We start from the raw sequence: 57,233 nt of genomic DNA on the forward strand, positions 1-57,233 counted from the left end.
TTCATCAACTGCAGAAAAGTGCGCACCGCTTCGCCGGCTTCGGTTGGCGGCAGGCCGAGCATTTCTGATATCTCGATTGCCGCATGCACCGCCTCGAGCGGTGACGTCATTCGCGCCGTTGCTGATTGCATGCGGTTGGCGAAGGCACGGGCCTCCTCCTCGTCGGTCATCATTGCCGACAGGACAGTGTGATCGATGAACATCAGACTTCCCCTGCCGTATTGTCCGCTTTGGTGGAAGCCTTCTGCTTGAGATTGCGGCAGAAGGTGACGGCGATATCGGCAAGGGCCGGCTTGGTCAGTTCCTCATCCAGCGCCTTCTGAAGCGCCAGCCTCACGGCTTCGGTCTTGGTCGGTGCCTTGGTCAGCGCCTGATAACGGCGCGCCAGCCGGTCGATGGCATCATCTTTGATATAAAGTGGCATGGGATATCCATTTTTATATAGAGGGATATCCTTACGGTATGTCCCTCGTAGAGGCAATCGCGTCTTTTGCTGTCAGCGCGTAAAGGGCGATTTAAGCAGCCGATCTCCTGCGATATTTAGATGACGATCGTCATCTAACGTGCTAGCAATAGAGCACAAGGATACCGTCTGTACATTGTGAGGAGATGTCATGTCCGCTATCGATCCCGTTGTCATCGTTTCCGCCACGCGCACGCCGCTCGGCCGTTTTCAGGGAGAACTCTCATCCTTGCAGGCGCCTGAGCTTGGTGCGCATGTCATCCGCGCTGCGCTGGAGCGCGCCGGCTTGTCGGCTGATCGGGTGGATGAAGTATTGTTCGGCTGCGTCCTGCCCGCAGGGCAAGGGCAGGCGCCGGCCCGGCAGGCCGCACGCGGGGCTGGCCTGCCGGATGCCGTCGGCGCGACGACGATCAACAAGGTCTGCGGTTCGGGCATGAAGGCGACCATGCTGGCGCATGATCTGTTGCTCGCCGGCTCGGCCTCGATTGTGGTGGCAGGCGGCATGGAATCGATGTCGAACGCGCCCTATCTGCTCGCCAAGGCGCGAGGCGGTTATCGCATGGGCCATGACCGTATCTTCGACCACATGATGCTCGACGGGCTGGAAGATGCCTACGAGAAGGGCCGCTCCATGGGCGACTTCGGCGAAATGGCGGTAGAGGCCTACCAGTTCACCCGCGACGATCAGGATGCTTATGCTGTGGAGACCTTGTCGCGCGCCCGCGCCGCGGGTGAGAACGGCGCCTTCGGGGCAGAGATCACCCCGATCTCGGTGGCTGCCAAGGGCGGTCCGGTGACGATTGCCAAGGACGAGCATCCGCAAAAGGTTTCGCCGGAAAAGATCCCGACCCTGAAGCCCGCTTTCCGCAAGGATGGCACCATCACGGCTGCCAGCGCCTCGGCCAACGCCGATGGCGCCGCCGCGCTCATCTTGACACGCCGTTCGGTCGCCGAGCGCGAGGGCTTGCCGATCCTTGCCGAAATCAAGGCGCATGCCACCCATTCGCAAGAGCCGGCCTGGTACACCACGGCGCCCATCCCCGCGATCCGCAAGGTGCTTGATAAGACAGGCTGGAAGGTCGGCGATGTCGATCTCTTCGAGATCAACGAGGCCTTTGCCGTCGTCGCCATGGCCGCCGCCAAGGATCTCGGCATTGCGCGCGATCGCCTCAATGTCAATGGCGGCGCCTGCGCGCTTGGCCACCCTATCGGCGCGACGGGTGCGCGGCTGATCGTGACCTTGCTGCATGCCCTCGAACGCCAGGGTTCAACGCGCGGCATCGCTGCCCTCTGCATTGGCGGCGGCGAGGCGACGGCCATTGCGGTGGAGCGGGTTGGGTGAGTGAGGCAAAGGCAGGTCATGCGTGCCTGCCAATGCCGCGATAAGGTGCCTGGCCCCTCACCCCAACCCTCTCCCCCGCAGGCGGGGCGAGGGGCTACACCGTACCTCTGGCTACCCTATGCTCAAGCCGGCCGCTTTGCGCGGTCGTCCCTTCTCCCCGCATGAGCGGGGAGAAGGCTAGGATGAGGGGCCACGCTAGCAGGCGCGGCAGCGGCGAGTGCGCCTGACCTGCCGCTGTAATGGTCTCACCCCTCCGACAGCTCCTCCAGAATCGGGCAATCCGGCCGCTCATTGCCGTGGCAGGCGTGCACGAGGTGTTCCAGCGTGCGGCGCAGTTCGGTGAGTTCGCGGATCTTGCGGTCGATTTCGACAAGCTTGGTGCTGGCGATATCCTTGACGTCGGCGCTGGCGCGGCTCTTATCTTCGTAGAGCGCCAGCAGCTGCCGGCACTCCTCGACCGAGAAACCGAGGCCGCGCGAGCGATGCAGGAAGCGCAGCTTATGCACGTCATCGGCGCGATAGTCGCGATAGCCGTTGTCGCTGCGGTCGGGGCGGATGAGGCCGATATCCTCATAGTAGCGGATGGTCTTGGCCGGCAGGCCGGAGCGGCCGGATGCTTCGCCGATGTTCATGTGCTTTCTCCTTATCTTGCCAGCCGCAATCTCAGTGCATTGGCGATGACCGAGACCGAGGACAGGCTCATGGCGGCGGCGGCAATCATCGGCGACAGAAGCAGGCCGAAGACCGGATAGAGCACGCCGGCAGCCAGCGGCACACCGAGCGCATTATAGCCGAAGGCAAAGGCCAGGTTCTGCTTGATGTTGCGGATCGTCGCTTCCGAGAGGCGGCGTGCCCGGACGATGCCGTTGAGATCGCCCTTCACCAGCGTAATGCCGGCGCTTTCCATGGCGACATCAGCGCCCGTGCCCATGGCGATGCCGACATTGGCTGATGCAAGTGCCGGTGCGTCATTGACGCCGTCGCCGGCCATGGCAACGATATGGCCCCTGGCGCGCAGCTCGTCGATCAAGGCCTTCTTGCCTTCGGGCAGCATATCGGCACGCACTTCGTCGATGCCGAGCTGAGTGGCGACAGCGGCGGCGGTCTTGCCGTTGTCGCCGGTTGCCATGACGATCTTCAGGCCGCTGTCGTGCAGCGCCTTGATCGCGGCTGCGGTCGTTGGCTTGATGCGGTCGGCAACGGCGACGAGGCCGGCCAGCTTGCCGTCGATGGCAACGAACATCACGGTCTTGCCTTCGCCGCGCAGGCGTTCGGTCTCGGACTTCAATACATCGGTCGAGACAGAGAGGCCGGCCATCATCGCGGCGTTGCCGAGTGCGACGCTGGTCTCGCCGGCGCGGCCTTCGACGCCCTTGCCTGTTGTTGCCGCAAAACCGGAGATCTCGACGAAATGGGCTCCGCGCTCCTCGGCGCCGGCAACGATGGCTTCGGCAAGCGGATGTTCGGAGCCACGCTCGAGGCTGGCGGCGAGCGACAGCAGGCGAGCTTCCTCGATGCCGCCAGCCGTGACGATGTCGGTCAGGTTCGGCTTGCCTTCGGTGAGCGTGCCGGTCTTGTCGACGATCAAAGTGTCGACCTTCGCGAAGCGTTCCAGCGCCTCGGCGTCACGCACCAGCACGCCTTCCTGCGCGCCACGGCCAGTGGCGATCATGATCGACATCGGCGTTGCCAGTCCGAGCGCGCAGGGGCAGGCGATGATCAGCACCGCGACTGCGGCGAGCAGCGCATGCGCCAGTCTCGGTTCCGGCCCGACAAAGGTCCAGACGGCAAAGGCGATGACGGCAGCCGCGACGACGGCAGGCACGAAGACGGCGGAGACACGATCGACCATCGTCTGGATCGGCGCGCGCGACCGCTGCGCCTTGGCGACGAGTTCGACGATGCGCGACAGCGTCGTATCGGCGCCGACCTTTTCGGCGAGCAGGATCAGCGAGCCGTTCTTGTTGATCGTGCCGCCGGTCAATGCGTCGCCCTTGGTCTTTTCGACCGGGAGGGGTTCGCCCGTGATCATCGATTCATCGATGGTCGACTGCCCTTCGGCGACCGTGCCGTCGACGGGCACGCGCTCGCCAGGACGGACGCGCAAGCGGTCGCCGACCGCGATCTCGTCGACCGGTACGTCCACTTCACTGCCGTCGGCGCCGATGCGACGGGCGGTCTTTGGCGCGAGATCGAGCAGGGCGCGGATGGCCGAGCCGGTGCGCTCCCGGGCCTTCAGCTCCAGCACCTGGCCGACGAAGACCAGAGCGACGATGACCGATGCTGCCTCGAAGTAAACGGGTATGGCTTCGCCATGGCCGCGAAAACTCATGGGGAACAGGCCGGGTGCAAGGGTGGCAATGAGGCTGTAGAGATAGGCGGTGCCGACGCCGAGGCCGATCAGCGTCCACATATTCGGGCTGCGATTGACAAGGGAATTCCAGGCGCGACGGAAGAAGGGCAGGGCTGCCCAGAGCACGACCGGCGTCGCCAGGACGAGTTCGATCCATGTGGCGATGGGTTCGCCGATCCATTCGCGGAGGGGTAGACCGACCATCGGGCCCATGCTGATGGCGAGCAGCGGCACCGAGAGGGCGGCGCTGATCCAGAGACGATGGGTGAAATCGATCAGTTCCGGGTTCGGGCCCTCGTCGGCGGCCGGCACGCCCATGGGCTCAAGTGCCATGCCGCATTTCGGGCAATCGCCGGCATGGTCGCTGACGACCTCGGGATGCATGGGGCAGGTATAGAGCGTTCCCTTCGGCACCGGCTTTGGCGCGGGCCTGTTGCCATTGAGATAGGCTGACGGATCCGCCTCGAACTTGGCCTTGCAGCCGGCCGAGCAGAAATAGAATTTCTCGCCTTCATGCTTCAGGAAATGGCGTGCCGTGGCGCGATCGACCGTCATGCCGCAGGTCGGGTCCTTGGCAGTGAGATAGGTTTCCGGCGCCGCCTCGAACTTGGTCTTGCAGCCGTTGCAGCAGAAATGGAAGGTGCGGCCCTGATAATCGAGCGACGGCTTGCTGGCGTTCGGATCCACGGTCATGCCGCAAACGGGGTCACGCGTCACCGCCTCCTGCGGCTGGCCGTCATGATGATGATGATGATCGTGGCCATGATGGCTGTGATCGTGTTCGTCGTGCAATGCCATGTCAAACTCCATTGCTCCGAAGGGAGCGTTGGATAGGGTTATGAACCTTCCCGTCACTGGAAGGTCAAGACAAAAAATAGGAATTGCCGTCCACAGTTTACAGAGGTCGCTTTCTATCTCGCAGCTTGTCGCGGTGATAGGTTCCGTAAGACCGATTCAATGATGCGATTCCAATGCGATATGATTTGACCACTCTTCCGTTGACGACGCTTCTGCCCGCCATCGTCAAGGCAGAGGACATGCTGGCGCGGCTGGATGAGCGTGTTCTCCGGCATGTGGTGGCAGACGGCTTTCGCGAACGCGGGCATTTTTTCGATGCCGCCGGTGCGCTCTGGGTCGGCGGCGAGCTGGTGCATGTGGAGGACCTCGTGCTGCACGATGCGCGCATGGATGCCCGTGCTCCGACGCATGAGCTGACGATTGCCCACGCCGTGCTGCGGAGCCGGCGACGCCTCTGGAATGCGGAGCCTTCCTGGGGGTTGGAGCCGGCCGGGCTTGCGGCCTTGCGTGGCGATACCGGCGAGGCCGAAGACGCTGTCCCGCGGCGTCCGGCGTCCATCGAGGTTGCGGAGTCCGAGACACAAGAGGAAGAGGAGGATGATTTCGGCGTCGATTTTGCCGAGATCGATGCCATCCTCGCCCGATCCGACAAGATCCTGAATGGCGGTGTTCCGGAGAGCAAGCCGGAGACGATCCACGATCCGCTCGCCCTGGTGCTCGACGTGGATTGGGACGAAAACGAGCGCCTGGAGAGCTGGCGCGCCGTGATCCGCGAGGCCGACATGCTGCCGCCGGTGCTCGGTGCGGCGGTACTTTTCGATGCGTGGGAGCGGATCGAGCCGCTGAGGCGGCAGCATTGGCTCGGCGGTCTGCTGGTCAGTGCCTATCTGCGCAGCCGTGGCAAGATCACCTCGCATCTGTTCTGCCTGAATATCGGCCTCAAAGCCGTCCGGCATGACCGTCGGCGTTCATCGGATCGCATCACACGCCTGTTAGCATTTCTGGAGGCCATGGCACTCTCGGCCGATTCGGGCCTCAAGGAGCTGGATCGCCTGTCGCTCGCCAAGCTGCAGATGGAGTTACGACTGAAAGACCGGCGTTCGAACAGCAGCCTGCCCGAAGTCATCGATATCGTGCTGTCGAGACCGATCGTCTCGGCGAAGATGATAGCCCGCCATGTCGGCGTCACCCCGAGGGGCGCGCTCAATCTGGTGAGCGAACTCGGCTTGCGCGAGATGACCGGCCGCGGGCGCTATCGCGGCTGGGGTGTGCTCTGATCCGGCAGACAGCGGCAACTTGCGTCCGCACCAACCTTTTGCCAGTACAACCCTAGTTTTATGAAATGTAACAAATTATTTCGCTAAGTCGCCGCAAAAATGGACAAAATTTAATGGCTATACCAAATTCCTAAGCGACACGATGCAAGCTAAAGTCGCGCCATAAAACAGCGGCGGATCTTCGATCGCCGGAGGCTTTGAAGGAAGGTGGATTGATGGCTCGTGCATTTCGGGTCGTAATGTCGTTGGCGGTGATCGGTGCGGTGGGCTATGGCGCCTACGCGACTCGCGATCTGTGGCTTGCCAGCGCCGAACGGCTACTTGGCTATCAGAATACCTCGGCCGCCGCGCAGCAAGCTCAAGGTCAGCGTCGCAACGGGCAAGGACAGGGCAGCGGCGGGGGACGGCGCGGAGCGTCGCAGTTCAGCGGTCCGGTGCCGGTGCTGGCGGCTGACGCAAAGACGGCCGACGTGCCCGTCTACATCAATGGCGTCGGCTCGGTGAAGGCCTTGAATACCGTGACGGTGCGCGCGCAGGTCAGCGGCAGAATCGTCGAAATCGATTTCGTCGAGGGCCAGGACATCAAGAAGGGCGATGTCATCGCCCGCATCGACGATTCCGTCTACAAGGCGCAGCTCGATCAGGCGATTGCCAAAAAGGCGCAGGACGAAGCCCTGCTGGCCGGCGCCCAGCGTGACCTTGCCCGCTATCAGCTGATGGTGAAGACCGCCTCGGGCACGCAGCAGCAGGTGGACACGCAAACGTCGCTGGTGGCGCAATATACGGCCCAGATAAAGGCTGATGTGGCAGCCATAGAAAGCGCGCAGGCGACGCTCGACTATACGACGATCAAGGCGGCCTTCGATGGGCGCACCGGTATCCGCAACGTCGATATCGGCAACCTCGTCAGCTCCGGCGACACGACCGGCATCGTGACGCTGTCGCAGATCAAGCCGATTTCCGTGCTGTTTTCCATTCCGCAGCAGCAGCTTGCGCGCGTCAATGCCGCCAACGCGGCCGGAACGCTCGCCGTCCAGGCCATGGGCAACGACGGCGAAACGGTCGTCGACAATGGTAATCTCCAGGTGGTCGACAACCAGGTCGATCCGACGACCGGAACTGTCAAGCTGAAGGCGAATTTTCCCAATGACAAGCTGGCGCTTTGGCCCGGCGCCTTCATCAATGCCCGTCTGCTTGTCGAGACGCTGAAGGACGTCATCGTCATCCCGAGCGCTGCTGTCCAGCGTGGGCCGAACGGTACCTTCGTCTACATCATCAAGCCGGATGAGAGCGTTGCGATGAAGACGGTGAAGGTGCGCCAGCAGGATGACACGCTGGCTGTCATCACCGATGGCGTGGCCACCGGCGACAAGGTGGTGACGACGGGCTTTGCCCGGCTTCAGGATGGATCGAAAGTACAGATTTCGGCCAATCCCGGTCAGGCTGCGCCGGATGCGCCGGCAGCGGACGATCAGGGCCAGCCGGTCGCCGAGAACGATCCGCAAGGCGGTCAGAACAACGCTGCCGGAGGCCAGCAACAGCATCATCGGCACAATGGTCAGGGCGGCAATGGCGGTCATCGCGGCCAGAATGCCGCCGGCGCCGAACAGGGCAAGGATTCCAGCGCCGGCACGCCTCCGGCCTCAGCCCCCGCAACGCCGACACAGCAACAATGAATGTTTCGTCGCTCTTCATTGGCCGGCCTATCGCAACCTCGCTTCTCGGGGTCGCGGTTCTCCTGGGCGGCATTCTCGGCTTTCTCTTCCTGCCGGTGGCACCGCTGCCGCAGGTGGATTTCCCGACGATACAGGTGACGACGCAGCTGCCGGGCGCCGATCCCGATACGATGGCGGCGCTGGTGACGGCGCCGCTGGAGCGGCCGCTCGGCCAGATCCCATCACTGGTGTCGATGACGTCTTCGAGCGCCTTCGGCATCAGCCAGATCACGCTGCAATTCGATCTCGGCCGCGATATCGATGGGGCGGCGCAGGACGTGCAGGCGGCGATCAATGCCGCCGGGTCGACGCTGCCGCGCACGCTTCCCTACCCACCGACCTATTCGAAGGTGAACCCGGCCGATACGCCGATCGTGACGCTGGCCTTGCGCTCCAACAGCTACTCGATCCGCGAACTCAGCGACTTCGCCGATACGATGATGGCGCAGCGGCTGAGCGAGGTTTCCGGCGTCGGCGACGTCAATATTCAGGGCGGCGTCAAGCCGGCCATCCGCATACAGGTCGATCTTCCGCGCCTTGCCTCCTATGGCTTGGCTCTGGAAGACATTCGCTCGGCCATCACCAATGCCAGCGTCGCCGGGGCAAAGGGCTCGCTGGATGGCACCCAGCAGAGCTTCACGCTTGCCGCCAACGACCAGATCGTCGACCCCAATATCTATAAGTCTGTCATCGTCGCCTATCGCAACAGCGCGCCGGTGCAGTTGAAGGATGTGGCGACCGTCGTCGAAGGATTGGAGAATAATCGCGTCGGCGCCTGGTATCAGGGGCAGCCGGCCGTCATTCTCGATATCATGCGCCAGCCGGGCGCCAACGTCATTCAAACCGTCGAGAATGTGCTGAAGCAGCTTCCGAAGCTGAAGCAGGCCATGCCGGCCGGCGTTTCCCTCGATATCGTCAACGACCGCACCGAGACGATCCGTGCTTCGATCCATGACGTGCAGTGGACGCTGGTCATCAGCATCGGGCTGGTCATCCTCGTCGTCCTGCTTTTCCTACGTACGGTGACGGCGACGTTCATTGCAGGCGTTGCCCTGCCGCTGTCACTCATTGCGACCTTTGGCGTCATGTGGTTTGCCGGTTTCAGCCTCGACAATCTCTCGCTGATGGCGCTGACCATCGGCACCGGTTTCGTCGTCGACGATGCCATCGTCATGATCGAGAACATCGCCCGCCATATCGAGGAGGGCGAGAACCCGATGCAGGCGGCGCTGAAGGGCGCGGGCGAAATCGGCTTCACGATCATATCGCTGACAGTCTCGCTGGTGGCGGTATTCATTCCGCTGCTGTTCATGACCGGGATCGTCGGGCGCATGTTCCGCGAATTCGCCCTGACGCTCACCATTGCCGTGGTCGTCTCGGCCGTCGTTTCCCTGACGCTGACGCCGATGATGTGCGCCCGGATTCTGCGCAAGCCTAAAGAGCGCAAGGGCGGCATCCTGGCGGGCACCGACCATTTCATGGAGCGGCTGATCGAGGGTTACCGCCGCAGTCTCGTCTGGGCCGTCGACCGCAGCACTCTCATGCTTTTGGTGACGGCGGTAACGCTGGCTGCGACCGTCGCGCTCTATATCGTCATTCCGAAGGGCTTTCTGCCGGCCCAGGATACGGGCCTGATCACCGCCGTCGTCGAGGCCGAACCGACGACGTCCTTCGAGACCATGAAGCAGATACAGGCAACCGTTGCCGACCGCCTGCGCAAGGATCCGGATGTGACCGGCGTTGTTGCCGTCATCGGTTCCAGCGCCAGCAATCTGACGCTGAACACCGGCAATCTCAGCCTGGTACTAAAGCCGAGGAACCAGCGTGATGCCTCCGCCGATCAGATCATCGACCGGATGCGGGATGAGGTCACCGGTCTGCCCGGCATCCACGTCACCTTCCAGAGCGTACGCGACATTTCGATCAGCACCCGCGCAAGCCGGGCACCCTATCAATATACGTTGACCGGTACGGATACGGCCACGGTGGTCGATTGGTCCGCCAAGCTGGCGCAGCGGCTGCAGGAAAGCCCGAAGCTGATCGATGTCTCCTCCGAGGTGGAAATGGGTGGCGGTCGCATCTTCGTCGATGTCGACCGCGAAACTGCCTCGCGGCTCGGCGTATCCATGCAGGCCGTCAGCGATACCCTGAATGATGCCTTCGGCCAGCGCCAGATCGCCACCATCTACGGGCAGGCAAACCAGTATCGCGTCATCCTCGAGGCGGCGCCGCAATATCAATCGGATCCGAAATCGCTCGACAAGCTCTATGTTGCCGGCGCCAGCGATACGCAGGTTCCGCTTAATGCCTTCACGACGGCCACCTTCACAACGGCGCCGCTGGTCATCAGCCATGACGAGCAGTTTCCGGCCGTGACCATCAGTTTCGATATCGCCAAGGGTGCTTCGCTGAGTGACGCCGTGGCCGAGGTCAAGGCGGCCGAGCGGGATATCGGCATGCCTGACAACATCCAGCGCAAATATTCAGGTGATGCCGAGGAGTTTGCCTCCTCGCTTGCCGGCGAACCCTGGCTGATCCTTGCCGCCGTCGTCACGATCTACATCGTGCTCGGCCTTCTCTACGAGAGCGCCGTGCATCCGATCACCATCCTTTCGACGTTGCCGTCTGCCGGCGTTGGCGCGCTGCTGGCGCTGATGCAGTTCGGCCAGGATCTGTCGATCATCGCCTTGATCGGCATCGTGCTGCTTATGGGTATCGTGAAGAAGAACGCGATCATGATGATCGACTTCGCATTGGAGGCGGAGCGCAAGGAGGGGCTTGCACCGCGCGAGGCCATTCTGAAGGCGTCGATCCTGCGTTTCCGGCCGATCATGATGACGACGCTGGCAGCGCTCTTCGGCGCGCTTCCATTGGCGCTGGCACAGGGCACGGGCGCCGAACTGCGCATTCCGCTCGGCATTACCATCATCGGCGGCCTCGTGCTTTCGCAGCTTCTGACGCTCTATACGACGCCGGTCATCTATCTGGCCTTCGAGAGCCTGCGGGCCCGCGTCGTGGGGCGGACGAGCGGCATGCCCAGCCCCGAGATCAATGAAATGGCGGGTGACGAGACATGAACATCTCCGAGCCATTCGTCAAACGCCCTGTTGGCACGACGCTTCTGGCGATCGGATTGATGATTCTCGGCTTCGTCGCCTATCGTTTTCTGCCGGTCGCAAGCCTGCCGACCGTCGATCTGCCCACCATCGTCGTCTCCTCCAGCCGTCCCGGCGCCGATCCTGCCAGCATGGCGGCGAGCGTTGCTGCTCCTTTGGAGCGGCATCTCGGCACCATAGCCGGCGTCACGCAGCTGACGTCCGTCAGCTCGCTCGGTTCGAGCACCATCATCGTGCAGTTCGATCTCTCACGCAGCGTCGATGGCGCGGCGCAGGATGTGCAGGCGGCATTGAATGCTGCCGCGACCGACCTGCCAGGCGATCTGCCGACCCTGCCGTCCTTCCGCAAGATCAATCCGGCTGCAGCTCCTGTCCTCATCCTGGCGCTGACCTCGGACAATGTGGCACCCAGCGCCATATATGATGCGGCGGATACGGTGGTCGTGCAGCGTATCTCGCAAGTGGACGGCGTTGGCGGCGTGACGGTCAGCGGCGCGGATCAGCCGGCGGTGCGCGTGAGGCTCGACCCCGACCGTCTCTCGGCCATGGGCCTGTCGCTCGACGCCGTCCGCACGGCGATCGTCAACGCCAATGTGCTCGGCCCCTTCGGCTCCATCGACGGCGCCAGCGGCGCCTTCTCCATTGCCGTGAACAGCCAGTTGCGGACGCCGGAAGCCTATGGACGTATCATCATTCAGAGCGGCGACGGTACGGCCGTGCGTCTTTCCGATATTGCCACCGTCGAGCCGGGCGTGCGCAACAGCCGCTCCGACGCCTGGTATGACGGCAAGCCGGCGGTGCTGCTCAACATCACGAAACAGGCCGATGCCAACGTCATTTCCACCGTCGACGGCGTCAAGGAACTGATCCCGGAGCTGCAGCGGCTCATTCCCGCCGGCGTCAAGATCGACATCCTTTCCGACCGCACCACGACGATCCACGCCAGCGTCAACGACATGCAATGGACGCTGCTTGCCACCATCTGCCTGGTCATGGGCGTGGTTTTCGTCTTCCTCAGGCGCGCGACGCCGACCTTTGCAGCTGGCGTGACGGTGCCGCTGTCGCTGGCCGGAACCTTTGCGGCGATGTGGCTGTTCGGATTGTCGATCGACAATCTCTCACTGATGGCGCTTGCCGTATCCGTCGGCTTCGTCGTCGACGATGCCATCGTCATGATCGAGAATATCTACGCCAATCTGGAAACCGGCATGAAGCCGATGAAGGCGGCGCTCGAGGGGGCGAAGCAGATCGGCTTTACTGTTGTTTCGATCAGCCTGTCGCTGCTCGCTGCCTTCATCCCGCTGTTCTTCATGGGCGGCATTGTCGGGCGCTTCTTCCAGACCTTCTCGCTGACACTCGGCTTCACCATCGTCGTCTCGACGCTGGTGTCGCTGACGTTGACGCCGATGATCTGCGGTCATCGCCTTCGTCAGCACGACATCGATGCTCGACCGGGCCCGTTTGGCCGCCTCGTCGAAGGAACGCTCGGGGCTGTCACGTCTTTCTACGGCCGGACGCTGAAGGCGGTGCTGCATCATCGCGTGCTATCCGTGCTCGTTATCATCGCTTGCGTCGTCATGACGGCCTATCTCTACGTCAAGGTGCCGAAGGGTTTCATTCCGCAGGATGACACCGGGTTTATTCAGGGCGGGACGCAGGCTGCGACCGACATCTCCTATCCGGCCATGGTCAAATTGCAGCAGCAGGCGGCGGATATCGTCGCTAAGGACCCCGCGGTCTCGGGCCTTGGTTCCTCCGTCGGAGGCGGCGGCTTCTCCAGCTCCATCAATCGCGGGCAGCTTCTGATTTCGCTCAAGCCGGAATCGGAACGGGTGTCGACGGCCGAGGTCATCAACAGGTTGCGCAAGCAGCTGATGGCCGTTCCAGGGCTGAGTACATTCCTGTTTTCGCCCGGCGATATCCGGGCCGGTGCGCGCCAGTCGCAGTCGCAATATCAGTTCACGCTCTGGGGTGCGAATTACGACGAGCTGGTGGATTGGGCGCCGAAGGTGCTGGAGCGCATGCAAGCCCTTCCGGGACTGACTGATGTCGCGACCGACAGGCAGCCGAACGGTCTGCAGGCGACCGTGAATATCGACCGGAGTCTTGCTTCGCAGCTTGGCGTCAACATCCAGTCCATCGATGCCGCGCTGAACAATGCCTTCGCGCAGCGGCAGATTTCGACGATCTATACGCAGCGCAATCAGTATCGTGTCGTACTGGAGGCCAATCCGAACTACGCTCTGGACCCGCATGATATCTCCAAGCTCTATGTGCCGGCCTCGGGCGGCACGCAGGTCCCTCTCAGCGCTGTCGCATCGATCAGCCGGACGCTTGCCCCGCTGGTGGTCAACCACCAGGGGCAATATCCCTCGGTGACCATTTCCTACAATCTGGCGCTGGATACGCCGTTGCAGGTGGCGAACGATGCCATCCAGAAGGCGGTGCTTGAGATGCACTTGCCCGATACGCTGCATGCGGATTTCGCCGGCGATGCGGCGAGCGTCTCGCAGTCGTCGGGCAGTCAGCCGCTGCTGCTTCTGGCGGCTTTGCTGACGGTCTATATTGTTCTCGGCATCCTCTATGAAAGCCTGGCGCATCCGCTGACGATCATCTCGACGCTGCCCTCCGCCGGCCTCGGCGCACTGCTGGCGCTCGTCATCAGCGGTACGGAACTGACGATTATCGCCTTCATCGGCATCATCCTCCTGATCGGTATCGTCAAGAAGAACGGCATCATGATGGTCGACTTTGCCCTGCAGGGCGAACGTGTGCTCGGCCTGCCGCCCGACGAGGCGATCTATGAAGCGTGCCTCAAGCGTTTCCGTCCGATCCTGATGACGACGCTGGCGGCGCTGATGGGCGCCATTCCGCTGATCATCGCGACCGGCCCGGGTTCGGAGCTTCGTCGCCCGCTCGGCATCACCATCGTCGGCGGTCTCGTGGTGTCGCAAGTGCTGACGCTCTACACGACGCCCATCATCTATCTGATGCTCGCCAAGCTGCATGCAAAATGGTCGCCGAAAGCACAGCCGGCGGCACCGGTTGTTTCATCACCCACCTAAGTGATTGGCAGATATCAATCGCAGCTGCTGATCGCGTCGCGGGGAGGGTGGCGCATGTTTCCGCGCCGAAGCCGCCACCTCTTGGCTGATGTCGGAACGGTCGCTTCCGCGGCTGCTATGCAGACAGGGTGCTCCCCGCGATCCCTTTCCCAAGTCAGATGTAACATCAAATCAAAAGGGCTCCTGCGACATTGCGGGAGCTCTTTTGATTTGAACCATATTGTGTGGATGCGCCCGCTCCCCTTTCGAGGAGAGCGGGCATGTCTTTAGTGTGCGGCACCTGTGGTCGGCGCGTCATCGGGTGATGTCACCGATGCCGTCGACTTGACCGTGCCCCTGAAGATGCGGCGCACGGAGACGAAGAGCAGCGGGATGAAGAAGACGCCGAGGACGGTGGCGGAGATCATGCCGCCCATGACACCGATGCCGATCGAGTTCTGGCTGCCCGATCCCGCCCCATTGGCAATCGCCAGCGGCAGAACGCCGAGGATGAAGGCAAGCGACGTCATCAGGATCGGCCGCAGGCGCTGTCTTGCCGCTTCAAGCGTCGCATCGATCAGGCCCTTGCCCTGGTTCTGCTGCTCGATGGCGAATTCGACGATCAGGATGGCGTTCTTGGCCGCTAGCCCGATGGTCGTCAGCAGGCCTACCTTGAAGTAGACGTCGTTCGACTGTCCGAAGATGGTTGCGGCCAGCAGTGCGCCGAAGATGCCGATCGGCACCGACAGCATAACGGCGAGCGGGATCGACCAGCTTTCGTAGAGGGCTGCGAGCGCCAGGAACACCACGAGGATGGAGATGGCATAGAGCTGGGTTGCCTGGTTGCCGGAGAGCTTTTCCTGGGCCGACAGGCTGGTCCATTCATGGCTGAAGCCGGGCGGCAGGGTCGCCATGATCTTGTCGATCTCGTTCATGGCGTCGCCTGACGAGACACCCGGTGCTGCTGCACCCTGGATTTCGACAGCCGAGGAGCCGTTATAGCGTTCCAGACGTGGCGAGCCGTAGGTCCAGTCGCCGCTGGAGAAGGCGGAGAAAGGCACCATATCGCCGCCGGAATTGCGCACATACCAGCGACCGAAGTCCTCCGGCTGCATGCGGAAATCCTTGTCGGCCTGCACGTAGACAGGCTTGACGCGGCCGCGATCGATGAAGTCATTGACGTAGGTGCCACCCCAGGCGGTCGACAGCGTCGAGTCGATATCGGACAGGGTGATATTGAGGGCGCTTGCCTTCTCCTGGTCGATATTGACGGAATATTGTGGCGTGTCTTCCTGGCCGTTCGGGCGCGTGCCGAAGAGCTTCGGACTCTTGCCGGCTGCGCCGAGCAACTGGTTGCGGGCGGCGATAAGCGCGGCATGGCCGGCGCCGTTGACGTCCTTGATGAAGAAGTCGAAGCCGCTGGAGCTGCCGAAACCGGGGATTGCCGGCGGCGCCAACGCGAAGACGCTGCCATCCTTGATCTTCGAGAAGGCACCCATGGCGCGACCAGCAATCGCCTGCGCCTTGGATTGCGGCGTCGAGCGCTTGTCGAAGTCCTTCAATCTCACGAAGACGATACCGACGTTCTGGCCCTGACCGCTGAAGCCGAAGCCTGCCACCGCGAATGCGCCGTCGACATAGTCCTTCTCGGTGTTGAGATAGTAGTCCTTCACCTGATTGAGCACAGACCAGGTGCGCGAATCCGTGGCACCCGGCGGCAACTGAATGGCCGTCAGCAGGATGCCCTGGTCTTCATCCGGCAGGAACGAGCTGGGCAGGCGGTTGAACAGGCCGGCGACGCCGACGCCGATCAACACGAAGATCACCAGGAAGACAGCGGTATAGCGGATCATGCCGTTGACGCTGCGCTGGTAGCGATGCGTTGCGCGTTCGAAATTACGGTTAAACCAGCCGAACGCGCCGCGTTCCTTGGCTCCGTGTGCCGGCTTCTTCAGAAGCGTGGCGCAAAGGGCAGGCGTCAGGATCAGGGCGACGATGACCGAGAGCACCATTGCCGAGACGATCGTCACCGAGAACTGGCGGTAGATGATGCCGACAGAACCGGAGAAGAACGCCATCGGAATGAACACGGCCGAGAGAACCGTGGCGATGCCGATCAAGGCACCGGTGATTTCCTGCATCGACTTGATCGTCGCCTCTCGCGGCGACAATCCTTCTTCCTCCATCACGCGCTCGACGTTTTCGACCACGACGATGGCGTCGTCGACCAACAGGCCGATGGCCAGCACCATGCCGAACATCGTCAACGTATTGATCGAGTATCCGAACAGAGACAGCACCCCGAAGGTACCGAGCAGGACGACCGGGACGGCAAGCGTCGGGATCAGCGTTGCGCGGAGGTTCTGCAGGAAGACGAACATGACGATGAAAACGAGCACGATGGCTTCAAGCAGCGTCTTGACCACATCTTCGATCGACAATTTGACGAACGGCGTCGTGTCATAGGGATAGACGATCTCGACATTCGGCGGCAGGGTCTGGCTGAGATTGTTGATGGTCGCCCTGACCGCTTCCGCCGTGCTGATGGCGTTGGCGCCGGATGCGAGCATCACGGCGAGACCGGACGAGGGATGGCCGTTATAGGTGCTTGCCGTCGTATAGGACGACGCGCCGAGCTCGACGGTGGCGACATCGTTGATGCGCACCAGCGAGCCATCGGGCTGGCTCTTCAGGATGATGTTTTCGAACTGCTCAGGCGTCTGCAGGCGGCTCTTGGCCGTAACGGTCGCGTTGAGCTGCTGGCCCTTGCGCTGCGGCAGCGCGCCGAGCTGGCCGGCCGAAACCTGCGAGTTCTGTGCCTGGATCGCGGCGGTGACGTCGCTGACCATCAGCTGATATTTGGCGAGCTTGTCCGGATTGACCCAGATGCGCATGGCGTAGCCAGCACCGAAGATCTGGGTGTTGCCGACGCCGTCGATGCGCTTCAGCGTATCGTTAAGCGTGCTGGAAACATAGTCCGCAAGGTCGTTGGAGCTCAGCTTGTTGTCGGTCGACACGAAGCCGACGACCATGAGGAAGTTCGATGTCGACTTGGAAACGACGATGCCTGTGGACTGCACGGTCTGCGGCAACTGCGCGGTGACCAGCTGCAGCTTGTTCTGCACCTGCATCTGCGCAACGTCCGGATCGGCCTTGTTGGTGAAGGTCACCGAGATCGAGGCCTGACCCGTCGCCGTTGACGTCGAGGTCATGTAATCGAGATTGTCGATGCCGGTCATGCCCTGCTCGATGACCTTGGTCACCGAGTTTTCGACGGTGGCGGCATCAGCGCCGGGATAGGTGGCGCTGATGCTGACCGTGGTGGGTGCGATCTGCGGATATTGCGAGATCGACAGCGTCAGGATGGACAGCGCACCTGCCAGCATAATGACGATGGCGATAACCCAGGCAAAGATCGGCCGGTCGATGAAAAAACGAGACATCGTCTAATTCTCACTTCTGAGCGCCGGAGGCGGCCTTGATATCGGTCTTTTCCAATTCGGCCTGCTGCTCTGGAGGTTTGGCGTCGGCGGCTGCCTGCTTCACCTCGCCCGTCGCATCGTCGATAGTCACCGGAGAGACGTTTACTTCCTGGCCGTCGCGGACACGCTGGCTGCCTTCGACGATCACGCGGTCGCCGTCCTTCATGCCTTCATTGACGAGCCAGCTGTTGCCGATGCTGCGCTGTACCTTCAAGACGCGCTGCTGCACCTTGTTGTCGGCAGCCACGAACATGGCGGTCGGCTCGCCCTTGGTGTTGCGGAAAACGGCGCGTTGCGGCACCAGGAAGCTGTTTTCGGCAATGCCTTCCTGAATGGTGGCGCGCACATACATGCCGGGCAGCAAGATGCGATCGGGGTTCGGGAAAACGGCGCGCACGGTGATGGTGCCGACGGTCTCGGCAACCGCCGCTTCGGCGAATTCGAGCTTGCCCACTTCCTTGTACTGGCTGCCGTCTTCCAGCGTCAGATGGACGGAGACATTGTCGCCGCTGGTCTTCAACCGGCCCTCGGCGATGGCACGACGGAATTCAAGCAGGTTGGTGCTCGACTGCGTGACGTCGACATTGATCGGATCGAGCTGGCGGATGGTCGTCAGTGCGGTCGTCTGGTCGGCGGTAACGAGGGCGCCGACGGTCACTGCGGACGCATCGACACGACCACCGATCGGCGCGCGCATCTTGGTGTAGTCGAGATTGATGCGCGCCGTTTCGAGGGCTGCTTTCGCCGATGCTACGTCGGCATTCGCCTGGGCCAGGGTGGAAACCGCATCGTCCAGATTCTGTTTGCTGACCGCGTCCTGCTGTGTGAGGCTCTTGTATCGGTCCACCTTGGACTGGGCGCTCGGCACCGCGCCCTGCGCCTTCTGCAGGGCAGCGGCGGCGCTGTCATAGGAGGCTTGGTAGGAGGCCGGATCGATCTCGTAGAGCACGTCGCCGGCCTTGACCTCGCTGCCTTCCTTGAAATTACGGTTGCGGATGATGCCGCCGACCTGGGGGCGCACTTCGGCCACGAGATAGGCGCTGGTACGGCCGGGCAGTTCTGCGGTGATCGCGACCGATTGCGGATGCAGCGCCATGGCGCTGACTTCGGTCCGCACCACAGGCGCGTTGTTCTGGGCAGCTTTCTGGTCGTTGCAGCCGGCAAGCAGCATCGTGGCGGCGACACCGGCGACGAGCATCGCAGCTCGGGTCGTCAGACGGCGAGTGGATATTGCGGGATAGATGGATGCGGAGGTGAAAGAGGCAAGCTTTCGCACGTTGCTATTTCCTGTTGCCTTATTTACAGTACGAGGTCGTACGGAAAATATTTGGATTGCTCCAAATGTCAATCGCATTCGGTTGTTGAGGTCCAGATGGAAGCACCGACGAAAGAACGGGAGGGTATGGCCGATCAGGCTGCAATACGCCGACCGCGCGGTCGTCCAAAAACCGTCAGCGACGATGAGCGGCGGGCCGAGATCGTCACCGAGGCACGGGCGACATTCTACGAACTCGGTTACGGTGGTACGACAATGGATCTCATCGCCGCCCGTTGCCGGATTTCCAAGCAGACCCTTTACCGATTGTTTCCGAGCAAGACTGATCTCTTCATGGCGATCATCGCAGATCATCGCGCTTCGATGCTGGCTTTGCCGCGTGACATCAACGAAAATCTGCCGCTCGACGAAGCGCTCGAGCAAATCTTCATGATCGACATAGACGAAGCCAAGGAGCGTGAGCGCGAGGCTTTCATTCATCTTGCCATCAGTGAATCGCAGCAATTTCCTGAGGTCGCGGCGTTGATGCACACCTACGGCGCAAAGCAGTCACAACAGATGTTGGCGGATTGGCTCAGCCTGCAGCAGCAGCGCGGTCTGATCGAGATTACCGATGTTGCAAGCGGTGCGCGCATGCTGATGGGCATGATCTTCAGCGCCATGATTTCAAAGCCGGGTCACCCCAATGATTGGCCCGATCGCGAAACGCGGCTGCGGCATTTGCGCCAATGTATCGCAATCTTCGTGGCGGGCGTGCAGCGGCGTACGAACGGTCGCTAGCAATCTCATTCCTACGTTTCAAAAATAAATGCCGATGCGGTCGCCCAACCGCATCGGCATTTTACAAGCTTCCGCCGAAGCCCGGAGTGGCGTGATCAATGTGCGACGGCCATGTTTGCCGCGTCTGCACCTTCTTCGTACCAGGGCGCCTGCAGGCCGTTTGCGTACATTTCCTGCAAGACTGCCCCAAGCGCCAGATCCAGGCACCAGACTGGAAACTCCGCCTCGAGATTTTTGGCGCTTTGCCGCGCATAGGTGATGAGCCGGGCGATCGATGCCAGTTCCTTGAGCGAATCCGGATCCTGGTTCGTTGCCTCCATCGAAAATGCTGCCGTCATTTTATACCCTCTGTTGCCCATTCCGGCTTCGGACGAGTTGAGTCCTGCCAGGAACATGAGCGAACGTTAACGAATGTTTCGCAGCTTTGCGCGTGACACACGGCGTGACACGATGTTTGATTGTGATCAGAATTTGTGATTGCAATTTGCGGCTAGTACAACGAGCCGGTTTGAAACCACAGCGCGAGAGAGCGAATCCTGATATTCGCCGAACGAGCGAGTGTGGCTACAGAAGATGCAGGGACTTGGAGATTGCCCTGTGACCGAGCCGGCGCTTGCGGTTTCCGGCCGGATTCTCAAGCTGCGGCACTACGATCTTTGCGACGGCGAAGGGCAGGGAGCAAGCTGCCAGCGGTATCGCGATCGCGGAACCGATAGCTGCGTCGCGCAATCGATCTATCGTCAGTTGCAGCAAGGCATTGGCGCCTTTTGGCAGCGCGAGGTTGGCTCTCGTCGCCTGCTTCGGATCGGCATCGAAGCAGTTCCGGATGCTCTCCGGCAGCGCGCGCGTGAAACTTTCCGGATGGATATCGTCACGGCCGCCGCTGATGAAGGTAAGCCTGGACTGTGCCGCTTCGGTTACGGCGCGGATTGCCGCGCGCAGCCGAGATGGATGCGCGCCACTGCCGAGCGTGACATCGAAATAGCGGTAGGTGCGCCCCGGCGTGCCAATGTCGGCAGGGCCGATCAAGGCGACGACGACGGGGATGGCGATATCGCTGGTGATGTCGAAAAGGCGCAATGTCAGCCCAGCTGACTCAATCTTCTCCGTCAATTGGTCCAGAATCGGATCGTTCAGGGATGCCGGATCCAGACAAGCGTCGATACGCTGCCTCGGCGAGGAGACCTCCCATAGCACCAAGGCGTCCCGCTCGATGCGTTCCAGCAAGCCGTGCAGGATAGCCTCGGTGAGATTGTTGCCGGATGCCAGCCCGTCGGATGATTGCCAGAAGCGTGGATCGCGAATGGTGCGATCGAGCGTGACAGCCTGGAAAGGAAGCCAGACCGCCTGCCCGCCGATGAGATCATGGCCTTGGGTCCAGGCAAGCTCTTCGTCATCGGCGATATCGGACTGCCCGCCGGCGATGAGCGTGGGGAGCGCATCGCTGCGATGCCCCTGGGCTTCAAGGCGAGCGCGGCTGGTGACCAGGCTTGCGAGTGCCGGTTCGCCAGCCGTGGCGCGTTCAAGCGCTTCCATTGCAGCCGAAACCTTGGCTTCGACATCGGTGATGCCCTTGCCATTGTGGATGACGATCGATCGCGCATTCGGGCTGACGGCTTGCCAGACCGGGATGCCGACCTTGTCGAGACCTGTGAGGCGGGAGAGACGGGTGATGCCGTGCGTCGCAAGATGCGGTTCGATCCGCCCAAGAGTTTCTTCGGCTGAACAGACGCGATCGGAATAGGTGGAGGCGGATGGGAAAGAAGCGGTCTGATCTGAATGCCCGGCAAGGAACTCGGCAAGGGAATGATCCGCAATCATCACTACCATCCGGGCCAAATCATTGATCGACGAAGAAAATTCGGGTGGCAGCCCTGCAAAGCCGGCTGCCATCCCCAGGCATTATTGTTCTGGACCCGCCGATTGTCGATCAACGACAATAGCTACAGGTGGCGAACATACGAACATCGAAGCAATCGTCAGCCGGCGCCGGTGATTGCCTCTATCCTGCTCGATAAAGCAGGCAAAACGTCAGTTGCGAAGGCCTATCGAGGCATCCGTCGCACGCGGCACGTGGCCTGTGAGCGGCTCGGAGCCATTCGCCAGTGACTTGATCAGGGTCAGTACAGACTGACGCACGCTTGGGTCGGTGATCTTCATGAACGCCTTGTTGAGGCTCAAGCCTTCCTTGGACGTCAGGAATTCCGACAGGTCCTCAAGGCCGTTGATCGCGCCCAAACCGTCTGTGTTCAGCGGCTGCGAATTGTCTTGCTGGAAGAAAAAGGCAACCGGTACAGCCAGAACATTGGCTATGGCCTGCAATCGGCTGGCGCCAATGCGATTGGTGCCCTTCTCGTATTTCTGCACCTGTTGAAACGTAACGCCGATCTGTTCGGCAAGTCGTTCCTGGCTCATGCCAAGCATAAGCCGCCGCGTGCGCACGCGTGAACCGACATAGGCATCAATCGGATTCGGTACTTTTGCACTCACTGCGCAATCTCCTTGTCAATAGGGGGCCCCCAGTGGATGCCACCCCACTTGTGCCACTCCAGGGTAAGTGACACGTGCTCAGTCTGCCCGCACAATGTGTGTGAAATATGAGTAAAATTCAACTAAAAGTCTTTTTTCTGTAATGTTTTGTAACCCCACCATCAGCATAAACGGCAGAAAAGCCGATTCGCGTCAATGAGGATTGAACACCGATGACGGTTTGCAATTGTAAACCGGGCATAGGGGATTATCCCGCGTCGGAACATAGGCGCGTGCGGCATAGCCGGATATGCCGCATTGCGGGGTGTCGGAGACATAACGATCATAAAGAACGAGGCGGCCATTTTGCGCGGGATAGCGCAGGATCACGGCACGTTCGCCAGCGATCAGCTGTTGTACCGCAGCGCAACTCTTGCTCAGGGACTCATAGCGGGAGATCGCCGATGCCGGCCCGGCGATCATGATCGCTGTTAGAATCAAGGCTACGGCTGCAATCCTCATGGATCGTCCCCCTGGCGAAAATCATGATCTCCAGTTTAGCCGCAATACGGGAAATGCCAAGACCAAGCCGCCTATCGTTGCAAAGTGGTCCGGCCTGGCGCCAAAGAAATAAAATCACAATGTCGCCTTATTCGATCGGGCACTGAAAGCTTACTGAAAGCTTACCCGCGTTAGGTTTGCCCCGCTTCGTGGAGGAAGCGCAATTTTCTGCGGCGCTTTACGGCGCAAGCATTCAAACAGGAGGAGACATTGATGCGTTCATCGCGCGCGCTTTTTCACACCGTAGCCCTTTCCCTCGTCATTTCAGCTGCTTCCTTTGCAGCCACGGCAGCCAATGCCGCCGACAAGATCTCCATCATGGTGGGCGGCTACGAAAAGCAGATCTATCTGCCGGCCAAGCTTGCCGAATCCCTCGGTTACTTCAAGGATGAAGGCCTCGAGGTCGAGCTTCTGAACGAATCCGCCGGTGTCGATGCCGAAAATCAGCTGCTGGCCGGTGCCGTTCAGGGCGTCGTCGGTTTTTATGATCACTGTGTCGACCTGCAGGCCAAGGGCAAGTTCATCAAGTCCGTCGTGCAGTTCAGCCAGGCGCCTGGCGAAGTAGAGCTGGTTTCGACCAAGCACCCGGAAATCAAGTCCTTCGCGGATATGAAGGGCAAGAGCGTCGGCGTGACCGGCCTCGGTTCGTCCACGAACTTCCTGACGCTCTACATGGCATCGAAGGCCGGGCTTTCGCCGGCTGACGTGACCCCGGTTCCGGTCGGCGCCGGCCAGACCTTCATCGCCGCCATGCAGCAGGATGCCATCCAGGCCGGTATGACCACCGAGCCGACGATCTCGCGCCTCCTGAAGACGGGCGAAGCCAAGGTCCTCGTCGATCTGCGTACGCTCAAGGGCACGGAAGACGCTCTTGGCGGCACCTATCCGGCCGCATCTCTCTACATGGATGCCGCATGGGTCGACGCCCATAAGGAAGAGGTGCAGAAGCTGGCGAACGCCTTCGTCAAGACGATGCGCTTCATCCACACGCACTCCGCTGCCGAGATTGCCGACAAGATGCCGAAGGATTTCTACGTTGGCGACAAGGACGGCTACATCAAGGCTCTCGACGCCGGCAAGGAAATGTTCACGGCCGATGGCGTGATGCCTGAAGATGGTCCGAAGACGGTTCTCGCCGTGCTCTCCGCCTTCTCCAAGAACGTCAAGGGCAAGACGATCGACCTGTCGAAGACCTACACGACGGAATTCGTCAAGAACGTCAAATAAGCAGTCACAGCGCCGCTTCCGACCTCTGTTGGAAGCGGCAGTTCAGCGGGCTTTGCGTGCATGCCCTAAGGCACGTGTGAGGGATCAGCACCATGCAACAGGATGGACGCCGGACACCGGCGATCGAGCTCATCAATGTCAGCCGCCGTTTCGTATCCCCGACCGGCAAGTCACTGACGGCGCTGCGCGATTTCAACATGACCGTCGAACGCGGCGAGTTCGTCGCCGTTGTCGGACCGACAGGCTGTGGCAAGTCGACGACACTCAACCTCGTCACCGGCCTTGCCAAGCCGAGCGCCGGCGAAGTCCGCCTGATGGGTGGCCCGGTCAACGGCATCGACCCGCGTGTCGGTTTCGCCTTCCAGACGGATGCGCTCTTCCCCTGGAAGAACGTCATCGAAAACGTCATGGCCGGCCCGCTGTTTCGCGGCAAGTCGAAGGCCGAGGCCGAAAAGAGCGCCAAGGACTGGCTCGCCCGCGTCGGCCTGACGAAATTCCTGCATCACTATCCGCATCAGCTCTCGGGCGGCATGCGCAAGCGCGTGTCGCTGGCGCAGACCTTCATCAACGAGCCGGAAATCCTCTTGATGGACGAGCCCTTCTCGGCGCTCGACGTGCAGACCCGTACGGTCATGCATGAGGAGCTCCTGAAGCTCTGGGCCGAACGGCAGGCGTCCGTCGTATTCGTCACCCACGATCTCGAAGAGGCCGTTGCACTGGCCGACAAGGTCTATGTTCTCACAGCCGGCCCTGCCACGGTGAAATCGGTCTACACGATCGATCTCCCGCGCCCGCGCGTCGTCTCCGAGATTCGCTACGAGCAGAACTTCATCGATTATTGCAAGACGATCTGGGACGACCTTCGCGAAGAAGTCGAAACCAGCTATCGCCGTGCCGCAGAAGCGGCATAAGGGAGGATTGATCATGGCAAACACAGCCCTTGAAGCAGGCAATGCGCCGATCTTTCGTGCCGGCACCTCGGATGCGGAAATCGAAGCGGCCGCGATGAAGGCAATGACACGCCGCAAATACGTCGTGCTGTTCTGGCAGATCGCCATTCTCGCCGCCATCCTCGGCCTCTGGCAGGTCGCCTCGGATCTACACTGGATCGACCCGTTCTTCTATTCCAGCCCGTATGGTATCGCGCTGCGTCTGTGGGAATGGATCACCGAAGGCACCGAGAGCGGCTCGCTCTGGTACCATCTCGGCGTCACCATGGAAGAAGCGCTGATCGGCTTTATCATCGGCTCGGTGGCCGGCGTTCTGGTCGGTGTCGCGCTTGGCCGCAACCGGCTCGCTTCGGATATTCTGTCGATCTACATCAAGGCGATCAATTCGATCCCGCGCGTCGTTCTCGCGCCGATCTTCGTGATGATCATGGGCCTTGGCCTGCCCTCCAAGGTGGCGCTCGCCTTCATCATGGTGTTCTTCGTCGTGTTCGCCAACGCCTTCCAGGGTGTGCGCGAGGCCGACCGCAACATGATCGCCAATGCCCGCATTCTCGGCGCCTCGAACTGGCAGGTCACCCGCAACGTCATCCTGCCATCGGCGATGAGCTGGATCTTCGCCAGCCTGCACGTCTCGTTCTCGTTCGCCATCATCGGCGCGATCGTCGGCGAGTTCGTCGGTTCGCTGGCCGGTATCGGCTACCTGATCTCGATCGCCAAGGGCACGTACGACGCCGCCGGTCTTTATGCTGCGATCATCCTGGTGATGGTTGTGACGCTCGGCGCCGAATACGTGATGACGCTCATCGAAAACCACATCACCCGGTGGCGTCCCCAGCAGAGCCTCGACATGCACTAGGCCACCACATTTCCAGCGCCTCCCAAGGCCGGGCCGGGCATCTTGCCCGGCCTTTTTTGTTGTATGTGATGGCTCACACAGCCGGCAGCCGCACGCTCACCAGCAGCCCACCGCCCGCTGCGTCACCGAGCGTGACGGAACCGCCGGCGCCGTCGACGACTTCTCGGACGATGGCAAGCCCGAGGCCGCTGCCTTCAGGCTCGGTGCCGATGATGCGATAGAAGCGCTCGAACACTTGCGGGCGCTCGGCTTCGGGGATGCCCGGTCCATTGTCTTCAACCCATAGCAGGGCGGTATCGTCTTCCCGCCCGACGCCAACCGTCACGCGGCCGCCCGGTTGCGTGTAGCGCAGGGCATTGTCGACGAGGTTTACCAGCATTTCGCGCAGCATGGTGCCATCGCCCTCGACGTGCACGGACGTATCGTCGGCTTCCAGCCCGAGGTCGATGTTGCGCCGCAGGGCCTCTTCGGCGAGATTTTCCAAAACCTGTCTGGCGGTATCAGCAAGATCGATCGTGTCGTTTCGCGGCCGGCGGCTGCCGGGTTCGGCGCGCGAAAGCGTGAGGAGCTGGCTTGCGAGCCGGGTGACCTGCCAGGTGCTTGAGCGCAAAGCGGACAGAGCCTCGTCACGCCGGCCATTATCGGTCTCGCGCGCCGCGACGCTTGCCTGTGTCGAGATGAGGGCAAGCGGGGTGCGCAGCTGATGGGCGGCGTTCGAGACGAAGCGGCGTTGTGCGGCCATCTGGTTCTGCACGCGCTCCATGTGATCGTTGAGGGCATGGACGAGCGGCCTAAGCTCGTTCTGCACCATGTTTGGATCCAACGGATCCAGGCGCTGGCGGCCGCGCTCGCGGACGGCGTCGCGTAGCCTTAGCACCGGGGCAAGGCCGCGTTGCAAGCCGATGATGGTGACCAGGCCGGCGAGCAGGACGAGAACGAGTTGTTTGGAGAAATCCGACAGCCACAGCTTGCGGCGCATGGCATGCTGACTGTTGTGGCTGACGGCAACAACCACGGACACGGTGCCGTCTTGGCCAAGGCCGACCACCGGATGGTTGAGCATCAGGACGCGCATTCCGTCGGTGCGAAAAATGGTGTCCTCGCCGACCTGTTCCCGCTTCGGATGCGGCAGATCGGGGTAACCGGCGACGAGGCTCCCCCATGCGGTGATCACCTGATAGAAGACGCGGTCGCCATAGCCCGTATCGAACATCTCCAGCGCCGCGGGAGGGATATCGATCTGCACGGTGCCGCTGCCGTCGACATGGGTAGCTTCAGCGATGACGCGAGCCGAGGCGAGCAGGGTACGATCGGTGACGAGATCGGCGGTGGCGTCGGCGGATCGGAAGCTGAGATAGAGATTGATGCAGATCGCTCCGATCAGCGTCAGCACGACCCAGGCAAGCAATTGCGCCCGAAGGCTGTTGGTCAGCGCGCCGATAGCGCGGCTGAACAGCCCTTTCGGTGCGGGAGCGGCATCATTGTGCATGGCGGAGGAGATAGCCGAGGCCCCGCAGCGTCGCGATCTGCACGGTGCTGCCTTCAAGTTTCTTGCGGACGCGATGGACGTAGATTTCGATGGCACTGGTATCGGCGAGATCATCGAAGCCGAAGACGCTTTCCGACAGCGTCGTCTTGGTTACGGTCGTGCCTGCCTTCATGATGAGGTGTTCGAGCACGGAATGTTCGCGCGGCGTCAAGGCCAGGGCTTCGCCGGCCAGATAGAATTGCCGGGTTCCGCCATCAAACAAGAGGTCGCCGATGGCGATCTCCGGCGCGGCATGATCATGGCCGCGGCGCATGGCGGCGCGGATGCGCGCTTCGAGTTCGGCGATCTCGAAAGGTTTGGCGAGATAGTCGTCGGCACCGCTGTCGAGGCCGGCGATGCGGCCATCGAGGCTGGCATTGGCGGTGAGGATGATCACCGGCACCTTGTTGCCGCTCTGCCGCAGGCGCTTCAACACGGTCAATCCGTCCATTTTCGGCAGCGACAGATCCAGGATGACCAGGGCATAGGCCGCGACCTTCAGCATATGTTCGGCGTCCTCGCCGTCATAGGCGATGTCGACGACATATTGCGCCTGGCGCAGCGCCTTGCCGAGCCAGGAGGCCAGTTCGCGATTGTCTTCGACGATCAGGATCCTCATGGCGCAACTATACAGCAAGTGCCGGATATGGCGAGTATTTCCCATGTTTGCCGGGGTTGGGATTCATGCCTTGCCGAGCCTCAATCCCATTTCCCGCACCTCGCGCAAATAGACCTTGCGGGCATATGGCGGGGTCAGATTGTGGTCGGCCTCGGGAATGATGGTGAGGCGGATGTCCGGAAAATGTTTCAGGCCGCTGCCATCCTCGCCGAACTGCTCGTGGAGATGATCGAGGCCGATATCGCGAGCACTGTAGATCAAGGACATGTCGACCCCGCGCTTGGCGAGCGCGCGAAAGCCGCTGATGACAGGCCCTTGTACGCCGGCGAGGAAGGGAAAGACGCCGAGCAATTGGCGGGTCGAACGTATCACGCGGCGGCCCAATACGGTGGCGAGGTTGCGCAAGGCGCTCTTCGCGTCGATCTGGCCGCCAAAGAGCCGTTTTAACGTTTCCAGCTGCAGGAGTTTCCGCCCGTAGGTTTCAAGCGATCGCGGTGCATAACGCAAGGCTTCGTCAACCGACCGGCTTTCGTCCCAGGAAAAGCTGTAGGGGTTGACGGTGATGAGCCCCTGGCATCTGATATCGCGCTGGGCCGCCTGGAAGGCAAGATAGCCGCCGCTGCAGCGGCCGACGATGAAGGCCGGCAAAAGTTTGCGCGCCTCCAGCAGGTCGAGGGCTTCTGCGACATCGAGGTGCTGTTCGCGGGAATAGAGCACCTGTTCCGGCGCGCCGGGAAGCGGCGGGCTATCGCCGACATTGGCGTTGTCAAAACGCAGCGAGGCAATGCCGTCGCGGGCAAGAGCGCGCGCCATGCTGACCGACATTCGCCCCCAACCCGCATGCCGATCATAGGCCGTCGTTAATAGCAGCGCGGTTGCTCCGGTGCGTTCGCCTTCTGGTTCGCAGAGAATGCCGAAGATGCGCTCGCCTTTGCCGAAGCGTACTGGCGTCTCGCGAAACCCGTCGCCGACGAGAGGTTCCGCAATCGGCGTTTCGGAGTTGATTGATGCGGCTTTGTTCGACTGGGCGGCAATCGACCCAGCCCATTCCACGATCCTGTTGCCCGTGACTGTCGGCATGATGGCGACCGTCGGGTTGGACACCAGTTCGTCATAGCCCTCATATGTCCCGCACTCGACATGCGGGGCCAATGTCTCGAGATGGCGGGCGAAGTCCGTATCTGCGGGGCGGCCGGGCCGTGTGAGTACGAGGCAATTCGGTGTGTTAAGCCGCGTAAGGGCAGTCAGATTGAGCTTTTTGACTGCGTCGGCAACGGTATCCGGCATGCGCAGGCTGGCGACGGTAACACCTTCCGTCTGACGTTGCGCTTCTTCCAGGCCCATGCCTTCGTCGATCATCTTCGCCCACATCGTCAGCTCGCGAAGATAGGCACGGCCCGAGATGATGGGTGCTAGAAAGGCAATGCCGTCGACATCTGGAAGCCGTTCGGCCAATGTTGCGGCAATGGTGCCGCCGAGGCCCTGGGTGATGAGGATCAACCGTTCGCAGCCGGAGAGCGACTTCAGCCTGGCAGCGGCAGCGAGCGCCGTCTCTTGCCAGAGCGTCAGTCCCTCGCCCTCGTCGGCGACGTCAAGTGCATCGCCGGTGCCGGCATAGTCGAAACGCAGGCTGGCTATGCCGATAGCCGCCAGATCTTCCGCCAGGATTCGCCAGAATTTGCGGACGCACATTTCCTCGAAGCCCCAGGGGCTGAGGAACAGGGCGGCGGTGTCTGTCGATGGCGTGGCGGCGGCCATGAATAGCCCGACCGTACCTGAAAAGGTCACCGGCATTGCTGCTGATTTTAGGTCTCTTGTTTCATTCGCATCTGCGGCGGCTCCCCAACCAGCCATGGCGTTTCTCCTCACATGCGACGCGGCGCCAGTAACGCCAAGGCCTGAATAGCAATTGGATTGATACGGGCGGGCAATCGCCCCGCGATTTTCTGCAGAACGTCGATGTCCTCGACAGGCACGGCTTTCAGCAGTCTGAGAGCGATGCCATAGGCGAGGCCGCCGGCAATGATGGCGCCCACGAGGCCGGCGACGCCGGGCAGTGCCTGAACGAAGCCATAGGCGGCTGCCGCGCAAAGAATGGCTGCGATCGTCACCTTGGCTAGATTGATCATCATACCACGCGTCGAGCCTTCGAATTCCATGCGGCGCACCATCAGAAGGCACATGACGGTGACGGTCAGAAGGCGCACCAGCGCGGCGCCTTCGCCGCCGTAAAAGGGCACAGCGACCAGGCAGCCAACGACCATGACGACACTGGCGATGACACCGATGATGGTGCGTTCGCGCACGCGGTCCAGCGAATAGAGATATTGCGTGCATATCTGCATGAAGACATAGGGTGCTGCGGTCAGCGACAGCAGCGCCACCATGCCGCCGCTCGGCGCGAAAGGTTGACCGAAGATCATCACGACAAGTTCGGGCGCGATTGCCGCAAGACCGAAGCTCATCGGCAAGGTGATGTAGGCGAGGCTGCGCGCCACGCCGGCAAAGACCTCGACCGGCAGCTTGTCCGATGCGCGTGCATGCATCTGTTCGGAATAATAGGGCAGCAGGCTGCCGCTCAATTGCACCGGCAGCTGTAGCGCCAGATTGGCAAGCGACAGGCCAACGGCATAAAAGCCGACAGCCTCGATACCCCAGTAACGCTGCAGGAACAGAAGCTCGATGCGATTGAGAAAGATGGAGCTGTTGATGAGCTCGATCGAGAGAATGAGCGATGAGCTGACGAGAGCGGAAAGGCCGACGCCGCAGCTGTTCCTTCGGGCAATCGCGATCTTGAGCGTCGCGACGAACATCGGCAGCTGGCCGATGGCATAGCCGGCAAGGGCACCGCTGACGCCGAAGAAGATCGCTCCGACGAGCACGGTAACGAGCTGCAATGCGGAGCTTATCACCGTGAGGCGCAGGAATGCGCCGACTTGCTGCTCGCCGATCAGGTAATTCTTGCTGTAGGCGCCGAGCGACTGCAGAACGAAAAATATGCCGGTGATGGCGATGACGGCGGAGGCGTCGCCGGCCCAATGCAATCGCTCCGTATCCCAATAATAGGCGGTATAGCCGACGAGCAGGATTACGGTTGCCAGAATAGTCGGCTGCAGGAGATAGGCGGCAAAGCCCAGTCGCTCTTCTGTCGAATAACCGCGTCCTTTTAATTGCGGCAGGATGCGCAGCAGGGTCACGCCGGCGCCGAGTTCGGCGATGAGCGCGCCCGTCGTTGTCAGCCAGAGCGAGAAGGCGATGATGCCGTTGGCTTCCGGGCCAAGCAGACGGGCGGCAATGATCGAACAGGCAAAGCCGGTCGCAAGCAGGGTCAATCCCGCCGCCGCGTTCAATACCGAATTTGCCATAATGCTCTTCGTCATGAAGATAGACCGTTCCTCAATTCGCCGAGACTCAATGCACATGTCGGCTCTTCATGGGGATAGCGTCAGCTCTATTTCATATGCCTTAATATTTAGGGCTTAATGCTGCTGTAAGTTCACTTTTTACTTCGGCTAATATTCATTCCTTCTGATGTTGGCCGCCCCGGAGCTTGTCGGGAGGGTTTCATTGTTCAGCCTCATCGTCTGCACGGTCGATCGCTTCGATCAGCTCGAGCGTCTGTTCCGGTCGCTCGTCGCACAGTGTTACCGCGATTTCGAGGTGATCGTCGTCGACCAGAATGCGGATGATCGGCTGAGCGGGCTCATCGACGGTTTTTCTCCTCATTTCGCCATCCGGCATATTCGGTCGCCCAAAGGCCTTTCGCGGGCGCGCAACAACGGCATGGCGGTGGCCACAGGCGATTATGTCTGCTTTCCCGACGATGACTGTTGGTACGAGGCCGATACGCTTGCCGATGCCGCGGCGCTGTTTGCCGCGCATTCCGAGCTTGCGATCGTTACCGGCCGCACACTCGATGCCGATGGGCTCGCCTCCGTCAGCCCGACCGGCGAGACGCGGCTTGCGCTGACGCGCTGGAACTATCTGAAATGCGGCAATTCCAACGGTATCTTCGTACGCCGCGCCGCGCTCGCTGAAATCGGCGGTTTCGATGAAGACCTCGGTGTCGGCTCGCAATCACCCTTCCAGAGCGGCGAAGAGGCGGATTTTCTGCTGCGCGCGCTTGCCGCCGGCAAGCAGGCAATGTTCTTCCCGGAACTGATCGTCCATCACGATCAGGTCACCAGCGAATATGGTCCGCGGCAGGTGGAGCGGGCGCGCAAATATGGCCGCGGCTTCGGCGCCTTGATGCGCAAGCAGGCCTTCCCGTCTTATTATGTCGGCTATCGGTTGTTCCGGCCCGTTGCCGGGTGGCTTGCAGCCCTGGCGCGTTTCAATTTCGATGCGGCGCGCTACAAGCGCGCCTGGCTTCTGGGCATTCTGGAAGGTTATGCGGCCTGGCCGCGCTGGCGCAAAAGCTGAGGCGATTTGCCCTTCGGCGTCAAGGTTTCGGCATAGACATCCATGTAGCGCTGGGCGACCTCATCCCATGCATAGGCACGGGCATCGTGCAGCAATTCCTGCCTCAGGGTCAGATCATCGGCCTGAAGGCGCTCGAAAGCTGCGGTCAGCGTATCGGCGGCCGCTTCCGGATCGGAGAAGTCGGAAAGCATGAGCGCGGGATGGGTTTCGGCCATCGCCTTGTAGGCTTCGTTCGTGTGCAGCACCGGCAACAGCCCTGCGCTCATCGCCTCGATCGCCACCAGGCCGAAGCCCTCATATTCCGAGGCGGAAGCGAAGAGCGAGGCGCGGGCGATGATGTTGCGGATCGAGCCGTCATCGATCGACACGTGTAGGGAGACGTTGCGTTCGAGGTTGCGAGCGGCGATTTCGCTCTCCAGCGTTGGCTTATCGAGATCCGATACGGCACCGATAATATCGAGATGCCATTCGGCATCGCGGGCTGCCAGCACCTTCATGACATCGAGCATGCGGTCCAGCCGCTTGTTGACCGAGAAACGGCCGATGGTGACGATGCGGCGGCGCGCTTCCAATGCGGCGCAATTGGCGAACTTGCCGACATCGGCGCCGTTCTCGATGAGACGGACACGGCTTTCGGCAATATTGGAAAAGAGCCGTGCGTCCGACTGGCTGCAGCAGATGAGATAGTTGTAGCCGAGTGCTGAAAGCCGCGTTGCGGTATTGAACCAGATCTTCTTGATGACGGCATATTTGGGCGTGTGGAAGAAGCCGCCATGCGTGGTGGCGACCATGGGGCGCCCATGCATCAGCTTGCCCCAGGCCAGCGCGTCGAAGAAGAAATCGATGGCATGGACATGCACCAGATCGGCGTCGGCTACATGGCGGAACGCCTGGGGTGCGACCGGATAGCGGCTGGAGCCGGACCAGGGGATACGCACGATCTCGATGCCGTCGATGGTTTCGTTTGCCGCCAGTTCGCGGCCCGGATCGGAAAACAGCGTGTTGCAGGTGACGACGCGCACGCGATAGCCGCGGGTGACCAGCTGCCGGCAGAGATTGGCGACGACATCTTCCAGGCCGCCCTTGTTCGGCAGGAACTGGCGCACGATGTGCACGATCAGTGGTCCCGCCTGCTTGCTTGCCTGAATATCCGCAACAGCCGATGTCATCGATCCACCCTCGACCCCTATGCCGCGCCAGGCGCCGGCAATCCGGCGCTGCAGCGCGCCGCCCGTTGATCAGTCGCCAAAGCAGATCACCCGGGCGGTTAAAAAGGGCTTAATCGAGGGTCGAAAGCCGAGCGGCTTTAGGCAAGAGGGTTAATATCAGGGCGATTTTTGAACCCGGATTCAGCCGCAATAAATGCCAGGTCTCTTAAAACGCCTGGAACGTCAGCGTCGTCAGGGAGCGGACGATGCCGGGGATCTTGGCGATGTTGTCGTTGATGAAGATGCCGATATCCTGCTCTTCCTTGATATAGACCTTCAGCAGCAGGTCGTATTCGCCGCTGGTGGAATAGAGTTCCGAAACCAGCTCCGTCTGGTAGATCGCGTCGGCGACTTCGTAGGTCCTGCCGGGAGCGCATTGGAGCTGAACGAAAATGGGCTTCATGAGATTGTCCTGCTTCTGACCGCAGCCGCGATGGCGACGTGCTTTTATCTGCGGCCACGATGGCGGCCGGCATTTTCTCTATAATGGCCGAAAGCGCCATGACCATGCAAGTTTTTCTCCAGAGCGGATGATTTCAGGTCTGTTCCACTTGAAATCTGAAGCCGCTCCGGAACCAAGGAAGTGGAGCATGATGTCGTCCGAAAACCGGTTACACTTTTGGGCATCATGCTCTGTCCACCGGATGTCGTTCTTGCCGCTTCCGCAAAGGCAGGCGTGGCGCTAGATTAGCGCGATTGCCTTCGTCGAATGGACCGATTTCATGCTGAATGACCCACGCTCCCACGGTCTTTGGGAAAAGACTGCCCCGCTGCCGCCGGCGACATTGCCGCTTTCCGGCGATGTCCATGCCGATGTGGTGATCGTGGGGGGTGGCTACACCGGCTTATCGGCGGCGCTGCATCTTGCCGAAGCGGGTAGCAACGTCGTGTTGCTCGAGGCCAATGAGATCGGTTTCGGCGGAGCCGGGCGCAATGTCGGCCTGATCAATGCCGGCATGTGGGTGATGCCCGACGATCTTCCGGGAGAGCTTGGCGCCGTTCACGGCGAGCGGCTTCTTGACCTTCTCGGCAATGGGCCGAAACTTGTCATGGAGCTGATCGACAAGCACGACATTGCCTGCGAGCTGGAGCGCAATGGCACGCTGCATTGCGCCGTCGGGCCGGAGGGCATGAAAGAGATCGAGGAGCGGGCTCGCCAGTGGAGCAAGCGCGGCGCACCGGTTACGGTGCTGGACGCGCGGGAAACTGAGCGCCGGGTCGGCAGCTCCGCCTATGCCGGAGCTCTGCTCGACATGCGCGCCGGCACATTGCAGCCGCTTGCCTATGCGCGCGGCCTGGCGCATGCGGTAGTGAAAGCCGGCGTTGCCGTTCACACCGGCAGCCGCGTGACTTCTACGGAAAGAAACGGCGCGAAATGGGTGGTTTCGACCGATGGCGGCAAGGTCACCGCCGACTGGATCGTCGTTGCGACGGATGCCTATAGCACCGGTCCGTGGGAACAGGTGCGAAACGAGCAGGTGCATCTTCCCTATTTCAATTTTGCCACCGTGCCGCTCGGCGATAACTTGCGTAAATCCGTCCTGCCTGGCCGCGAGGGGGCTTGGGACACCAAGGAAGTCTTGTCATCCTTCCGTATGGATCAGGCCGGCCGGCTCGTCTTCGGCAGCGTCGGGGCGCTGCGCAATACCGGCCTTGCGATCCATAAGAGCTGGGCCCGGCGTTCCCTCAAAAAGCTCTTTCCGCAGCTTGGGGATATTCCCTTTGAATGCGAATGGTACGGCAAGATCGGCATGACCGACAATGCGCTGCCGCGCTTCCACAAGCTGGCGCAGAATGTCGTCGGCTTTTCCGGCTATAATGGCCGCGGCATTGCGCCGGGCACCGTGTTCGGCAAGGTGCTTGCCGGGCACATCCTCGGGCAGATTTCCGAGGCCGATCTGCCGCTGCCGGTGACCGACGTCGTCGAGCCGAGCTTCAGGGCGGCGAAGGAAATCTGGTACGAGGCCGGTGCCCAGGCTGCGCATTTCGTCGGCGCTAGGGTCTAGAGCAATTCCAGGAAAGGTGCGTAGCGGTTTTCCGTCCGGAATTGCGTAAAGCAAAGAGATAAAACCACAAGAACCTACCATCACAGGAAGAGGAAACGAGATGACCGCGACATCAGATCTTGCTGCCGAGACTAAGGCGATCTTGACGGAACTCGGCGTTTCAACCGATCGCTATACGGGCGGTACGCTCGCCGTTACCTCTCCGGTGACCGGGGCAGAGATCGGCCGGCTCAGGGAGCATTCGGCTGGTGAGGCGAAGGCTGCTATCGACAGGGCGCACGATGCGTTCCTCGCGTGGCGTGATGTGCCGGCGCCGAAGCGCGGCGAGCTGATCCGTCTGCTCGGCGAGGAGCTGCGTGCCGGCAAGGCGGCGCTTGGCCGCCTGGTTTCCGTCGAAGTGGGCAAAATCACCTCCGAAGGTCTCGGTGAAGTACAGGAGATGATCGACATCTGCGATTTCGCCGTCGGTCTCTCGCGCCAGCTTTACGGCCTGACCATCGCCACGGAGCGCTCCGAACACCGGATGATGGAAAGCTGGCATCCGCTGGGTGCGGTCGGCATCATCTCGGCTTTCAACTTCCCCGTTGCCGTCTGGTCGTGGAATGCGGCACTTGCCATCGTTTGCGGCAATTCCACCATCTGGAAGCCTTCGGAAAAGACGCCGCTGACGGCGCTTGCCGTGCAGGCCCTGTTCGAAAAGGCATTGAAGCGCTACGTCGCCGAGGGCGGCGAGGCGCCGGCCAATCTCTCGACTCTTCTGATCGGCGGACGCGATCTCGGCGAGCTGTTGGTCGATCACCGCCAAGTGCCGTTGGTGTCGGCGACTGGCTCCACAGCCATGGGCCGCGCCGTCGGTCCGCGTCTCGCCGGCCGTTTCGCTCGCGCCATCCTCGAACTCGGCGGCAACAATGCCGCCATTGTCTGCCCGTCGGCCGATCTCGACCTGACCTTGCGCGGCGTCGCCTTCTCGGCCATGGGCACCGCCGGCCAGCGCTGCACGACGCTGCGGCGGCTCTTCGTTCACGACAGCGTCTATGACCAGCTGGTGCCGCGCCTACGGAAGGCCTATGGCTCGGTGACGATCGGCAATCCGCTGGAGCCGGGAACGCTTGTTGGCCCACTGATCGACAAGCAGGCCTTCGACCGCATGCAGGCGGCGCTTAGCGCTGCAAAGGCGGCTGGCGGCAAGATCACGGGCGGCGATCGCGTCGAAAATGGTTCTGCCGGCGCCTTCTATGTTCGCCCGGCGCTGGTCGAAATGTCCGAGCAGACTGGCCCGGTGGAGCAGGAGACCTTCGCGCCGATCCTCTATGTGATGAAATATAGCGACTTCAATCAGGCGCTGGCGCTGCATAATGCCGTGCCGCAAGGCCTCTCGTCCTCGATCTTCACCAATGACATGCGCGAGGCTGAGACTTTCGTTTCGTCGCGCGGCTCCGATTGCGGCATCGCCAATGTCAATCTTGGCCCCTCCGGCGCCGAAATCGGCGGCGCTTTCGGCGGTGAGAAGGAAACGGGCGGCGGGCGCGAATCCGGGTCGGACGCCTGGAAGGCCTATATGCGCAGGGCGACCAACACCATCAATTACGGCCGCACCCTGCCGCTGGCGCAGGGCGTCAAGTTCGACGTTGAATAGCTGATATTTTGCTGCATTGCGGTGAAGGGAACGAAGGCGTAGAACGTCTTCGTTCCCTTTGCGTTTTCAAGGTCTCGCTCCATGCAACTGTCGCTCGCCGAAGCCGAAACGCTGGTCGTGGAGGCGCTGCAGCGCAGCAGGGTGAGTGCTGACAATGCGCGCTCGGTGGCCGTCGCACTCGTGGCGGCGGAAGCTGCCGGGCAGGGTGGTCATGGTCTGCGTCGCGTTCTGGCCTATGCCGGGCAGGCCAAGGCCGGCAAGACCGATGGTTTCGCCGTGCCGCAGTTGGGCCGGCCCTTTCCCGCCGTGCTGCGCATCGATGCCGGCAATGGCTATGCCTATCCGGCGCTCGATCTAGCCGTTTCAGCACTTCCCGATATCGCTCGCGAACAGGGGATCGCGCTTGCCGCCATCAGCCGCTCGCATCATGCCGGTGTCATGGGCCTTACGGTGGAGCGTTTCGCCGATCAGGGACTAGTGGCGCTGATGGTTGCCAATGCACCGGCGTCGATGGCGCCCTGGGGCGGCAAGACGCCGGTCTTCGGCACCAACCCCGTTGCGTTTGCAGCACCGCTGCCGGATGACGACCCGATCGTGATCGACCTTGCGCTATCGAAAGTGGCGCGCGGCAAGGTGATGGCGGCGCGGCAGAAGGGTGCTCCCATCCCCGCCGACTGGGCTTTCGACCGCGAGGGAAGGCCGACCACCGATGCCGAGGAGGCGCTGGCTGGCACCATGATCCCGGCCGGCGATTCGAAAGGGGCGGCGCTGGCGCTGATGGTGGAAATTCTGGCTGCCGGCCTCACCGGTGCCAACTATTCCTTCGAATCTTCTTCGCTCTTCGACGACAGGGGCGCCCCGCCGGCACTCGGCCACACGATCATCGCCATCAACCCGGCTGCAATGAGCGCTGCTAATTCGGCAGAGCGGCTAGCGTTGCTGGCAAGCGAGATTAGCCGCGATCCGAATGTGCGTTTGCCCGGCCGGCGCGGTCAGACTTCGCGGCGAGAAGCAATTGCCAATGGGATTGTGGTCGAGGACGAAGTGATCGAGGCGATTAAGGGGCTTTGAGGTGTCGAAGATGATAATCGGGTGAGTTAGTTTTTGCTGGGCTTTCACGCACAGCCCCTCACCCCAGCCCGCTCCCCGCAATGCGGGGCGAGGGAGTTACCACGTCAGACAGTGGTTGATGTGCGAGGAGGATCGTTGCTTGGCTCTATCGTCCCCTCGCCCCGCCTGCGGGGAGAGGGCTAGGGTGAGGGGCCAGGCACATCGCTGCAATGTTCACGCGATGGCGGGCGTTGCCTGTTTCTCATCGAGCCAGCCACCGGTGAAGCCTGCGCGTTCCAGGCCGTGGCGAAGGATCGGCGATTGGCGCATCAGGTTCCAGATCATGCCGGTGCGGGCATTTTCGATCATCATGACGAGCAGGCCCTGGTCGATGGCGACTGAGCGGTCGTCGACCCAGCCTTCCGGGCCAGGACCCTTGACGCTCGGATTGAAGCCGCCGGGAAAACGACCGTCGAGCAGCAGGTTGGGATAGGTTTCCAGCAGCGCCTTCGTGCCGTCGAGCGCGGCCTGGCGGTCGAAGGGCAGGCAGGAGAGTGGCCCCCAGGGCGCGATCGTGCCGTCGTCAGGTCCAAGCGGTGCGCCGCGGGCGGCATAGCCGAAGACTTTCGGGCTATATCGCTGGCTATGCTTCGTGCCGGTCGGGTTGGGACCGTCGCAGGCCGAGAGGCCCCAGATATCCTTCCCATAGCCAACGAAATGGCCGGGATTGCGCTCCGTATAGTCGCGCTGCACCGAGATTGCTGTCTGGGTGTTGCGGAAATAATCGATGCCCTTGTCAGCGACATGCTTGTCGCTGATGCCGCGGAAATCGATCCAGGCATGCGAGAACAGATGGATGAACAGCGGCCCTGCATAGAGGAACGGCGTATCCTTGAACATCATCCAGGTATAGGTCGATGCGAAGGCGTCGTAGCTCGAAGGCGGGATGGCATGCGTGGGCGAGGCCAGCGCCATGACATAGAGGAAGATCGCCTCGTCATAGCCCTGATAGCGCCAGCGCAGGAAGCCGCTTCCCGGCTTCCAGCCCATGCTGATCGTCGGTCCCTTGTTCAGGGCCCAATGCCAATCGCAGCGCTCGTAGAGAAATTTCGCTTGTTTGCGGAGATCCTGCTCAGCCTGGCTATTGCCGTCGAAATAGGCCGCAGCCGTCAAGACGCCGAGCAGAAGCAGGCCGGTGTCGATCGTCGACAGCTCACTGTTCCAGGCGCGCTTGCCGGTCTCCATGTAGAGGAAGTGGTAATAGAAGCCGCGATGGCCGGTGGCGCCGCGTTCGGTGCCCTGCTGGCTGTCGGCGAAGAAGTCGAGCGTGGTCAGCACGCGCTGGGCGGCATCGGCTCGGCTGATCCACCCGCGCTCGACGGCGACCGGATAGCTCGACAGCGCAAAGCCAACGGCGGCAATGCTGCAGTGGCTTGTCTTGATCGAGGTATCGGCGACCAGCCCGTTTTCGGGGTTGGTGTGAAGCATGAAATAATCGAATGCGGAACGTTGCAGTCGATCGATCAAGGCGTCGTCAGTTTCGTTTACCTGCTGCAGCATCTTCTATCCATCTCCTCGATGCTCCCATCGCCTGCTGAACATGGGAGCTTGGATAGTTGCAAATCAAACATGATTAACAATGCCATACTTTTATGGAGGATTCTTTAATATCAGCGGGTTGTGGGAGCGGTCATCCCCAACCCAGAGGGCCAAAAATGCCGTTTGCAGGCGAATTTCTATCATATAGGGCATCAAGCACGCGTTGCTCGGCCCCATTCGTTAACGAGAAAGGCATGTGTTGCGCGGGTGATTCGGGGGCTGAAACAGCCTAGCAGAGTGCGGTTTCCAGCCTTTGCTTCAGCCGCTCCAATATTCTGCCGAAGACCGCTTCATCCCCAAGTGCTCTCGCGAGCATCAGCGCGCCCTGAATGCCGACGACCGCTTCTTCAGCGAGCGCCTGCGCTTCGGTGCTGACCAGGCCGGCTCTCATCAGCGCGCCGGCAAGCGCCTCGATCCAGCGCTGAAAATAGCCGCGGATGGCGTTCGAGAAGCGATCGCGCGTCTCGTCCAGTGCAAAAGCGCCGATCAGGCAGATGCGGCGACCGGAGCGGAAATACCTGTCTGCTGTCTCCCACATTGTGCGGATCGCAGCACGGGGTTCCCCTTCTTCGAGCGGCTTGAACATCTCAGTCACGAACCAGCCGTCGATATGGGCCATGATCTCGGCTGCCATCTGTTCCTTGCCGCCCGGAAAGAAGTGATAGAGGCTGCCTTTCGACAGTTTGGTGCGTGCCGTGATGTTGCTCATCGACGCGCCCTCATAGCCGAGTTCGCGAAAGACCTCGGCCACAAGGGCGATGGCATCGGGCTTTTCGAAGATGGTCCGCGGCATTTAGAGGCCGAGATCGGACAGGCTTGGATGATCGTCCGGGCGTCGGCCGAGCGGCCAATGGAACTTCCGGTCTTCTTCCCTGATCGGCATGTCGTTGATCGAGGCAAAGCGGCGCTGCATCAGGCCGTCGGCATCGAATTCCCAATTCTCGTTGCCGTAGGAGCGGAACCAGTGGCCGCTGTCATCGCGCCATTCATAGGCGAAGCGGACGGCGATGCGATTGCCCTCGAAGGCCCAGAGTTCTTTGATCAGCCGATAATCCAGCTCCCTTGCCCATTTGCGCGTCAGGAACTCGACGATCTCCTTGCGGCCGCGCGGGAATTCGGCGCGGTTTCGCCATTGGCTGTCTTCCGTATAGACCTTGGAGACACGATCGGGATCGCGGCTATTCCAGCCATCTTCGGCCATGCGGACCTTGGCGATGGCGGTTTCGAGCGTGAAAGGCGGGATAAGCGGCGTTGGCATGATGTGCTCCTTCTAAACCGATTGGTATTTAATAGACCAATCGGTTTAGAAGATCAAGCGGTCGGCTGTTGCATGGATACTGGCGTCAGCGTGCAAACTTCCTGGCACCCGCGACGCAGCCGACGACGGCGATGGTAACGACGAGCATAGACCAGCTGACGCTCTCCTTGAGCAGGAGTGCGGCAAGCGCGAAGCCGAAGAAGGGCTGCAGGAACTGCAATTGCCCGACGGCTGCGATGCCGCCCTGCGCCAGCCCGCGATACCAGAAGACGAAACCGATCAGCATGCTGAACAGCGAAACATAGGTAAGGCCAAGCCATGCCGGTTCGCCGATGCCGGCCATGGTGGGCGGCATGGTGGCGATGCAGAGTGCGATGGTGACAGGGAGGGACAGAACCAGCGCCCAGCAAATGACCTGCCAGCCGCCGAGCCGGCGCGACAGAACCGCACCTTCGGCATAGCCGAGCCCGCAGACAAGAACGGCTGCGAGCATCAGGAGATCGCCGACTGGCGAAGCCGAGACACCCTGCGCAAACGCGTAGCCGCTGACGAGCCCGCTGCCGATGGCCGAGAATATCCAGAAGGCCGGGCGTGGCCGTTCGCCGCCGCGCAGCACCCCGAAGATGGCGGTTGCAAGCGGCAGCAACCCGATGAAGACGATCGAATGGGCCGACGTGACATGCTTGAGCGCCAGCGCCGTCAACAGGGGAAAACCGATGACGCAGCCAAGCGCGACGATCGCGAGTGATGCGATGTCGCTGCGGGCAGGGCGCTTTTCGCGAAAGGCGAGCAACAGGCACAGGCCCAGCAGTCCGGCGATGACGGCCCGGGCGACGGTCAAAAATAGCGGGTCGAAATCCATCACGGCTACCCGCGTCGCCGGCAGCGACCCGCTGAAGATTACCACCCCGGTCATCCCGTAGATCCAGCCCGTTGTTGTCTTGTCCATTGCACATGCTCCTTCTTATCTTCGCTGGTATCGACGAGTTTGACGAGGCAAGCCATAGACAGTACAGTACAATTTGCATGAACTGTTATGGTTGTGGGTGCAGTATGGATGGATGGTCTGTCAGTAAAAAACATCGTCGGCGGCACGCGGATCGAAGGGGTCATGGCGGCGATCTCGGATCGGATCGCGGGCCGCAACCTGATGCCGGGGGCGCGGCTGCCGTCGGTGCGCAGCTTCGCCAAGACCATGCAAGTCTCGGTTTCCACCGTCGTCGAGGCGTATGAGCGGCTTGCCGCCGAGGGCGTCATCCGCTCTCGGCCGGGTTCGGGATTCTATGTCTGCGGCCCGTTGCCGCCGCTCTTGCTGTCCGAAACTGGGGCAAGATCGGATCTCAACGTCGATCCGCTATGGATCTCGCGGCAATCGCTCGAAGTTGGCGATGACATGCTGAAGCCCGGCTGCGGCTGGTTGCCGCCGTCATGGCTGCCACAGGCGGCCTTGCGTCGGGCGATGCGGACGCTGGCGCGCGGGGATGTGGGGGCGCTCGCCAATTATGGAACGCCGCTTGGCCTGCCGCCGTTGCGGCAGCTGCTCGCCAGACGTTTGGGCGAACACGGCATCGCCGCGCGTCCGGATCAGATCATGTTGACGGAGTCCGGCACGCAGGCCATCGATCTTCTCTGCCGCTTTCTGCTTGAGCCCGGCGATACCGTGCTGGTGGACGATCCCTGCTACTTCAATTTCCATGCACTGCTGCGCGCCCATCGCGTCAACGTCGTCTCCGTGCCTTTCACGCCGACGGGGCCGGATGTCGAGCTGTTCGGCCAGGCTTTGGAGCGGCACAGGCCGCGCCTCTATGTCACCAATTCCGCCATTCACAATCCGACGGGTGCGGCGCTTTCGCCCGCGACCGCACATCGGCTGCTGAAACTGGCCGAGGCTTCCGACCTGATCATCATCGAGGACGATATTTTTGCCGATTTCGAGGATGTCCCGGCGCCACGGCTAGCCGCCTATGACGGGCTCGACCGGGTGATCCATATCGGCAGCTTTTCGAAAACGCTCTCAGCCTCGATACGCTGCGGCTTCATTGCCGCCAGGCCGGACTGGATCGACGGGCTCGTCGATCTCAAGGTCGCCAGCAGCTTCAGCTGCGGGCAATTGTCGGCCGAACTCGTCTATCTCGCATTGAAGGATGGCAGCTATCGCAAGCACATCGAGGCGTTGCGGATGCGGCTTGCCAAGACCATGAATGAGGTGGCGGCGCGGCTGGAGGCCATCGGCATCGTTCCCTGGCTCAAACCACAGGCCGGCATGTTCCTTTGGTGCCGGCTGCCCGAGGGGCTGGATGCCGCAGATGTCGCGCGCGTCTGCCTTCCCGAGGGTATCATCGTTGCGCCCGGCAATGCCTTCAGCGTATCGGATACGGCAGGCCGTTTCATCCGCTTCAATGTCGCGCAATCCACAGATCCACGGATCTTCGACGTATTGGAAACAGCCATGCGCAGGCTGACGGCGGATCGTTTGGTGGACGGTGGCGCTGCAAACTAGAGACGGCACCGCTGGATATGAGCATCGACGCCGGCGGCGTGCCTGCCGGCAGATGCTCATATCGCAAGCCTTGGGTTTCTACTTGGCGAACAGGTTGTTGATGTCGGCGAAGGCCTTCATCTCAACGGCATTGCCGCTCGGATCCTTGAAGAACATGGTTGCCTGCTCTCCTGGTTCTCCTCGGAAGCGGATATAAGGCTTGATGACGAACTCTATGCCGGCTTTCGTCAGTTTCTCGGCCGCCGCTTCCCACTCTTCCATCGACAGAACGACGCCGAAATGGCGCACGGGGACGCCGTGACCGTCGACAGCATTGGCCGCCACCTCGCCGGTTTCGCCCGGTGCCAGATGGGCGACGACCTGATGGCCGTAAAAGTTGAAATCGATCCAGTCGGGCGAGCTGCGGCCTTCGGGGCAGCCCAGCAGACCGCCATAGAAAGCGCGGGCCGCAGCCAGATCGTGGACTGGGAAGGCGAGATGGAAGGGGTGAAGAGGTGCTGCACTCATGATCGTCTCCTGGTGTATGAATTCGATGCAGCAATGATTAAGGTACATTTTTTCCGATGAAAAACTGTATATTATGAATCTGAGGTCAATGAAAAATTATGAATCATGATTCCCGAACTTAAAACACTGGTCGCTGTTGCCCGCTTCGGAACGTTTGCAGCGGCGGGAGAGCGGATCGGTCTGACGCAAGCGGCCGTCAGCGGTCAAATGAAGCGGCTTGAAGAGAGGCTCGGCGTCATATTGTTCGAGCGGACGGGCCGTTCCGCCACGCTGAATGCGGCGGGGCTGCGTACGCTGGAGCGCGCCAAGAGCATCATATCGATGTTCGAGCATATAGCGGACGCGGCCGACGAGAGCTCGGGCGGCCAGCTGCGCATCGGCGCCATAGCTTCGGTTCAATCTGCGGTTCTTGCCCGCGCGCTCGTGCCGTTTCGGCAGCGGTTCGCGCGATATCACCTTCGCATCGTTCCCGGTGTCTCCCTGCATTTGCTCGATCTGCTCGATGCCGGCGAACTCGATCTGGCGGTGCTGATCGAACCTCCCTATGGCCTGCCGAAGAATCTTGTCTGGCGGCCGCTGCTGCGTGAGCCCTATATGCTGGCCGTTCCCGAGCAGCTGGAGGGTGACGATTGGCGGGTGTTGCTACGCGAGCAGCCGTTTATCCGCTACGATCGCAGCTCGTTCGGAGGGCGGCAGGTGGACCGGTTCCTGCGCTCGCATTCGATCGATCCCAAGGAGGCGATCGAGATTGACGACATAGCCGGCATCGCCGCTCTGGTCGGACGCGGGCTCGGGGTGGCGCTTCTTCCGATTGTCGATGGCGGTCTGCCTGGCATCCCGTCGGTGCGGATGGTACCGCTTGGCGAGGCAATGTTTCACCGTGAGATCGGGATATTGCAGCCACTGGAAACCAGTCCGGCCGCCGCCTATCTCGCCGAGTGCCTGACCGCCGCGCAGGGATGAGATTGCAGCTGGAAGGTCCTTCCGGATCGGCTCCGGGCCGCTTGGCGGAATGGCGCGCTTTTTCTCAGCTCTTGCCGGTGGAAATGATCCGTCATAGCTTTGCCACAAGGCCGCTCCAATTGCAGCCCACATCGACGACAGAATTTCTCGGCTAAATGGGGTCGATCGTGCGTGTTTTGCTGGTTGAAGACGACAATATCCTCGGCTCATCGCTCAAGAAGGCGCTGGAGAAGCATGCCTATGGCGTAGACTGGATGCGCGATGGCGAATCCGGCCTCGAGGCGGCCCAGCATTCTCACTTCGCGGCGATCGTGCTGGATATCAATCTGCCGCAGCTTGGCGGCATGGAAGTGTTGCGGCGCATCCGCCAGCGCGGCAATTCCGTGCCAGTGCTGTTGCTGACGGCGCTCGATTCGGTGCGCCAAAAGGTAGAGGGCCTGGACGAAGGCGCGGATGACTATCTGGTCAAGCCCTTCGATCTCGACGAATTGCTGGCGCGCCTGCGCGCGCTCATCAGACGGCGTGACGGCAGGACCGAAAGTGTCATTCGCTGCGGCGATGTCGAGGTCGATCCGTCGGCCATGGTCGCGCGCAAGGCCAATGCGCAGGTGCATACGACAGCGAAGGAGTTCCATCTTCTAAAGCTCCTGATGGAGCGAAGCGGCCGCTATGTCACGAAGAACGATATCGAATATGCGCTTTACGACGCCGAGAATACCGTCGAGAGCAACACGATCGAAGTGACCATCTATAATCTGCGCAAGAAGCTCGGCACCGATTTCATCAAATCGATCCGCGGTGTCGGCTACATGATCGAGCGATGAACAATTCCACTCTTACCCGTAATCTGTTTCTCCGGATCGCGCCTGTTGTCGTCGTGACCATCGTCGTGATTGCCGCCTTTGCCTTCAACAGCGCGACGCGGGAAATCAACAATATCTACGATGCCCAGCTCATCGACGATGCGAACGTCATCTGGAGCCTGTTGAGGCGGCCGCTGGAAAAGACGCCAGACCGTGCGGCAAAGCAGATCGACGACATCGACTTCAACATGGACAATCAGCTGGCCTTTAACGAGGATGCTGACGATTATGCCGATGCGCATATGTTTCGCGCCTGGGTCGACGGCAATATCCGCTTCTACAGCAGCACGGCCTTTCTCTCCGACGTACCGCAGCAGAAGGTTGGGTTCACCACGCTGGTCTATGGTGGTGAGGACTGGCGCGTCTATTCGTTGCCGATCCCGAATACGACTATCGTGATCGAGCTTGGCGAAAAGATCGCGCTTCGCGAAACGCTCGTCTCCAACATCCTGCTCAATCTCTTCTTTCCGCTGCTGATGCTCGTGCCGGTCATCGGCTTCCTCATCTGGCTCGGGATCAACAGCGGTCTGCGCACGATCCACGGAGTGGTACGGCAGATCCGCACCCGATCGCCTGACGACCTCTCGGCCATCCCGGTTGAAGGCCTGCCGCGCGACCTGCTGCCGCTCGGCCGCTCGATCAATCAATTGCTAGAAAAGCTTGCCCAGTCGCTGACGCTCGAACGGCGCTTTTCCGATCTGGCCGCGCATCAATTACGCACGCCGCAGGCCAGCGTGAAGCTGCTGCTGCAGATGCTTGGAAACAGCGACAACGAGCATGAGCGGCAGGCGATCGTCGCCGACCTGGTCGCCAGCAACAACCATGCCACGCACCTGATTGAGCAATTGTTGCGGCTGGCGAGGGTGAGCCATCACCCACTCAATCCGACGTCGGTGATGGTCTATCATCTGGTCGCATCGGTGCTTGCCGAATTCGGCAACATCATCACGAGCCGTGAGCTCGACGTGGTGCTGGAAGGCGACGAAACGGTCGAGGTCAAGACCGACGAATCGCTGATACGCTTGCTGATCACCAACCTTCTGGACAACGCCATCAAATACACGCCTGTAGGCGGCAAGATCAGGGTTTCGATTTCGTCGGAAGACGGTTTCGAGCAGATTTCGATCAGCGACAGCGGGCCGGGCATTCCGCCGCATGAGCGAGAGGCGGTGTTCCAGCGGTTCTATCGGCTCAACACGCTTCATACCGAAGGAGCCGGGCTTGGCCTTGCCATTGTTGCCGATACGGCGGACCGTCTTTCGGCGACGGTGGAACTTTCTACGCCGCGTTGGAGCAAGGGTCTTCAGGTAGACCTGAGATTGCTGGCAAGCTAAAAAATCAACTTCTCATCGTTTTTCATTTTCGCTTCATTTTCCGCTCATGCCCGGCTCATCCGATGTTGTTAGACGCAACTCAGGATAAGGCGAAAGGGCATTTTCATGCAGGTGTTTTGCGATTTTGATGGAACCATATCCATCGAAGACGCGACGGATATGGTGTTAAACCGTTTCGCCGGTTCCGAGTGGGAAGACATCGAACGGCTCTGGAAACAGGGGCAGATCGGCTCCGGCGAGTGCATGCGCCGGCAGATCGCTCTCATCCAGGCGAGCAGGACGGAACTCGATCAGTTTCTCGACACGGTGTCGATCGATCCGGGTTTTGAAAAATTCCTGTCCTATTGCCGTAGCGGCGAATTGCCCGTGACCGTCGTCAGCGATGGCGTCGATTATTTCATTCGCCGGATTCTGGCGCGTCACGGCATCGACGGCCTGCCGATCGTTGCCAATGTGCTGACCTGCAGCGTCAGTCAGGGCCGCGAGGCCTATTCGCTGTTCCCGCCGTTTCAAGCGACGGGCTGCGTGTCCGGCGCCGGCGTCTGCAAATGTCGCGTTGTCGATAGCAACGACCTCCAGGTCTACATCGGCGACGGTCGAAGCGATTTCTGCGTTTCCGACAAGGTCGACCTCGTATTCGCGAAGGCCAAGCTCGTCGACTACTGCGAAGAAAACGACATTCCTTATGTCGGTTTCGAAGACTTTTCCGATCTGCTTCCAAAGATGGAAGCCGTTCTCCCGAGCGTCGAGCGACGCTCCCGTGCGCTGCCGCATTTCAAGACAGCGTGAATTTGACCGAGAGGCATTGAATGAAAACGAATGTAGCCGAAGCCTTCAGCGGCGCGACCGAGTCCGTCCGCTCCGAAGAAGAATTGCGCGCGCTTGAGGAAGTCTATTGCTCCCATGGCGATACCGTTCACTATACCGACAAGCCGAAATTCTTCGAAGGATGCGAAGGCTCCTTCGTGTATGATCGCACGGGAACGCCATTCCTCGATCTGCAGATGTGGTATTCCGCCGTCAATTTCGGTTACCGCAACGAGCGTCTGAACGCTGCTGCTCATCGCCAGCTCGACGTGTTGCCGCAGGTCGCCTCGCAGTATCTGCACCGTGAAAAGGTCGAGCTTGCAGCGATGATCGCGCAGGATGCCGAGCGCAAGTTCGGGCACAAGGGCCGCGTTCATTTCAACGTCGGCGGCTCGCAGGCAGTCGAAGATTCGCTGAAGCTGGTGCGTAACTACACCGGCGGCAAGAGCCTGATGTTCGCCTTCGAAGGCGGTTATCACGGCCGTACGCTCGGCGCGTCTGCCATCACTTCGAGCTATCGCTATCGCCGCCGCTACGGCCATTTCGGCGATCGCGCCCAGTTCGTCGAATTCCCCTATTACTTCCGCGGCCCTAAGGGCATGTCGAAGGAAGAATACGGTCACTACTGCGTCCAGAAATTCGCCCGCCTGTTCGAGAGCGAATATAACGGCGTCTGGGATCCGAAGGCCGGCAAGTCCGAATATGCCGCCTTCTACATCGAGCCGATCCAGGGCACGGGCGGCTACGTCATTCCGCCGATGAACTTCTTCGTCGAACTGAAGAAGGTGCTGGACGATCACGGCATCCTGCTCGTCGTCGACGAAATCCAGATGGGCGTCTATCGCACAGGCAAGCTCTGGTCGATCGAGCACTTCGGCGTTTCGCCCGATGCGCTGGTCTTCGGCAAGGCGATCACCAACGGCCTCAACCCGCTTTCCGGCGTCTGGGCCCGTGAAGAGCTGATCAACCCGACCGTCTTCCCGCCCGGCTCCACGCATTCGACCTTCGCCAGCAACCCGATGGGAACTGCCGTCGCGCTCGAAACCATGAAGATGCTGGAAGAAGAAGATTTCGGCGCCGCCATCATGGAGAAGGGCGCTCATTTCCTCGACGGTCTGCAGCAGCTGCAGAAGCGCCACGCCATTGTCGGCGAAGTCGATGGTCTCGGCCTCGCACTGCGGATGGAAATCTGCGAGGAAGACAGCTACACGCCCAGCAAGGCGACGATGGATTGGATGTGCGACGAAGGCATGAAGGGCGATCTTCAGGTCGGCAGCAAGACTTACGGCCTCGTGCTCGATGTCGGCGGCTACCACAAGAACGTCATCACCTTCGCGCCGAACCTGCTCATCACCCGCGAAGAGATCGATCTGGCACTTAACCTGCTCGATCAGCTTCTGACGCGCGCTGCCCGGAGATAAGACGGTGCAACTCCTGCTTCTTCATCTCGATGACGCACTGGAGTTGCAGCCGGACTTTGTGCGCGCCTGCAAGTTTGCCGGCGCGCACCAGTATTTCGACAAGGATGCGGGGCGCGAGGTCCGGCTTTGGGGCAAGCAGAATGCCCTGGCCAATCTCAGCCGCGAAATCGTCAAGAATACGCCTGCGACGGGCAAGGACCCGCAGCTCTGCTTCATGGGGTCCGGCGACTTCCATCACATCACGGCGATGCTCCTCGATGGCGCACTGGAACGTCAGTCCGGCCCCGCGACGCTGATCCATTTCGACAACCATCCGGATTGGGTGACGTTCGATGGCGGCCTGCATTGCGGTTCCTGGGTCAACAGTGCCCTTGCCAATGCCAATATCCAGAAGGTCATCACGATTGGCGTGTGCAGCAGCGATCTTCGCAGCCCCGAGCGCAAGGGAGCCAACCTGCATTGGCTCGGCGAGGGCAAGCTGGAGCTTTACCCTTACGAGCATCCGCCGAGCCGCGTTCTCGCTGATTACGGCACCGGCGCCAGCTATCGCCAGGAAAAGGGCGCTCTGCACTGGAAATCGATCGCGGAAATCGGCGAAGAGAATTTCATCGATCGCATGCTCAGCCGCATTCGTACCGAAGCGGTTTATGTCACGATCGATAAGGATGTTCTGGCGGCGGATGACGCCGTGACGAACTGGGATCAAGGCCGCATGCGGCTGCCCTATCTTCTGGCCCTGATCAGCGAAATCGGCAGTCGCCACCGCATCATCGGCGCTGATGTCATAGGCGATTATTCGGTTCCGAGTTATGCTGGCAGCCTGCGCACCAAGTTGATGAAGCGGGCTGAGATCCTGATCGACCAGCCGCGGGTCCGGCAGGGCGCCGAAACGACCAGAAACATCAACAGCGCTGCCAATCATGCGCTGCTGGAAGTGCTGGCGGAGTATATGGAATGACCGGTAGCCTGACGCTGCCCATGCTTGGGCTCATACTCTTCTGCGTGCTGGCGGAGACCGCGCGCGAGGTCTGCTTCAAGCAGTCGGCCAGCGAGAATGCGCTGCTTTCGGCCCTGGCCAGGCCCGTGACCTGGCTCGGCATCATGTTCTGGGCCGTCGAGCTTTTTGCCTGGACCGCCGTCCTCGAGCACGTACCGCTCACAATTGCCTTTCCCCTTATGGCGTTGAGCTATGTCGTCATCGTGTTCGCCGGCGCTCTAATCTTCAAGGAAAACATCAACCTACGCCACGCGATCGGCGTGTTCTTCGTGACCGCCGGCGTGGCCTGTGTGGGAGTTACCGGACTATGAAAATCTTTGCGCACTCCAGATGGGACGCGGCGCCGGTTCTGGCTGCCGTCGCACATCTCGCTTTCGATGTCTATCTGATCGTCGGCTTCGAAAGCCGCCCGCTATGGGTTTCAGTGATTCTCGGCTGCCTCTACGCCGTATCGATCTCCTGGAACATCAACAGCATATCGCACAATTTCATTCATACGCCCTATTTCAAGGCGCGGTGGATGAACTATGCCTTCAGCCTATTGGAATCCGTCGCGATCGGCTTTTCGCAGACCTATTATCACTGGGTGCATATGCGGCATCATTCCGGCAACAGCGACCGGCCGGATGATAAAGGCGATACCGTCGATCTGCTGTCGATCTATCGCCACGGCCGCGACGGTCAGCCCGAGAATGTCTGGTCCTACACATTGTTGAGCTTCTTCCGCGACAGTCTCGGCGACATCCACAAGGCCATCGCCCGCCGCCGCCCCTTCGATGCGAATTGGGGTCGGTTCGAGCTGTTCTTCTTCCTGGGTCTCGCAGCAATCGCGCTCATCTATGACTGGAAGGCCGTCCTGTTCTTCGTGCCGTTCTATTATATCGGCAACTGCCTGTCGTCGCTGAACGGCTATTACGAGCATCTGCACGGCGATCCGGACGAGCCGATTGCCTGGGGCGTTTCCAGCCACAAGCCGTTCTACAACTGGCTTTGGTTCGGCAACGGCTATCATGCCGAGCACCACTACCGGCCTCGCACTCACTGGACCAAGCTGCCGACGTTGCACGAGCAGATCAAGGACGAACAGGAAAAGGCAGGCACGCATGTGATCAGCACCTGCCATGCGCTTGGCTTCATGGCCAAGGAAAACCGGCAGTCGGAGCTGTCTCATGAAAGCTGACGAGTTGAGCTTCTTCATGGAAGGCTCAAACGGCAAAGGCGTTCTCCTCGTGCATGGGTTGACGGGGGCGCCGGCCGAAATGAAGCTGGTTGCCCGTCACCTCAATCGCAGGGGCTACAGCGTCTATGCGCCGCTGCTGGCCGGTCACGGCGTTGACGTGAAGACACTGCGCGGCTCCCGCTGGCAGGATTGGCTTGAAAGTGTCGTCGAAGCGTCGGCGCTACTGGCATCAAGGACCCAAGAAGTTTTTGCAGCCGGTATCTGCGTTGGCGGCAAGCTTGCGATGCTGGCCGCCGAGCAGCAGCCCGGAAAAATCGGCGCGGTGGCCATCTACTCGCCCTGCTTCAGCTATGACGGCTGGGATGTTCCTTTCTACTACCCGCTTCTGGCATCGCAGATCGGCTGGCTGTCGCGCGTTCCCTTCCTCGATCGCCTGAGCTTCAGCGAGACGGCCTCGCTCGGGATCAAGGACGAGCGGATGCGGCGGCTGATCGAGGGCATGGCGAGCGAGGGCGTTCTGGAGCGATTCCCCGGCAAGGGCCTGGTCGAAATGCACCGGCTGGGTAAGACGCTCAGAGGCAAGCTGCCTGACATGCAGACGCCGACGCTGATCCTGCATGCCGAGGACGACGATCTCGCCAGCCCGAAGCATGCCCGCTACATTTCCGATCATATCGGCAGTCCGCACGAGCTGAAATGGATCAAGGACAGCTATCATATGATCCATGTGGATCGACAGCATCGTCAGGTGGCCGATTTTACAGCAGATTTCTTTGAGGCGCGTCATGTCGCAGCCGCTGCTTAAACTCGTGCCCAATCCGCCAGCCAGTCCCGTGACGGAAGTTCATTTCAGCATCCGCGCGATCGGCCGCGATGCGTGGAATGCCTGCTTTCATGGGCAGGTTGAGGATTATGACTGCCTGCTTGCCATCGAGGAAGCCGGCATCGAGGGTTTTGAATGGCGGTACATCACCGTCGTCGAGGATGGGCGCGTCAGTGCCGCCATGCCGGCCTTTCTCTGCCTCTATGCTCTCGATACGACGCTGGAAGAAGGATTCCTGCGCCGGTCCGTGCGCCGCCTGCAGCGCCACTTCCCGAATTTTCTGAAGCTGCGGCTCGCCTGCCTGGGTTCGCCCTGCACCGAGACGGGGGCGATCGGCTTCCATCCGGATGTTGCTGAGGAACGCCGCAGCGTGCTGTTTGCCGAGATGCTATCTTTCTTCGAACAGTTTGCTGCCACCGAACGCTGCGGGCTCGTCGGGCTCAAGGACATTCCCGAACAGCTTTCGACCGAGTTTGCCGCTCCATTGTCCGCCCATGGCTATGCCTCGATCGGTGGTTTGCCGACGGCCTGGCTCGACATCGATTTCAAGACGATCGACGAATATCTCGCCAAGCTTTCTGCCGGCACCCGCAAGGATATGCGCCGCAAGCTGAAGTCCTTCGAACAGGTGCGGGTGGAGATCAGGACGGATTTCGGTGCGTTCCTGCCGCAGGTGGTGGCGCTGTACCACGACACCCGCAATCGCAGTGATTGGCAGTTCGAAGAGCTGACCGCCGAATATTTCGAGGGAATTCTCAGCCGCATGAGCGGCCGTTCCTATTGCGCCTTCTATTTTGTCGAAGACCAGCTGCTTGCCGTCAATCTGATCATGCATGACGACCGCGTCGCCATCGACAAATTCTTCTGCATGGATGGAGACAGGGGGCGACCTTATAACCTCTACTTCCTCAGCTGGTTCACCAACCTGCGATACTGCCTGGATCATGGCATAAGCCGTTACCAGAGCGGCCAGGCCTATTACGAGAACAAGATACGTCTCGGCAGCAAGCTGACCGCCAATGCGATGTTCTTCCGCCATCGCAACCCATTCCTTCAGAGGTTGCTGCGGCTTGTGTCGCCGCTGTTCTCGACAGACGAGGCGGATGCTTAATGCCCCTACGTTTTTACTGGCTTGCCGTGCCAGTGCTGAGCACTCTCTATCAATTATTCATCAAACTCGGTGCGGCGCAGTTGAAGGATGAAGGGACGCTGACGTGGTTTTGGCATGCTCTCTCGTCTCATTGGATATTGGCGGCTATAGTCGTAGAGATTGTCGCCTTCTTCATCTGGATGAATGTGCTTGCCGAGCTCGAACTCAGCCGCGCTTTTCCGCTTACGGGCATAAGCTATGTGCTGGTCGTCGCGGCTGGCTGGTTCTTCTTCGGTGAGCGGGTCGTCGCACTGCAGATGATCGGCAGCGGCTTGATCCTGACGGGCGTCTGGCTGATTGCGGGTGCCAGTTTCGAGACGAATGAGCATCATGATGAATTGGATCCGAGGCAGGATGAGCTGCGAACGGGCACCGGCAAGGATAAATGATGTCCAATCTGCAAGCTGAAAATCACCGCAAGGGCAACGGTGCTGGCGTTTTCTCCGGTCTGGTGGACTGGTGTGTTAGACGTGGGCTATCATCCATCGTCACGCGCGGTGCGCTAACCGTGACCACGGCAAGCGGCCGTGTCCTCACATTTGGCGACGGTACCGGCGAGCCCGTTCACGTGCGCTTCACTGATGATCGTGCCGAATGGGCGTTCCTGATCGATGCCGACAGGCTGCTCGGCGAGCTCTATATGGATGGCCGTTTCATCGTCGAGCAGGGTACGCTCTACGACTTTGTGGCGATGATGCTGCGCGAGGCGCAGAACAGCACGCATCCGCTGATTGCCCGCATTATCGACGATATCAGAACCAAGCTGCGGATCTTTCGCCACCGCAATCTGCCGGGGCGTTCGAAGACCAATGTCGCCCATCACTACGATCTCGACGGCCGGCTCTATGAACTGTTCCTCGACCCGGACCGGCAATATTCCTGCGCCTATTTCGAGCATGCCGATCAGTCTCTGGAGGAGGCGCAGCTTGCCAAGAAAAGGCATCTTGCCGCCAAGCTCCTGATCGAGCCCAACAACAGCATTCTCGACATCGGCTGTGGTTGGGGCGGTCTGGGGCTGCATCTGGCCGAGCACGCGCCCGGCGGCTATGTCCTCGGCGTCACGCTTTCCGAAGAACAGCACGAATATGCCTCAAGGCGCGTCACCGAAAAGGTCGGCGGAACGCCGGCGGAAGTGCAGTTCGCACTTCGCGACTATCGCAGCCTGACCGGCCGTTTCGACAGGATCGTTTCGGTCGGCATGTTCGAGCATGTCGGGCTGGCATCCTACCGCACCTTCTTCCGCAAATGCGCCGAGCTGCTGGAAGATGATGGCATCATGGTGTTGCACACCATCGGCTGCTCCGCGACCCCTGGCTTCACGACGCCGTGGCTGGACAAATACATCTTCCCCGGCGGTTATATTCCCGCCCTTTCGGAAATCGTCCCGGAAATCGAGGCGGCGGGCCTCGCCATCACCGATGTCGAGGTGCTGCGGCTGCACTATGCGATGACGCTGGAAAGCTGGCGGGAGCGCTTCATGGCGCGCTGGGGCGAGGTCGCGCAGCTTTATGACGAGCGTTTCTGCCGCATGTGGGAATATTATCTTTCGACGGCGGAAGCTGCCTTCCGCTACGAGGATCTCGTCGTCTTCCAGATCCAGATCGCCAAACGCAACGACATCATTCCGCTGACGCGGAACTACATTGCCGATCATGAAGCGCGCAGCGCCTCAAAAATTGACGTTGAAGGTTCTGTTGAGGGTAAAGCCGATAATATTCTGGTTGGGTGAGCCGAACTGCGAGGTGATCGGACTATCGGCGGCGTCGCCGACCAGGCGGTTATATTTCTCATAGACCTGCACGCTCCATGCGGGCGAGATCGTATAGGTCGCCGCCACGGTGAAGCCAACCGATTTCACCCCGGCTTCGGCATCGAAGGCGCCGACGTGTTCTCTTCTTGCGGCCTGGCTTTCCGAAATGCCGAAATTACTGCGCATATAGATGGAGTTTGCCATCGACAGACGCGGGCCTGCGGACAGGAGCCATTTATCGCCGAGAGGCTGAAACCAGTCGAGCGCGAAATCGCCGACCAGGCCATCGCCGCCCCAGAGCGACTGGCGCACTTCCGTTCGAAGCCGTAGCCGATTTTCCATCAGCCAATATTGTGCGAAGCCGCCGGCATCGAAATTCCAACGGACCCTGCGCTGGCTCTGCAGCTGCAAATTGTTGAGGTCGAAGCGGTCATCTCTCAAGCCGACCACAGGCCCGATTTCAAGACCGTGGAAATCGAAGAGCTCATAATCGAAATTATCGTCGGGAGCACTGTATTCCGTGGCCTCACCGAGGCGATGAATATCGAAAGATGGCAGGGCGCCGAAGGTATAATGCTTCGAGCCTTCGTAGCTGGGGCCATACTCGACGGTAGCGCCGAGCGTCACCACCCAGGTATCGGATGCGGACTTTGCAGCATCTTCCGCCATGGAAGATGCTGGAAATGCAACGATGGCAGCTCCCGCCCAAAGGCCCAAGCCGGCGAGCGCCATCAGCCGGCCGGAAAAAGATGTCCCAACACTTAACACTCTGACAACACCCGATCCCTGATCGCCCTTGCGGCACTACTATCACAGCTCAAGGCTCCGAAAATAGCAAAAATTTTAACGGCAAACATTACGCCTGGCTGACGGCTGGAACCTTTTGCGCCATTTGCGGGTGATCGGCTGCACCTGCTGTCGGATTCCCCGGATCGCCGGCTGGAGTTGGCGACGCTGTCTTTTTCAGTTGTTGGCAATCGAAAGGTTCCCCGGCGTAGACATACAGGCCCCTGCCGCTGTCGAAGGCTGCCAGGGGTGGGGCCGACAATAGAGGCACGACATTTCATGAACCTGAAAACAACAGGCAACAATCGCAGCCCGATTGTTAGCTCATCCCTGTTGGCCGCCGTCGATTTCATCATTAGATAGCCAGTGTCCTTTTTGGACAGAACCTAGAATAATGTCGGATCCTCCGGCGACGGAAAGCGACCCCCATGAAGGCACGACAGGCAGGTTTCAGAGCATGAACGGTCAAGAGCCGCAAAGATCAGGCATAATGGCATGGGTGAGCCGCTACGAGCCGCTGTTGCTCGTGATGTTCGCCGCTCTTTCCGGCGGCATCCTTCTGTTCGTCTATCTGACGGGCGAAGTTATCGAAGGAAGCACGAAGGGGTTTGACGAGGCGATCTTGCTGGCACTGCGCCAGCCGGCCGATCTCTCCACACCGATAGGGCCGGGCTGGCTGACCCATGCCGTCAAGGACATCACAAGTCTCGGCGGGACTACGGTGCTGACCTTGATGACGGTGCTTGTGACGATCTATCTGCTGCTGGACCGGCGGCGCGCCATCGCCATCTTCGTGCTGGCCTCCGTACTTGGCGGATGGGCGCTGAGCACAATGCTGAAGCTCAGCGTTGCCAGGCCACGGCCGGATATCGTGCCGCATCTGGTCGAGGTGAACGATCTGAGCTTTCCGAGCGGCCATGCGATGGTGTCTGCGGTGACCTATCTGACGCTGGCGGCTCTCATATCGGGTACGCGTCGCTATCGGTCGACCCGTATCTTCATCGTTGCCGTCGGCATTCTATTGACGCTGATGATCGGCATGAGCCGCGTCTATCTCGGCGTGCATTACCCGACGGATGTTCTCGGCGGCTGGTGCGCAGGGGCAACCTGGGCGCTC

The 57,233-nt window shown here is 60.9% G+C and carries 49 protein-coding genes (2 of these 49 only partly in view); 27 read left to right on the forward strand and 22 right to left on the reverse strand.

The window, feature by feature from the left end; all coding sequences use genetic code 11:
- Positions 1-203 carry the 5' portion of a type II toxin-antitoxin system VapC family toxin gene (locus ACQZ6F_RS19895; RefSeq protein ID WP_077470800.1) on the reverse strand. The gene continues 193 nt to the left of window position 1, outside the view, so the window shows 203 of its 396 coding nt (coding positions 1-203); its start codon is at positions 201-203; its stop codon lies off the left edge, out of view.
- Entirely contained in the window at positions 203-424 is a 222-nt protein-coding gene (locus tag ACQZ6F_RS19900) for a type II toxin-antitoxin system VapB family antitoxin (RefSeq protein WP_077470799.1), read from the reverse strand. Before ACQZ6F_RS19900 ends, ACQZ6F_RS19895 begins: the two co-directional genes overlap by 1 nt.
- A 190-nt stretch (positions 425-614) precedes the next feature.
- Here ACQZ6F_RS19900 and ACQZ6F_RS19905 point away from each other — a divergent pair, with 190 nt between their 5' ends.
- Positions 615-1,805, forward strand: a complete 1,191-nt coding sequence (locus tag ACQZ6F_RS19905) for an acetyl-CoA C-acyltransferase (RefSeq protein WP_449093905.1) — start codon at positions 615-617, stop codon at positions 1,803-1,805.
- Positions 1,806-2,050: 245 nt separating this feature from the next.
- Here ACQZ6F_RS19905 and cueR read toward each other — a convergent pair whose 3' ends face one another.
- Positions 2,051-2,437, reverse strand: a complete 387-nt coding sequence (gene cueR, locus ACQZ6F_RS19910) for a Cu(I)-responsive transcriptional regulator (RefSeq protein WP_077470796.1) — start codon at positions 2,435-2,437, stop codon at positions 2,051-2,053.
- 11 nt (positions 2,438-2,448) lie between these two features.
- Positions 2,449-4,956 carry a heavy metal translocating P-type ATPase gene (locus ACQZ6F_RS19915; protein ID WP_449093904.1) on the reverse strand — a complete coding sequence of 836 codons (2,508 nt, stop codon included), beginning with the start codon at positions 4,954-4,956 and terminating at the stop codon, positions 2,449-2,451.
- A gap of 173 nt (positions 4,957-5,129) precedes the next feature.
- On the opposite strand from ACQZ6F_RS19915, the gene ACQZ6F_RS19920 reads away from it, so the two are divergent.
- The 4 genes from ACQZ6F_RS19920 (at position 5,130) to ACQZ6F_RS19935 (ending at position 14,129) form a co-directional block, all read left to right on the forward strand.
- Positions 5,130-6,233: an RHE_PE00001 family protein gene (locus ACQZ6F_RS19920; protein WP_449093903.1), complete on the forward strand. Its 1,104-nt coding sequence runs from the start codon at positions 5,130-5,132 to the stop codon at positions 6,231-6,233.
- Positions 6,234-6,448: 215 nt separating this feature from the next.
- A complete protein-coding gene (locus ACQZ6F_RS19925; RefSeq protein WP_449093902.1) occupies positions 6,449-7,909 on the forward strand; it encodes an efflux RND transporter periplasmic adaptor subunit in 1,461 nt (486 codons plus the stop codon).
- Positions 7,906-11,025 carry an efflux RND transporter permease subunit gene (locus ACQZ6F_RS19930; RefSeq protein ID WP_449093901.1) on the forward strand — a complete coding sequence of 1,040 codons (3,120 nt, stop codon included), beginning with the start codon at positions 7,906-7,908 and terminating at the stop codon, positions 11,023-11,025. The genes ACQZ6F_RS19925 and ACQZ6F_RS19930 overlap by 4 nt, the downstream gene beginning before the upstream one ends.
- Positions 11,022-14,129, forward strand: coding sequence for an efflux RND transporter permease subunit (locus ACQZ6F_RS19935; protein ID WP_077470793.1), 3,108 nt, complete (start codon positions 11,022-11,024; stop codon positions 14,127-14,129). Before ACQZ6F_RS19930 ends, ACQZ6F_RS19935 begins: the two co-directional genes overlap by 4 nt.
- Positions 14,130-14,395: 266 nt before the next feature.
- Here the strand turns inward: ACQZ6F_RS19935 and ACQZ6F_RS19940 are convergent, their stop codons facing one another.
- Both ACQZ6F_RS19940 and ACQZ6F_RS19945 read right to left on the reverse strand, forming a co-directional pair.
- On the reverse strand, positions 14,396-17,551 hold the full coding sequence (locus tag ACQZ6F_RS19940) for an efflux RND transporter permease subunit (protein ID WP_449093900.1): 3,156 nt from the start codon (positions 17,549-17,551) through the stop codon (positions 14,396-14,398).
- 10 nt (positions 17,552-17,561) lie between these two features.
- Positions 17,562-18,866: an efflux RND transporter periplasmic adaptor subunit gene (locus ACQZ6F_RS19945; RefSeq protein ID WP_449093899.1), complete on the reverse strand. Its 1,305-nt coding sequence runs from the start codon at positions 18,864-18,866 to the stop codon at positions 17,562-17,564.
- Positions 18,867-18,962: 96 nt separating this feature from the next.
- On the opposite strand from ACQZ6F_RS19945, the gene ACQZ6F_RS19950 reads away from it, so the two are divergent.
- Positions 18,963-19,646, forward strand: a complete 684-nt coding sequence (locus ACQZ6F_RS19950; RefSeq protein WP_449093898.1) for a TetR/AcrR family transcriptional regulator — start codon at positions 18,963-18,965, stop codon at positions 19,644-19,646.
- A gap of 95 nt (positions 19,647-19,741) precedes the next feature.
- On the opposite strand, the gene ACQZ6F_RS19955 is transcribed toward ACQZ6F_RS19950, so the two are convergent.
- The 4 genes from ACQZ6F_RS19955 to ACQZ6F_RS19970 all read right to left on the reverse strand — a co-directional run bounded on the left by ACQZ6F_RS19955 (position 19,742) and on the right by ACQZ6F_RS19970 (position 22,637).
- Complete coding sequence (locus tag ACQZ6F_RS19955; RefSeq protein WP_077470789.1) at positions 19,742-19,984, reverse strand: hypothetical protein; 243 nt, start codon at positions 19,982-19,984, stop codon at positions 19,742-19,744.
- 226 nt (positions 19,985-20,210) lie between these two features.
- Positions 20,211-21,467: a YcaO-like family protein gene (locus tag ACQZ6F_RS19960; protein ID WP_449093897.1), complete on the reverse strand. Its 1,257-nt coding sequence runs from the start codon at positions 21,465-21,467 to the stop codon at positions 20,211-20,213.
- A 210-nt stretch (positions 21,468-21,677) separates the two neighbouring features.
- On the reverse strand, positions 21,678-22,136 hold the full coding sequence (locus tag ACQZ6F_RS19965; RefSeq protein WP_449093896.1) for a helix-turn-helix domain-containing protein: 459 nt from the start codon (positions 22,134-22,136) through the stop codon (positions 21,678-21,680).
- Positions 22,137-22,328: 192 nt separating this feature from the next.
- The gene (locus ACQZ6F_RS19970) at positions 22,329-22,637 is read right to left on the reverse strand and encodes a hypothetical protein (protein WP_077470786.1); all 309 of its coding nucleotides are present in this window, start codon (positions 22,635-22,637) and stop codon (positions 22,329-22,331) included.
- 252 nt (positions 22,638-22,889) lie between these two features.
- On the opposite strand from ACQZ6F_RS19970, the gene ACQZ6F_RS19975 reads away from it, so the two are divergent.
- The 3 genes from ACQZ6F_RS19975 (at position 22,890) to ACQZ6F_RS19985 (ending at position 25,709) form a co-directional block, all read left to right on the forward strand.
- Positions 22,890-23,903, forward strand: a complete 1,014-nt coding sequence (locus tag ACQZ6F_RS19975; RefSeq protein WP_077470785.1) for an ABC transporter substrate-binding protein — start codon at positions 22,890-22,892, stop codon at positions 23,901-23,903.
- Positions 23,904-23,995: 92 nt separating this feature from the next.
- The gene (locus ACQZ6F_RS19980) at positions 23,996-24,814 is read left to right on the forward strand and encodes an ABC transporter ATP-binding protein (RefSeq protein WP_068394552.1); all 819 of its coding nucleotides are present in this window, start codon (positions 23,996-23,998) and stop codon (positions 24,812-24,814) included.
- A gap of 13 nt (positions 24,815-24,827) precedes the next feature.
- Positions 24,828-25,709, forward strand: a complete 882-nt coding sequence (locus ACQZ6F_RS19985; protein ID WP_449093895.1) for an ABC transporter permease — start codon at positions 24,828-24,830, stop codon at positions 25,707-25,709.
- A 73-nt stretch (positions 25,710-25,782) separates the two neighbouring features.
- Here ACQZ6F_RS19985 and ACQZ6F_RS19990 read toward each other — a convergent pair whose 3' ends face one another.
- From ACQZ6F_RS19990 to ACQZ6F_RS20005, 4 genes are all read right to left on the reverse strand, one after another.
- On the reverse strand, positions 25,783-27,198 hold the full coding sequence (locus ACQZ6F_RS19990) for a sensor histidine kinase (protein WP_449093894.1): 1,416 nt from the start codon (positions 27,196-27,198) through the stop codon (positions 25,783-25,785).
- The gene (locus ACQZ6F_RS19995; RefSeq protein WP_068394548.1) at positions 27,188-27,856 is read right to left on the reverse strand and encodes a response regulator; all 669 of its coding nucleotides are present in this window, start codon (positions 27,854-27,856) and stop codon (positions 27,188-27,190) included. Before ACQZ6F_RS19995 ends, ACQZ6F_RS19990 begins: the two co-directional genes overlap by 11 nt.
- 63 nt (positions 27,857-27,919) lie before the next feature.
- Positions 27,920-29,710 (reverse strand): alpha/beta fold hydrolase, encoded by a 1,791-nt coding sequence (locus tag ACQZ6F_RS20000; protein WP_449093893.1) that lies wholly within the window; start codon positions 29,708-29,710, stop codon positions 27,920-27,922.
- Positions 29,711-29,721: 11 nt separating this feature from the next.
- The gene (locus ACQZ6F_RS20005; protein ID WP_449093892.1) at positions 29,722-31,236 is read right to left on the reverse strand and encodes a lipopolysaccharide biosynthesis protein; all 1,515 of its coding nucleotides are present in this window, start codon (positions 31,234-31,236) and stop codon (positions 29,722-29,724) included.
- A gap of 187 nt (positions 31,237-31,423) precedes the next feature.
- Between ACQZ6F_RS20005 and ACQZ6F_RS20010 the strand changes: the two genes are divergently transcribed.
- The gene (locus ACQZ6F_RS20010) at positions 31,424-32,278 is read left to right on the forward strand and encodes a glycosyltransferase family 2 protein (RefSeq protein ID WP_449093891.1); all 855 of its coding nucleotides are present in this window, start codon (positions 31,424-31,426) and stop codon (positions 32,276-32,278) included.
- Here ACQZ6F_RS20010 and ACQZ6F_RS20015 read toward each other — a convergent pair.
- On the reverse strand, positions 32,245-33,447 hold the full coding sequence (locus tag ACQZ6F_RS20015) for a glycosyltransferase family 4 protein (RefSeq protein ID WP_449093890.1): 1,203 nt from the start codon (positions 33,445-33,447) through the stop codon (positions 32,245-32,247). The genes ACQZ6F_RS20010 and ACQZ6F_RS20015 overlap by 34 nt on opposite strands.
- A 205-nt stretch (positions 33,448-33,652) precedes the next feature.
- Entirely contained in the window at positions 33,653-33,889 is a 237-nt protein-coding gene (locus ACQZ6F_RS20020) for an Lrp/AsnC ligand binding domain-containing protein (RefSeq protein WP_034481504.1), read from the reverse strand.
- Between the two features lie 319 nt (positions 33,890-34,208).
- Between ACQZ6F_RS20020 and ACQZ6F_RS20025 the strand changes: the two genes are divergently transcribed.
- From ACQZ6F_RS20025 to ACQZ6F_RS20035, 3 genes are all read left to right on the forward strand, one after another.
- Positions 34,209-35,492: an NAD(P)/FAD-dependent oxidoreductase gene (locus ACQZ6F_RS20025; RefSeq protein ID WP_449093889.1), complete on the forward strand. Its 1,284-nt coding sequence runs from the start codon at positions 34,209-34,211 to the stop codon at positions 35,490-35,492.
- Positions 35,493-35,592: 100 nt separating this feature from the next.
- On the forward strand, positions 35,593-37,128 hold the full coding sequence (gene amaB / locus ACQZ6F_RS20030; protein ID WP_449093888.1) for an L-piperidine-6-carboxylate dehydrogenase: 1,536 nt from the start codon (positions 35,593-35,595) through the stop codon (positions 37,126-37,128).
- Positions 37,129-37,209: 81 nt separating this feature from the next.
- Positions 37,210-38,199, forward strand: coding sequence for an Ldh family oxidoreductase (locus ACQZ6F_RS20035; protein WP_449093887.1), 990 nt, complete (start codon positions 37,210-37,212; stop codon positions 38,197-38,199).
- Positions 38,200-38,412: 213 nt separating this feature from the next.
- Here ACQZ6F_RS20035 and ACQZ6F_RS20040 read toward each other — a convergent pair whose 3' ends face one another.
- The 4 genes from ACQZ6F_RS20040 to ACQZ6F_RS20055 form a co-directional block, all read right to left on the reverse strand.
- Positions 38,413-39,738 carry a glucoamylase family protein gene (locus ACQZ6F_RS20040; protein WP_449093886.1) on the reverse strand — a complete coding sequence of 442 codons (1,326 nt, stop codon included), beginning with the start codon at positions 39,736-39,738 and terminating at the stop codon, positions 38,413-38,415.
- Between the two features lie 268 nt (positions 39,739-40,006).
- On the reverse strand, positions 40,007-40,570 hold the full coding sequence (locus ACQZ6F_RS20045) for a TetR/AcrR family transcriptional regulator (protein WP_449093885.1): 564 nt from the start codon (positions 40,568-40,570) through the stop codon (positions 40,007-40,009).
- Entirely contained in the window at positions 40,571-41,035 is a 465-nt protein-coding gene (locus tag ACQZ6F_RS20050; RefSeq protein ID WP_077470773.1) for a nuclear transport factor 2 family protein, read from the reverse strand.
- A gap of 85 nt (positions 41,036-41,120) precedes the next feature.
- Entirely contained in the window at positions 41,121-41,984 is an 864-nt protein-coding gene (locus ACQZ6F_RS20055; RefSeq protein ID WP_449093884.1) for a DMT family transporter, read from the reverse strand.
- A gap of 108 nt (positions 41,985-42,092) precedes the next feature.
- Between ACQZ6F_RS20055 and ACQZ6F_RS20060 the strand changes: the two genes are divergently transcribed.
- Entirely contained in the window at positions 42,093-43,535 is a 1,443-nt protein-coding gene (locus ACQZ6F_RS20060; RefSeq protein WP_449093883.1) for an aminotransferase-like domain-containing protein, read from the forward strand.
- 78 nt (positions 43,536-43,613) lie between these two features.
- Here ACQZ6F_RS20060 and ACQZ6F_RS20065 read toward each other — a convergent pair whose 3' ends face one another.
- Positions 43,614-44,042 carry a VOC family protein gene (locus tag ACQZ6F_RS20065; RefSeq protein WP_077470852.1) on the reverse strand — a complete coding sequence of 143 codons (429 nt, stop codon included), beginning with the start codon at positions 44,040-44,042 and terminating at the stop codon, positions 43,614-43,616.
- A gap of 105 nt (positions 44,043-44,147) precedes the next feature.
- Between ACQZ6F_RS20065 and ACQZ6F_RS20070 the strand changes: the two genes are divergently transcribed.
- The 12 genes from ACQZ6F_RS20070 to ACQZ6F_RS20125 all read left to right on the forward strand — a co-directional run bounded on the left by ACQZ6F_RS20070 (position 44,148) and on the right by ACQZ6F_RS20125 (position 55,309).
- Entirely contained in the window at positions 44,148-45,005 is an 858-nt protein-coding gene (locus ACQZ6F_RS20070; RefSeq protein ID WP_449093882.1) for a LysR substrate-binding domain-containing protein, read from the forward strand.
- 167 nt (positions 45,006-45,172) lie between these two features.
- Entirely contained in the window at positions 45,173-45,829 is a 657-nt protein-coding gene (locus ACQZ6F_RS20075; protein ID WP_068394590.1) for a response regulator transcription factor, read from the forward strand.
- Positions 45,826-47,202, forward strand: coding sequence for a sensor histidine kinase (locus ACQZ6F_RS20080; protein WP_077470769.1), 1,377 nt, complete (start codon positions 45,826-45,828; stop codon positions 47,200-47,202). The genes ACQZ6F_RS20075 and ACQZ6F_RS20080 overlap by 4 nt, the downstream gene beginning before the upstream one ends.
- Before the next feature lie 105 nt (positions 47,203-47,307).
- Positions 47,308-47,991, forward strand: a complete 684-nt coding sequence (locus ACQZ6F_RS20085; protein ID WP_077470768.1) for an MtnX-like HAD-IB family phosphatase — start codon at positions 47,308-47,310, stop codon at positions 47,989-47,991.
- A gap of 20 nt (positions 47,992-48,011) precedes the next feature.
- Positions 48,012-49,430 carry an aspartate aminotransferase family protein gene (locus tag ACQZ6F_RS20090; protein ID WP_077470767.1) on the forward strand — a complete coding sequence of 473 codons (1,419 nt, stop codon included), beginning with the start codon at positions 48,012-48,014 and terminating at the stop codon, positions 49,428-49,430.
- Positions 49,431-49,434: 4 nt separating this feature from the next.
- The gene (locus ACQZ6F_RS20095) at positions 49,435-50,388 is read left to right on the forward strand and encodes an arginase family protein (protein WP_449093881.1); all 954 of its coding nucleotides are present in this window, start codon (positions 49,435-49,437) and stop codon (positions 50,386-50,388) included.
- Positions 50,385-50,738: a permease gene (locus ACQZ6F_RS20100; protein ID WP_449093880.1), complete on the forward strand. Its 354-nt coding sequence runs from the start codon at positions 50,385-50,387 to the stop codon at positions 50,736-50,738. Before ACQZ6F_RS20095 ends, ACQZ6F_RS20100 begins: the two co-directional genes overlap by 4 nt.
- The gene (locus ACQZ6F_RS20105) at positions 50,735-51,607 is read left to right on the forward strand and encodes a fatty acid desaturase family protein (protein WP_077470764.1); all 873 of its coding nucleotides are present in this window, start codon (positions 50,735-50,737) and stop codon (positions 51,605-51,607) included. The genes ACQZ6F_RS20100 and ACQZ6F_RS20105 overlap by 4 nt, the downstream gene beginning before the upstream one ends.
- Positions 51,597-52,412 carry an alpha/beta hydrolase gene (locus tag ACQZ6F_RS20110; protein ID WP_068394508.1) on the forward strand — a complete coding sequence of 272 codons (816 nt, stop codon included), beginning with the start codon at positions 51,597-51,599 and terminating at the stop codon, positions 52,410-52,412. The genes ACQZ6F_RS20105 and ACQZ6F_RS20110 overlap by 11 nt, the downstream gene beginning before the upstream one ends.
- Entirely contained in the window at positions 52,393-53,541 is a 1,149-nt protein-coding gene (locus ACQZ6F_RS20115) for a GNAT family N-acetyltransferase (RefSeq protein ID WP_077470763.1), read from the forward strand. The genes ACQZ6F_RS20110 and ACQZ6F_RS20115 overlap by 20 nt, the downstream gene beginning before the upstream one ends.
- Positions 53,541-53,969 carry an SMR family transporter gene (locus ACQZ6F_RS20120; protein WP_077470762.1) on the forward strand — a complete coding sequence of 143 codons (429 nt, stop codon included), beginning with the start codon at positions 53,541-53,543 and terminating at the stop codon, positions 53,967-53,969. The genes ACQZ6F_RS20115 and ACQZ6F_RS20120 overlap by 1 nt, the downstream gene beginning before the upstream one ends.
- Positions 53,969-55,309 (forward strand): class I SAM-dependent methyltransferase, encoded by a 1,341-nt coding sequence (locus ACQZ6F_RS20125; RefSeq protein WP_449093879.1) that lies wholly within the window; start codon positions 53,969-53,971, stop codon positions 55,307-55,309. The genes ACQZ6F_RS20120 and ACQZ6F_RS20125 overlap by 1 nt, the downstream gene beginning before the upstream one ends.
- Here ACQZ6F_RS20125 and ACQZ6F_RS20130 read toward each other — a convergent pair.
- Positions 55,250-55,999 carry a MipA/OmpV family protein gene (locus ACQZ6F_RS20130; protein WP_246662476.1) on the reverse strand — a complete coding sequence of 250 codons (750 nt, stop codon included), beginning with the start codon at positions 55,997-55,999 and terminating at the stop codon, positions 55,250-55,252. The two genes, ACQZ6F_RS20125 and ACQZ6F_RS20130, sit on opposite strands and share 60 nt — an antisense overlap.
- Before the next feature lie 574 nt (positions 56,000-56,573).
- Between ACQZ6F_RS20130 and ACQZ6F_RS20135 the strand changes: the two genes are divergently transcribed.
- Positions 56,574-57,233: the 5' portion of a phosphatase PAP2 family protein gene (locus ACQZ6F_RS20135; protein ID WP_449093878.1), read on the forward strand. 87 nt of this gene lie beyond the right edge of the window; 660 of the gene's 747 nt are visible here — the first part of the coding sequence; its start codon is at positions 56,574-56,576; its stop codon lies beyond the right edge, outside the window.

Source organism: Rhizobium sp. A22-96 (assembly GCF_053521805.1).

Bases quoted from the DNA above. Each gene is read 5' to 3' on its own strand.
- ACQZ6F_RS19900 (WP_077470799.1), bottom strand. From the start codon at position 424: ATGCCACTTTATATCAAAGATGATGCCATCGACCGGCTGGCGCGCCGT.
- ACQZ6F_RS19905 (WP_449093905.1), top strand. From the start codon at position 615: ATGTCCGCTATCGATCCCGTTGTCATCGTTTCCGCCACGCGCACGCCG.
- cueR (WP_077470796.1), bottom strand. From the start codon at position 2,437: ATGAACATCGGCGAAGCATCCGGCCGCTCCGGCCTGCCGGCCAAGACC.
- ACQZ6F_RS19915 (WP_449093904.1), bottom strand. From the start codon at position 4,956: ATGGCATTGCACGACGAACACGATCACAGCCATCATGGCCACGATCAT.
- ACQZ6F_RS19920 (WP_449093903.1), top strand. From the start codon at position 5,130: ATGCGATATGATTTGACCACTCTTCCGTTGACGACGCTTCTGCCCGCC.
- ACQZ6F_RS19925 (WP_449093902.1), top strand. From the start codon at position 6,449: ATGGCTCGTGCATTTCGGGTCGTAATGTCGTTGGCGGTGATCGGTGCG.
- ACQZ6F_RS19930 (WP_449093901.1), top strand. From the start codon at position 7,906: ATGAATGTTTCGTCGCTCTTCATTGGCCGGCCTATCGCAACCTCGCTT.
- ACQZ6F_RS19935 (WP_077470793.1), top strand. From the start codon at position 11,022: ATGAACATCTCCGAGCCATTCGTCAAACGCCCTGTTGGCACGACGCTT.
- ACQZ6F_RS19940 (WP_449093900.1), bottom strand. From the start codon at position 17,551: ATGTCTCGTTTTTTCATCGACCGGCCGATCTTTGCCTGGGTTATCGCC.
- ACQZ6F_RS19950 (WP_449093898.1), top strand. From the start codon at position 18,963: ATGGAAGCACCGACGAAAGAACGGGAGGGTATGGCCGATCAGGCTGCA.
- ACQZ6F_RS19955 (WP_077470789.1), bottom strand. From the start codon at position 19,984: ATGACGGCAGCATTTTCGATGGAGGCAACGAACCAGGATCCGGATTCG.
- ACQZ6F_RS19960 (WP_449093897.1), bottom strand. From the start codon at position 21,467: ATGATTGCGGATCATTCCCTTGCCGAGTTCCTTGCCGGGCATTCAGAT.
- ACQZ6F_RS19970 (WP_077470786.1), bottom strand. From the start codon at position 22,637: ATGAGGATTGCAGCCGTAGCCTTGATTCTAACAGCGATCATGATCGCC.
- ACQZ6F_RS19975 (WP_077470785.1), top strand. From the start codon at position 22,890: ATGCGTTCATCGCGCGCGCTTTTTCACACCGTAGCCCTTTCCCTCGTC.
- ACQZ6F_RS19980 (WP_068394552.1), top strand. From the start codon at position 23,996: ATGCAACAGGATGGACGCCGGACACCGGCGATCGAGCTCATCAATGTC.
- ACQZ6F_RS19985 (WP_449093895.1), top strand. From the start codon at position 24,828: ATGGCAAACACAGCCCTTGAAGCAGGCAATGCGCCGATCTTTCGTGCC.
- ACQZ6F_RS19990 (WP_449093894.1), bottom strand. From the start codon at position 27,198: ATGCACAATGATGCCGCTCCCGCACCGAAAGGGCTGTTCAGCCGCGCT.
- ACQZ6F_RS19995 (WP_068394548.1), bottom strand. From the start codon at position 27,856: ATGAGGATCCTGATCGTCGAAGACAATCGCGAACTGGCCTCCTGGCTC.
- ACQZ6F_RS20000 (WP_449093893.1), bottom strand. From the start codon at position 29,710: ATGGCTGGTTGGGGAGCCGCCGCAGATGCGAATGAAACAAGAGACCTA.
- ACQZ6F_RS20005 (WP_449093892.1), bottom strand. From the start codon at position 31,236: ATGACGAAGAGCATTATGGCAAATTCGGTATTGAACGCGGCGGCGGGA.
- ACQZ6F_RS20015 (WP_449093890.1), bottom strand. From the start codon at position 33,447: ATGACATCGGCTGTTGCGGATATTCAGGCAAGCAAGCAGGCGGGACCA.
- ACQZ6F_RS20020 (WP_034481504.1), bottom strand. From the start codon at position 33,889: ATGAAGCCCATTTTCGTTCAGCTCCAATGCGCTCCCGGCAGGACCTAC.
- ACQZ6F_RS20025 (WP_449093889.1), top strand. From the start codon at position 34,209: ATGCTGAATGACCCACGCTCCCACGGTCTTTGGGAAAAGACTGCCCCG.
- amaB (WP_449093888.1), top strand. From the start codon at position 35,593: ATGACCGCGACATCAGATCTTGCTGCCGAGACTAAGGCGATCTTGACG.
- ACQZ6F_RS20035 (WP_449093887.1), top strand. From the start codon at position 37,210: ATGCAACTGTCGCTCGCCGAAGCCGAAACGCTGGTCGTGGAGGCGCTG.
- ACQZ6F_RS20040 (WP_449093886.1), bottom strand. From the start codon at position 39,738: ATGCTGCAGCAGGTAAACGAAACTGACGACGCCTTGATCGATCGACTG.
- ACQZ6F_RS20045 (WP_449093885.1), bottom strand. From the start codon at position 40,570: ATGCCGCGGACCATCTTCGAAAAGCCCGATGCCATCGCCCTTGTGGCC.
- ACQZ6F_RS20050 (WP_077470773.1), bottom strand. From the start codon at position 41,035: ATGCCAACGCCGCTTATCCCGCCTTTCACGCTCGAAACCGCCATCGCC.
- ACQZ6F_RS20055 (WP_449093884.1), bottom strand. From the start codon at position 41,984: ATGGACAAGACAACAACGGGCTGGATCTACGGGATGACCGGGGTGGTA.
- ACQZ6F_RS20060 (WP_449093883.1), top strand. From the start codon at position 42,093: ATGGATGGTCTGTCAGTAAAAAACATCGTCGGCGGCACGCGGATCGAA.
- ACQZ6F_RS20065 (WP_077470852.1), bottom strand. From the start codon at position 44,042: ATGAGTGCAGCACCTCTTCACCCCTTCCATCTCGCCTTCCCAGTCCAC.
- ACQZ6F_RS20070 (WP_449093882.1), top strand. From the start codon at position 44,148: ATGATTCCCGAACTTAAAACACTGGTCGCTGTTGCCCGCTTCGGAACG.
- ACQZ6F_RS20080 (WP_077470769.1), top strand. From the start codon at position 45,826: ATGAACAATTCCACTCTTACCCGTAATCTGTTTCTCCGGATCGCGCCT.
- ACQZ6F_RS20085 (WP_077470768.1), top strand. From the start codon at position 47,308: ATGCAGGTGTTTTGCGATTTTGATGGAACCATATCCATCGAAGACGCG.
- ACQZ6F_RS20090 (WP_077470767.1), top strand. From the start codon at position 48,012: ATGAAAACGAATGTAGCCGAAGCCTTCAGCGGCGCGACCGAGTCCGTC.
- ACQZ6F_RS20100 (WP_449093880.1), top strand. From the start codon at position 50,385: ATGACCGGTAGCCTGACGCTGCCCATGCTTGGGCTCATACTCTTCTGC.
- ACQZ6F_RS20105 (WP_077470764.1), top strand. From the start codon at position 50,735: ATGAAAATCTTTGCGCACTCCAGATGGGACGCGGCGCCGGTTCTGGCT.
- ACQZ6F_RS20110 (WP_068394508.1), top strand. From the start codon at position 51,597: ATGAAAGCTGACGAGTTGAGCTTCTTCATGGAAGGCTCAAACGGCAAA.
- ACQZ6F_RS20115 (WP_077470763.1), top strand. From the start codon at position 52,393: ATGTCGCAGCCGCTGCTTAAACTCGTGCCCAATCCGCCAGCCAGTCCC.
- ACQZ6F_RS20120 (WP_077470762.1), top strand. From the start codon at position 53,541: ATGCCCCTACGTTTTTACTGGCTTGCCGTGCCAGTGCTGAGCACTCTC.
- ACQZ6F_RS20125 (WP_449093879.1), top strand. From the start codon at position 53,969: ATGTCCAATCTGCAAGCTGAAAATCACCGCAAGGGCAACGGTGCTGGC.
- ACQZ6F_RS20130 (WP_246662476.1), bottom strand. From the start codon at position 55,999: ATGGCGGAAGATGCTGCAAAGTCCGCATCCGATACCTGGGTGGTGACG.